Origin of the sequence: Erwinia sp. MYb375, assembly GCF_037479175.1 — a bacterium.
GTDB classification, from domain to species: Bacteria; Pseudomonadota; Gammaproteobacteria; order Enterobacterales; family Enterobacteriaceae; genus Erwinia; species Erwinia rhapontici.
Genome location: NZ_JBBGZS010000023.1, coordinates 1,582,276 through 1,639,946, shown reverse-complemented (window position 1 = coordinate 1,639,946; position 57,671 = coordinate 1,582,276). Strand labels below are relative to the sequence as shown.

52 protein-coding genes and 1 pseudogene (1 of these 53 running past the window's edge) are annotated in these 57,671 nt (G+C 54.7%); 43 read left to right on the top strand and 10 right to left on the bottom strand.

Annotated features, from left to right (window positions below; all coding sequences use genetic code 11):
• The 3 genes from WH279_RS20320 to WH279_RS20310 all read right to left on the bottom strand — a co-directional run.
• A protein-coding gene (locus tag WH279_RS20320; protein WP_339458226.1) for a fimbrial biogenesis chaperone crosses the window boundary here: on the bottom strand, positions 1-395 show its 5' portion. It extends 358 nt beyond the left edge of the window; the window shows 395 of its 753 coding nt (coding positions 1-395); its start codon is at positions 393-395; its stop codon lies off the left edge, out of view.
• A 62-nt stretch (positions 396-457) separates the two neighbouring features.
• Positions 458-985 carry a fimbrial protein gene (locus WH279_RS20315; protein WP_339458224.1) on the bottom strand — a complete coding sequence of 176 codons (528 nt, stop codon included), beginning with the start codon at positions 983-985 and terminating at the stop codon, positions 458-460.
• 519 nt (positions 986-1,504) lie between these two features.
• Positions 1,505-2,389, bottom strand: coding sequence for a DMT family transporter (locus tag WH279_RS20310; protein ID WP_339458222.1), 885 nt, complete (start codon positions 2,387-2,389; stop codon positions 1,505-1,507).
• 99 nt (positions 2,390-2,488) lie between these two features.
• Between WH279_RS20310 and WH279_RS20305 the strand changes: the two genes are divergently transcribed.
• From WH279_RS20305 to hisP, 15 genes are all read left to right on the top strand, one after another.
• On the top strand, positions 2,489-3,277 hold the full coding sequence (locus WH279_RS20305; RefSeq protein ID WP_339458220.1) for an AraC family transcriptional regulator: 789 nt from the start codon (positions 2,489-2,491) through the stop codon (positions 3,275-3,277).
• Positions 3,278-3,380: 103 nt separating this feature from the next.
• On the top strand, positions 3,381-4,508 hold the full coding sequence (gene pdxB, locus WH279_RS20300; protein ID WP_339458218.1) for a 4-phosphoerythronate dehydrogenase PdxB: 1,128 nt from the start codon (positions 3,381-3,383) through the stop codon (positions 4,506-4,508).
• Positions 4,509-4,622: 114 nt separating this feature from the next.
• Positions 4,623-5,633, top strand: a complete 1,011-nt coding sequence (locus WH279_RS20295) for an aspartate-semialdehyde dehydrogenase (protein WP_200642924.1) — start codon at positions 4,623-4,625, stop codon at positions 5,631-5,633.
• Positions 5,633-6,448 carry a tRNA pseudouridine(38-40) synthase TruA gene (gene truA, locus WH279_RS20290; RefSeq protein WP_339458215.1) on the top strand — a complete coding sequence of 272 codons (816 nt, stop codon included), beginning with the start codon at positions 5,633-5,635 and terminating at the stop codon, positions 6,446-6,448. Before WH279_RS20295 ends, truA begins: the two co-directional genes overlap by 1 nt.
• Positions 6,449-6,478: 30 nt before the next feature.
• Positions 6,479-7,141, top strand: coding sequence for a DedA family protein (locus WH279_RS20285; protein ID WP_200642926.1), 663 nt, complete (start codon positions 6,479-6,481; stop codon positions 7,139-7,141).
• 172 nt (positions 7,142-7,313) lie between these two features.
• The gene (gene accD / locus WH279_RS20280; protein WP_159336273.1) at positions 7,314-8,225 is read left to right on the top strand and encodes an acetyl-CoA carboxylase, carboxyltransferase subunit beta; all 912 of its coding nucleotides are present in this window, start codon (positions 7,314-7,316) and stop codon (positions 8,223-8,225) included.
• A gap of 65 nt (positions 8,226-8,290) precedes the next feature.
• Positions 8,291-9,553 (top strand): bifunctional tetrahydrofolate synthase/dihydrofolate synthase, encoded by a 1,263-nt coding sequence (gene folC / locus WH279_RS20275; protein WP_339458211.1) that lies wholly within the window; start codon positions 8,291-8,293, stop codon positions 9,551-9,553.
• The gene (gene dedD, locus WH279_RS20270; RefSeq protein ID WP_200642929.1) at positions 9,543-10,295 is read left to right on the top strand and encodes a cell division protein DedD; all 753 of its coding nucleotides are present in this window, start codon (positions 9,543-9,545) and stop codon (positions 10,293-10,295) included. The genes folC and dedD overlap by 11 nt, the downstream gene beginning before the upstream one ends.
• Positions 10,296-10,628: 333 nt before the next feature.
• Positions 10,629-11,114: a colicin V production protein gene (cvpA, locus tag WH279_RS20265; RefSeq protein ID WP_133841368.1), complete on the top strand. Its 486-nt coding sequence runs from the start codon at positions 10,629-10,631 to the stop codon at positions 11,112-11,114.
• 36 nt (positions 11,115-11,150) lie between these two features.
• A complete protein-coding gene (gene purF, locus WH279_RS20260) occupies positions 11,151-12,668 on the top strand; it encodes an amidophosphoribosyltransferase (protein ID WP_133841369.1) in 1,518 nt (505 codons plus the stop codon).
• Positions 12,669-12,785: 117 nt separating this feature from the next.
• Complete coding sequence (locus tag WH279_RS20255) at positions 12,786-13,355, top strand: UbiX family flavin prenyltransferase (RefSeq protein WP_133841370.1); 570 nt, start codon at positions 12,786-12,788, stop codon at positions 13,353-13,355.
• Between the two features lie 274 nt (positions 13,356-13,629).
• A complete protein-coding gene (gene argT, locus WH279_RS20250; protein WP_133841371.1) occupies positions 13,630-14,412 on the top strand; it encodes a lysine/arginine/ornithine ABC transporter substrate-binding protein ArgT in 783 nt (260 codons plus the stop codon).
• A 102-nt stretch (positions 14,413-14,514) separates the two neighbouring features.
• Positions 14,515-15,201, top strand: coding sequence for a histidine ABC transporter permease HisQ (locus tag WH279_RS20245; protein WP_133841372.1), 687 nt, complete (start codon positions 14,515-14,517; stop codon positions 15,199-15,201).
• On the top strand, positions 15,198-15,914 hold the full coding sequence (locus tag WH279_RS20240; RefSeq protein ID WP_200642930.1) for an ABC transporter permease: 717 nt from the start codon (positions 15,198-15,200) through the stop codon (positions 15,912-15,914). The genes WH279_RS20245 and WH279_RS20240 overlap by 4 nt, the downstream gene beginning before the upstream one ends.
• Positions 15,915-15,925: 11 nt before the next feature.
• Entirely contained in the window at positions 15,926-16,699 is a 774-nt protein-coding gene (hisP, locus tag WH279_RS20235; RefSeq protein WP_133841374.1) for a histidine ABC transporter ATP-binding protein HisP, read from the top strand.
• Positions 16,700-16,842: 143 nt separating this feature from the next.
• Here the strand turns inward: hisP and WH279_RS20230 are convergent, their stop codons facing one another.
• Positions 16,843-18,093 (bottom strand): MFS transporter, encoded by a 1,251-nt coding sequence (locus WH279_RS20230; RefSeq protein WP_445235202.1) that lies wholly within the window; start codon positions 18,091-18,093, stop codon positions 16,843-16,845.
• Positions 18,094-18,438: 345 nt separating this feature from the next.
• Positions 18,439-19,332 carry a TIGR01777 family oxidoreductase gene (locus tag WH279_RS20225; RefSeq protein WP_339458204.1) on the bottom strand — a complete coding sequence of 298 codons (894 nt, stop codon included), beginning with the start codon at positions 19,330-19,332 and terminating at the stop codon, positions 18,439-18,441.
• A 205-nt stretch (positions 19,333-19,537) separates the two neighbouring features.
• Here WH279_RS20225 and yfcF point away from each other — a divergent pair, with 205 nt between their 5' ends.
• Positions 19,538-20,179 (top strand): glutathione transferase, encoded by a 642-nt coding sequence (yfcF, locus tag WH279_RS20220; RefSeq protein WP_339458202.1) that lies wholly within the window; start codon positions 19,538-19,540, stop codon positions 20,177-20,179.
• 126 nt (positions 20,180-20,305) lie between these two features.
• Positions 20,306-20,830: an NUDIX hydrolase YfcD gene (gene yfcD / locus WH279_RS20215; RefSeq protein ID WP_133841378.1), complete on the top strand. Its 525-nt coding sequence runs from the start codon at positions 20,306-20,308 to the stop codon at positions 20,828-20,830.
• A gap of 230 nt (positions 20,831-21,060) precedes the next feature.
• On the opposite strand, the gene pta is transcribed toward yfcD, so the two are convergent.
• A complete protein-coding gene (pta, locus tag WH279_RS20210; RefSeq protein ID WP_200642934.1) occupies positions 21,061-23,205 on the bottom strand; it encodes a phosphate acetyltransferase in 2,145 nt (714 codons plus the stop codon).
• A gap of 193 nt (positions 23,206-23,398) precedes the next feature.
• Entirely contained in the window at positions 23,399-24,601 is a 1,203-nt protein-coding gene (gene ackA, locus WH279_RS20205) for an acetate kinase (RefSeq protein ID WP_133841386.1), read from the bottom strand.
• A gap of 352 nt (positions 24,602-24,953) precedes the next feature.
• Between ackA and yfbV the strand changes: the two genes are divergently transcribed.
• The 3 genes from yfbV to WH279_RS20190 all read left to right on the top strand — a co-directional run bounded on the left by yfbV (position 24,954) and on the right by WH279_RS20190 (position 26,696).
• Positions 24,954-25,406 (top strand): terminus macrodomain insulation protein YfbV, encoded by a 453-nt coding sequence (gene yfbV, locus WH279_RS20200; protein WP_133841387.1) that lies wholly within the window; start codon positions 24,954-24,956, stop codon positions 25,404-25,406.
• A gap of 122 nt (positions 25,407-25,528) precedes the next feature.
• Positions 25,529-26,023, top strand: a complete 495-nt coding sequence (locus WH279_RS20195) for a YfbU family protein (protein WP_133841388.1) — start codon at positions 25,529-25,531, stop codon at positions 26,021-26,023.
• 13 nt (positions 26,024-26,036) lie between these two features.
• The gene (locus WH279_RS20190) at positions 26,037-26,696 is read left to right on the top strand and encodes a sugar phosphatase (protein ID WP_339458198.1); all 660 of its coding nucleotides are present in this window, start codon (positions 26,037-26,039) and stop codon (positions 26,694-26,696) included.
• Between the two features lie 68 nt (positions 26,697-26,764).
• On the opposite strand, the gene yfbR is transcribed toward WH279_RS20190, so the two are convergent.
• Positions 26,765-27,361, bottom strand: a complete 597-nt coding sequence (yfbR, locus tag WH279_RS20185) for a 5'-deoxynucleotidase (protein ID WP_339458196.1) — start codon at positions 27,359-27,361, stop codon at positions 26,765-26,767.
• Between the two features lie 60 nt (positions 27,362-27,421).
• Complete coding sequence (locus WH279_RS20180) at positions 27,422-28,639, bottom strand: pyridoxal phosphate-dependent aminotransferase (protein ID WP_133841396.1); 1,218 nt, start codon at positions 28,637-28,639, stop codon at positions 27,422-27,424.
• Between the two features lie 1,033 nt (positions 28,640-29,672).
• Between WH279_RS20180 and lrhA the strand changes: the two genes are divergently transcribed.
• The 15 genes and pseudogenes from lrhA to WH279_RS20105 all read left to right on the top strand — a co-directional run bounded on the left by lrhA (position 29,673) and on the right by WH279_RS20105 (position 46,762).
• Positions 29,673-30,599 carry a transcriptional regulator LrhA gene (gene lrhA / locus WH279_RS20175; protein WP_133841397.1) on the top strand — a complete coding sequence of 309 codons (927 nt, stop codon included), beginning with the start codon at positions 29,673-29,675 and terminating at the stop codon, positions 30,597-30,599.
• Positions 30,600-31,267: 668 nt separating this feature from the next.
• Positions 31,268-31,705 carry an NADH-quinone oxidoreductase subunit A gene (locus WH279_RS20170; protein ID WP_133841398.1) on the top strand — a complete coding sequence of 146 codons (438 nt, stop codon included), beginning with the start codon at positions 31,268-31,270 and terminating at the stop codon, positions 31,703-31,705.
• 15 nt (positions 31,706-31,720) lie between these two features.
• On the top strand, positions 31,721-32,395 hold the full coding sequence (locus WH279_RS20165) for a NuoB/complex I 20 kDa subunit family protein (protein WP_133841399.1): 675 nt from the start codon (positions 31,721-31,723) through the stop codon (positions 32,393-32,395).
• Positions 32,396-32,498: 103 nt separating this feature from the next.
• Positions 32,499-34,312, top strand: a pseudogene (gene nuoC, locus WH279_RS20160) (NADH-quinone oxidoreductase subunit C/D).
• A gap of 2 nt (positions 34,313-34,314) precedes the next feature.
• Positions 34,315-34,830: an NADH-quinone oxidoreductase subunit NuoE gene (gene nuoE / locus WH279_RS20155; protein ID WP_133841401.1), complete on the top strand. Its 516-nt coding sequence runs from the start codon at positions 34,315-34,317 to the stop codon at positions 34,828-34,830.
• Positions 34,827-36,167 (top strand): NADH-quinone oxidoreductase subunit NuoF, encoded by a 1,341-nt coding sequence (gene nuoF, locus WH279_RS20150; RefSeq protein WP_339458186.1) that lies wholly within the window; start codon positions 34,827-34,829, stop codon positions 36,165-36,167. Before nuoE ends, nuoF begins: the two co-directional genes overlap by 4 nt.
• Positions 36,168-36,217: 50 nt before the next feature.
• Entirely contained in the window at positions 36,218-38,944 is a 2,727-nt protein-coding gene (gene nuoG, locus WH279_RS20145; protein ID WP_339458184.1) for an NADH-quinone oxidoreductase subunit NuoG, read from the top strand.
• The gene (nuoH, locus tag WH279_RS20140; protein WP_133841404.1) at positions 38,941-39,918 is read left to right on the top strand and encodes an NADH-quinone oxidoreductase subunit NuoH; all 978 of its coding nucleotides are present in this window, start codon (positions 38,941-38,943) and stop codon (positions 39,916-39,918) included. The genes nuoG and nuoH overlap by 4 nt, the downstream gene beginning before the upstream one ends.
• Before the next feature lie 13 nt (positions 39,919-39,931).
• Positions 39,932-40,474, top strand: coding sequence for an NADH-quinone oxidoreductase subunit NuoI (gene nuoI, locus WH279_RS20135; protein WP_048915455.1), 543 nt, complete (start codon positions 39,932-39,934; stop codon positions 40,472-40,474).
• Positions 40,475-40,484: 10 nt separating this feature from the next.
• On the top strand, positions 40,485-41,039 hold the full coding sequence (gene nuoJ / locus WH279_RS20130) for an NADH-quinone oxidoreductase subunit J (RefSeq protein WP_200642941.1): 555 nt from the start codon (positions 40,485-40,487) through the stop codon (positions 41,037-41,039).
• Positions 41,036-41,338, top strand: coding sequence for an NADH-quinone oxidoreductase subunit NuoK (gene nuoK, locus WH279_RS20125; RefSeq protein ID WP_133841406.1), 303 nt, complete (start codon positions 41,036-41,038; stop codon positions 41,336-41,338). The genes nuoJ and nuoK overlap by 4 nt, the downstream gene beginning before the upstream one ends.
• Positions 41,335-43,173, top strand: a complete 1,839-nt coding sequence (gene nuoL / locus WH279_RS20120; protein WP_339458181.1) for an NADH-quinone oxidoreductase subunit L — start codon at positions 41,335-41,337, stop codon at positions 43,171-43,173. The genes nuoK and nuoL overlap by 4 nt, the downstream gene beginning before the upstream one ends.
• Before the next feature lie 71 nt (positions 43,174-43,244).
• Positions 43,245-44,765 carry an NADH-quinone oxidoreductase subunit M gene (nuoM, locus tag WH279_RS20115; RefSeq protein WP_133841408.1) on the top strand — a complete coding sequence of 507 codons (1,521 nt, stop codon included), beginning with the start codon at positions 43,245-43,247 and terminating at the stop codon, positions 44,763-44,765.
• A 6-nt stretch (positions 44,766-44,771) separates the two neighbouring features.
• A complete protein-coding gene (nuoN, locus tag WH279_RS20110) occupies positions 44,772-46,229 on the top strand; it encodes an NADH-quinone oxidoreductase subunit NuoN (protein WP_133841409.1) in 1,458 nt (485 codons plus the stop codon).
• 74 nt (positions 46,230-46,303) lie between these two features.
• Positions 46,304-46,762: a GNAT family N-acetyltransferase gene (locus tag WH279_RS20105; RefSeq protein WP_339458177.1), complete on the top strand. Its 459-nt coding sequence runs from the start codon at positions 46,304-46,306 to the stop codon at positions 46,760-46,762.
• Between the two features lie 46 nt (positions 46,763-46,808).
• Here WH279_RS20105 and WH279_RS20100 read toward each other — a convergent pair whose 3' ends face one another.
• Positions 46,809-48,467 carry a glucan biosynthesis protein D gene (locus WH279_RS20100; protein WP_339458175.1) on the bottom strand — a complete coding sequence of 553 codons (1,659 nt, stop codon included), beginning with the start codon at positions 48,465-48,467 and terminating at the stop codon, positions 46,809-46,811.
• A 334-nt stretch (positions 48,468-48,801) separates the two neighbouring features.
• On the opposite strand from WH279_RS20100, the gene elaB reads away from it, so the two are divergent.
• The 8 genes from elaB (at position 48,802) to WH279_RS20060 (ending at position 57,515) form a co-directional block, all read left to right on the top strand.
• A complete protein-coding gene (elaB, locus tag WH279_RS20095; RefSeq protein ID WP_339458173.1) occupies positions 48,802-49,113 on the top strand; it encodes a stress response protein ElaB in 312 nt (103 codons plus the stop codon).
• A 146-nt stretch (positions 49,114-49,259) separates the two neighbouring features.
• Positions 49,260-50,516 (top strand): isochorismate synthase, encoded by a 1,257-nt coding sequence (locus WH279_RS20090; RefSeq protein WP_339458171.1) that lies wholly within the window; start codon positions 49,260-49,262, stop codon positions 50,514-50,516.
• An 85-nt stretch (positions 50,517-50,601) separates the two neighbouring features.
• Positions 50,602-52,272: a 2-succinyl-5-enolpyruvyl-6-hydroxy-3-cyclohexene-1-carboxylic-acid synthase gene (gene menD / locus WH279_RS20085; protein ID WP_339458805.1), complete on the top strand. Its 1,671-nt coding sequence runs from the start codon at positions 50,602-50,604 to the stop codon at positions 52,270-52,272.
• A complete protein-coding gene (gene menH, locus WH279_RS20080; protein WP_339458169.1) occupies positions 52,269-53,036 on the top strand; it encodes a 2-succinyl-6-hydroxy-2,4-cyclohexadiene-1-carboxylate synthase in 768 nt (255 codons plus the stop codon). Before menD ends, menH begins: the two co-directional genes overlap by 4 nt.
• Positions 53,037-53,045: 9 nt before the next feature.
• On the top strand, positions 53,046-53,903 hold the full coding sequence (menB, locus tag WH279_RS20075) for a 1,4-dihydroxy-2-naphthoyl-CoA synthase (protein ID WP_339458167.1): 858 nt from the start codon (positions 53,046-53,048) through the stop codon (positions 53,901-53,903).
• Entirely contained in the window at positions 53,903-54,871 is a 969-nt protein-coding gene (gene menC / locus WH279_RS20070) for an o-succinylbenzoate synthase (protein WP_339458165.1), read from the top strand. The genes menB and menC overlap by 1 nt, the downstream gene beginning before the upstream one ends.
• Positions 54,853-56,238, top strand: a complete 1,386-nt coding sequence (gene menE / locus WH279_RS20065; protein ID WP_339458163.1) for an o-succinylbenzoate--CoA ligase — start codon at positions 54,853-54,855, stop codon at positions 56,236-56,238. Before menC ends, menE begins: the two co-directional genes overlap by 19 nt.
• 86 nt (positions 56,239-56,324) lie before the next feature.
• The gene (locus WH279_RS20060) at positions 56,325-57,515 is read left to right on the top strand and encodes a nicotinamide mononucleotide deamidase-related protein YfaY (RefSeq protein WP_200642950.1); all 1,191 of its coding nucleotides are present in this window, start codon (positions 56,325-56,327) and stop codon (positions 57,513-57,515) included.
• The last annotated feature ends 156 nt before the right edge of the window (positions 57,516-57,671 follow it).

Genomic DNA, 57,671 nt, shown 5'->3' with positions numbered 1-57,671 from the left:
TTGATGGCGGTTGCACTTTTTGGCGGAATATCCAAAACATTTAACCAAAATATAGACTCTTTATCCTGAGGCAAAGGTGTGCCTGTCCAGGTGATCCTCAGCGTCTGCCCGCTATTCGGTTCAACGCGTACAATCGGCGGTGTGAGGACAAAAGGAACGGATATTTTGTCAAAAGCAGCATTCTCATCACCATTGTCAATCCATGACTGGACCAGCGCAGGCTTATCACTATCATTACTCAGCTGAATATTCACTTCGTTTTTTTGTTGTGGGTAGATAACGCGTGTTCCATTAATAATAATATTGGCATTGACCTGCTGAGGAAGGAGTGAAACAAGGAGATAAAAAGACAGGTATTTCCATGCTGGCAGGTACATATCGCTTACAACAGACATGATGATGGCTCGGCTTGTCAGTAAAAAAAGTGCAAGAGTCGCCTCTTGCACTGGGAGAAAAATTAGAAATAGCTTAACGAGTAATTGACAACCGTACTGACATCACCGGCTTCCACTTTATCCGTAGCGTAATAGCGTGCAAAATAATCGAGGGTAGCTAAATCGTCGACTATTTTAAATGACGGCCCGTTGGCCTGTGACCCATCGCCTAACTTGATTGGCTTACGGGTATTGTCCATTAGCTGGACCTGAACATTGGTGGCAGAGCCTTTATTTTTCAGGTTACCTGTAACGCTGTCTGTTTCAGCGCTGTCAAAGAGAGCACGAACATTTTCTGTTGGGTTCTGGCAGTTTGTTAATGTCAGGGTCACAGGCAGCTCATTAGCAACCTCACCTGCTTTGGAAAGTGCGGAGACCGAAATGGGTTCAAATACGATGGTTGTGCTGCTATTACGGCCATTGACACTAATATTGCATGTCGTATTCGTTATATCTCCTGTGAACGTGATCGTGCCATTTGCCGCGATTGCTGCCTGGATAGGGAGCGACAGAACAGCGATCAGTGAGGTTGCCAGTAATTTTTTATTCATCTGTATATCCTTATTGAGTAACGTGGTTGATTCCTGAAGTACAAGGGTTATTACAGAGAAACCCTTGTTTGGGTATTCCCGTTTAAAACCAACGGGTGTGTTTAATTGCGTGAAAAGCAACTAAATCAGACTGTGGTACGAAATTAAAATGGATAATGCCAATGGATAAAAACAAAGAACCAGCCGACAGGATAATGCTTTTTGAGGGACGTCACTGATTGCAGGTGATTTACTTTCGTTACAATAAAATCAGGCACATTGTTTACCTTTTCCAAATTCACTTCACTGTGTTTTTTATTGGGTTTTTCCCTGTGAATAAGATTAGCTTGTGATGGAAATTGGTAAATAGTAAATAAGCCAAAAAGAATAAAAGGCTTTTTTACTTTAATGTTAAGTGTGTTTTTTTTAATATGAATTAAGGAGGTTTAGGACGGGTGATATTTTATTACTAGAATCGTCTTAGCGGCTGGAAATGCAGCCGCTAAGGAAAGGGGAGTGACAACACTTACGGTTTGATAATTAGTGTTTTCTTTTTTTAATCAATGGCTTGCGGAGATTTTGAGCGAGAACGACGCCAGCAAGCGTGATACCACCACCGATAAAATGATAACTGTGTAGTGATTCATGCAGAAAGGTGACGGCAATAATTGCAGTAAAAATCGGAGCCAGATTCATAAAAATACTGGCTGTGCTGGCTCCCATACGCATCACACCCTGCACCCAAAGGAAAGGCGCCACGATCGAAGCAGGGATGGCGGCAAACAGAATAAGCGGAATATTTTGCGTGTTAAGTGATACATCGTGTGCCAGCAGGAAGTTAGGTGTCAGTAGCAGGACGCCAAAGAAAATCTGCATCCACAGACTTTGCCAGCTCGGTAGCGGGATTGCCCAGCGTTTGGTCAGTACGCCGTACAGAGCATAAGAGGCGGATGCGGCGAACATCATCATCTCTCCTTTCCCTGGCCCCTGTGACAATAGCTGCGCAGGGTGACCTTCGCTGACCAGCCACACCAGGCCGGAAAAGGAGAGCAGGCTGCCCAGCAGTATGCCCTGCGTCGGGGCCAGTCGTATTATCACCACGCTGAACAACACGGTCAGTAAGGGGATCAGTGCATTAAGAATGCCCATAAACAGTGCGCTGACGCTGTGTGCAGCGTAATACGCCAGGCTTTGATACAGCACCATACCGAGCAGGCCAAGCACCAGCAGTTTCCACCATGATTGCTTGATCTGCTGGCGATTGCGCCAGACGCCAGGCAGGGCAAAAGGTGCCAGAATCAGCAGGGCCAGCAGCCAGCGATAGAAGGAGATCGCAGCAGGATCGATCGCTGCAGCCGACATTTTGCTGACAATCGCGTTGATCGACCAGATCAGCACGGCCAGCAGGGGAAACAGAAAACTCATCAGTATGCTCTTAAGGTTAGCGTGAGAGCTTTAGTGTAAACTTGTCCTGTTTAATACAGATAACGATAATAAGACAAATGCACGCCGGAACCGGACAAGATGATCCAGCAACTGACGTACCAGGCTCCTAAGGATGCCGAACGGCTTCCCCTCTTTTTCCGCTATGAACTGGCCAATGCCCGTACAGAGTATCTGCCGCATCAGCATCCCTGGGGACAGGTGATTTTTGTGAAGTGTAATGTGCTGGAGATGCAAGTGGAGGGAGAACGCCTGCTGACACCGCCCAATTTGCCTATCTGGGTACCGCCTGGCCATCAGCACGCCTGTTATAACCATAAGGCAGCCTATTTTCGTACGCTGAATATTGCAGCGGATGCATGCAAGGGGTTTCCCGAGCGTGCCTGCCTGCTGCGCGTCAGCCCGGTAGTGCATGCGATTATCGAAGAGTGCGCTGCGCGCGCGCTGCTGGTGCCACAGACGGCGCAGGATCTCCGCCTGTGTGAGGTGTTAATCGATCAGCTACGGGTAGCAGAGAGTCAACAAAGCTATCTGCCTTCCACCGATGATAAGACCCTCGCTCCGGTACTTCAGGCGCTGGAGCAGAACCCGGCCGATAACACCACGCTGGCCCAGTGGGCGCAGCGGGTCTACACCACCGAGCGCACCCTGTCACGGCGCTGCCAGGCGCTGCTGGGCATATCGTTCAGCGAATGGCGGCAGCGTCTGAGGTTTTTGCATGCGGTTTCACTGCTGGAGCGGGGAAAAAGCGTGCAGGATGTGGCGCTGGATTTAGGTTACAGCTCGGCTTCCGCACTGATTGTGATGTTTCAGCAACAGTCGGGCACCACGCCAGAACGTTATCGTCATCAGCGTTCTGAAGCGAGCTAACCTGACACCCTCCTTATTTTGCACTCACCCGCATCTGCGGGTTAATCGCTTTACTGCTTTATGGCAGAATAACGCCCCTCACTGGACCGACTGGAAACCAATTGTGAAAATCCTCGTTGATGAAAATATGCCGTACGCCTGTGAACTGTTCAGCCGTACTGGCGACGTTGTGGCCGTGCCGGGCCGTCCGATCCCGCAGCAAGAGCTGGATGATGCCGACGGGTTGATGGTGCGCTCAGTGACCAAAGTGAATGCAGAACTGCTGAGCGGTAAGCCGGTAAAATTTGTCGGGACCGCCACCGCAGGCACCGATCATATCGACGAGAGCTGGCTCAGTCAGCAGGGGATCGCGTTTTCAGCCGCGCCCGGCTGTAACGCCATCGCGGTGGTGGAGTATGTCTTCTCCTCGCTGCTGTTACTGGCCGAACGTGACGGTTTCCAGTTAGCCGATCGTACCGTCGGCATTGTGGGCGTGGGTAACGTCGGGGGCCGCCTGCAGGCGCGCCTTGAGGCGCTGGGCATTCGCACGCTGCTGTGCGATCCCCCACGTGCCGATCGCGGTGATGAGGGTAACTTCCTGCCACTGGCGCAGCTGGTGGCAGAAGCCGACGTGCTGACCTTCCATACCCCGCTGTTTAAACAGGGTCCTTACCAGACGCTGCATATGGCCGATGAAGCCCTGTTGCTGGCACTAAAGCCGGGCGCCATTCTGATCAACGCCTGTCGTGGCCCGGTGGTGGACAATGCCGCGTTGCTGAAGGTGCTGGAACAGCGTAATGACCTCAGCGTGGTGCTGGACGTCTGGGAGCCAGAACCGGAGCTGTCGCTGCCGCTGCTGGATAAAGTGGATATCGCCACGGCGCATATCGCCGGTTACACCCTGGAAGGGAAAGCACGCGGTACCACCCAGGTTTTTGAAGCCTGGACACAGTTCATCGGCCAGCCGCAGCAGGTGGCGCTGGATACGCTGCTGCCCGCACCGGAATTTGGCCGCATCACGCTGTGCGGTGAGCTGGATCAGGCAACGCTGAAACGTCTGGTGCATCTGGTGTATGATGTGCGCCGCGATGATGCGCCGCTGCGCCATGTGGCAGCGATCCCAGGTGAATTTGACCGCCTGCGCAAGAATTATCAGGAGCGCCGTGAGTGGTCTTCGCTGCGGGTTGAGTGTGATAACGCCGACACCGCTGTGCTGCTGAACAAGCTGGGCTTTAACGCGACCCACATTTAAGTCTTTATTAAGTCAACCTGCGTAGGGTGAATCTCATACGTAGGTTTATTCCCAAAATTCGGGCGGTGAACTCACCGCCTTCTATTTTTGTGTCATTGTCTGGAGTAAACCAACATGTCCGATGGCTGGAATATCGCAATCTTAGGTGCGACAGGCGCAGTAGGGGGAGCTTTACTGGAATTGCTGGCGGAACGTCAGTTCCCTGTTGGTGAGCTGTATGCGCTATCAAGCGAGCGTAGCGCGGGTGAAGTGCTGCGTTATGAAGGTAAATCGTTACACGTATCCGATGCGGCAGAGTTTGACTGGACGCAGGTGCAACTGGCGTTCTTCGTTGCCGGTCGCGAAGCGTCCGCACGTTATGCTGACGAAGCCGCTAACGGCGGTTGCCTGGTGATCGACAGCAGCGATCTGTTTGCGCTCGAGCCGGATGTCCCGTTAGTGGTGCCGGACGTCAATCCACAGGTACTGGCCGATTACCGTAACCGCAATATCATCAGCGTGGCCGATGCGTTAACCAGCCAGCTGCTGTGTGCCATCAAACCACTGGTTGATCAGGCAGGTCTGGGGCGTTTGCAGGTAACGAATCTGCTGGCGGCATCCTCCCACGGCAAAGCGGCGGTGGATTCGCTGGCCGGTGAAAGTGCGCGGCTGCTGAACGGCCTGCCTGCGGAAGACGGCTATTTTGGTCGTCAGCTGGCGTTCAACGTGCTGCCGCTGATTGCCGATAAAGAGGGCAGTGTGCCGCAGGAACGCCGTCTGGTGGAGCAGGTGCGTAAAGTCCTGCAGGACGATGGGTTGCCGATTGCGGTCAGCACCATTCAGGCACCGGTATTCTACGGAAATGCGCAGATTGTTTACATTGAGAACCTGCGCCCGCTCTCTGCGGAAGAAGCCCGTGACGCGCTGGGCCAGGTGGAAGATATCAACCTGACGGCAGAAGATGATTTCCCGACGCAGGTGGGCGATGCTTCCGGTAGTGCGCACCTCAGTATCGGTAGTGTGCGCAATGATTACGGTATTCCTGAACTGTTACAGTTTTGGTCCGTGGCCGACAACGTGCGTTTTGGCGGGGCATTGATGGCCGTCAAAACCGCTGAGAAGCTGGTGCAGGAGTACTTCTACTAATGTCCGACATCGCCGTGCCACAGCCGACGTTCAAACTCGCGCTGGGCATTGAATATGATGGTAGCCGCTATTACGGATGGCAGCGGCAGCAGGAAGTCCGCAGCGTGCAGGAAAAGCTGGAGATTGCGCTGACAAAAGTTGCCAACCATCCGGTGGAAGTGGTCTGCGCCGGGCGCACCGATGCCGGGGTGCATGGTACAGGGCAGGTGGTGCATTTTGAGACCACCTCGCAGCGTAAAGATGCCGCCTGGACGCTGGGCGTGAACACCCATCTGCCAGCGGATATTGCCGTGCGTTGGGTGAAAGCGGTGCCGGATGATTTCCACGCCCGCTTCAGCGCCACGGCTCGCCGTTACCGTTATATGATTTATAACCAGCGGCTGCGGCCGGCAATCCTCGGGGGTGGCATCACGCATTTTTATCATCCGCTGGATGTGGAAAAAATGCAGCGTGCCGGGCAGTGCCTGCTGGGCGAGAATGACTTTACCTCGTTCCGTGCCGTGCAGTGCCAGTCACGTACGCCAATGCGTAATGTGATGCATCTGAACGTCAGCCGCCACGGCGCGTATGTAGTGGTTGATATTAAAGCCAATGCGTTTGTGCATCACATGGTGCGCAACATTGTTGGCAGTCTGATGGAAGTGGGTTGTGGAAATCAGCCTGAAAGTTGGATAGCAGAGTTGCTGGCGGCAAAAGACCGCAAGCTGGCAGCGGCGACAGGGCGGGCAGAGGGTCTGTATCTGGTCGCGGTCGACTATCCCGCCCGTTTTGAACTACCCCGTCCACCGATGGGACCACTGTTCCTCGGGGATTAACCCTGGCCTGGAGTTTTAAAGGAAGCCTGTATGGAATTGATTCGTTTTGTTGTCGACTTCATTTTGCATATCGACGTCCACCTCGCGGAGCTGGTTGCCCAGTACGGTGTCTGGGTGTATGCCATTCTGTTTTTGATCCTGTTCTGTGAAACCGGTCTGGTGGTGACGCCATTCCTGCCAGGGGATTCCCTGCTGTTTGTTGCGGGGGCGCTGGCCGCACTGCCAGGCAATGATCTGAATGTGCATACGATGGTGGCACTGATGGTGGTGGCGGCAATTCTGGGTGATGCGGTGAACTACACGATCGGGCGGCTGTTTGGCGATAAGCTGTTCAGTAATCCCAATTCAAAAATCTTCCGTCGCAGCTATCTTGATAAAACCCATGCATTTTATGAGCGTCACGGCGGGAAAACCATTATTCTGGCGCGCTTCGTGCCGATCGTCCGTACTTTCGCTCCGTTTGTGGCGGGAATGGGCAAGATGTCCTATCGTCATTTTGCCTTATACAACGTGGTGGGCGGACTGCTGTGGGTGCTGCTGTTTACCTATGCGGGTTACCTGTTTGGTAATTTCCCGGTGGTGCAGGAAAACCTTAAGCTGTTGATTGTGGCGATTATCCTGCTGTCCGTATTGCCAGGGGTGATTGAAGTGGTACGTCATCGCCGCGCGGCGCGTCAGCAGAAACAGCAATAAAATAAATCCTCAGGCTTGCACCCCCCGACCAGATTTTTATCCACAGTCACGGGCGGTTATGGTTTAATGAGCGATAAATTATGGTTTGCGCTGCGGCTACAGGTCGCTGCGTGGAAAAAGAAAAACTGGCGCTCCCCAGCAGGAGCGCCAGGTTCAAACAGAAAGGTCATCAATGAGCTGGATTGAACGAATTCTCAATAAGAGCACCATCACCCCATCGCGTAAAGCAAGCATTCCTGAAGGGGTCTGGACAAAATGTGATAGCTGCGGGCAGGTTCTCTACCGCGCCGAGCTGGAACGTAATCTGGAAGTCTGCCCTAAATGCGACCATCACATGCGCATGCACGGTCGCGATCGTCTGCACAGCGTGCTGGACGAAGGCTCACTGATTGAGTTGGGCAGCGAACTGGAACCAAAAGATGTGCTCAAGTTCCGGGATTCAAAAAAATACAAAGATCGTCTGGTTGCGGCTCAGAAAGAAACCAACGAAACCGACGCGCTGATTGTGATGAAAGGTACCCTGCACGGGATGCCGGTTGTTGCCGCCGCGTTTGAGTTCTCCTTTATGGGCGGCTCAATGGGCTCCGTGGTGGGCGCGCGCTTCGTGCGTGCGGTTGAGCAGGCACTGGAAGATAACTGCCCGATGATCTGTTTCTCTGCGTCAGGCGGTGCCCGTATGCAGGAAGCGCTGATGTCGCTGATGCAGATGGCAAAAACCAGTGCAGCACTGGCGAAGATGCAGGAACGTGGTCTGCCTTATATCTCCGTTCTGACCGACCCAACTATGGGCGGCGTTTCTGCCAGCTTTGCGATGCTGGGCGATCTGAACATTGCGGAACCTAAAGCCCTGATCGGCTTCGCGGGTCCACGCGTAATTGAGCAGACCGTGCGCGAAAAACTGCCGCCGGGCTTCCAGCGCAGTGAGTTCCTGATCGAAAAAGGCGCGATTGACATGATCGTCCGCCGTCCAGTGATGCGCTTCAAGCTGGCCAGTGTGCTGGCGAAAATGATGAATCTGCCTGCACCTGAGGAAGATATTGTCAAAGAAGCGCCTGCTGACGCATCCCAGAGCCACGAGGCCTGACCGATGATGAGAAAGGGACCCTGCGTCCCTTTCACCAATGAACCGTAACGTTGTGAACGGGACACATGGATAATCTTCCTCAAGCCACGTCGCCTCTTGCCTCGTGGCTTTATTATCTTGAGCATTTACACGCTCAGGCTATCGAACTTGGGCTGGATCGTATCCGGCGCGTTGCCTCTTCTCTCGACCTTCTGACACCAGCCCCTGTGGTTTTCACCGTCGCCGGAACCAATGGTAAAGGCACCACCTGCCGAACCCTTGAAACGGTGCTGATGGCGGCGGGCTATCGCGTGGGCGTTTTCAGTTCGCCGCATCTGGTGCGTTACACCGAACGGGTGCGCATTCAGGGTGAAGAACTGGCGGAGTCAGCGCATACCACCTCCTTTGCGGCCATTGAAGCGGGCCGGGGTGACACCACGCTGACCTACTTTGAGTACGGCACACTATCGGCGCTGTGGCTGTTTGCTGAGGCGAAGCTGGATGTGGTGATCCTTGAAGTCGGGCTGGGCGGGCGTCTTGATGCCACCAATATTGTGGATGCCGATGTCGCCGTGGTAACCAGTATTGCGTTGGATCATACCGACTGGCTCGGGCCGGATCGCGAAAGCATCGGCCGGGAGAAAGCCGGGGTGTTCCGCGCGGGGAAACCTGCCGTAGTGGGTGAGCCGGATATGCCGCACACCATCGCGGATGTGGCCGCAGAGAAGGGCGCACAGCTGTTGCAGCGCGACCGCGACTGGTCATACAGCGTAACTCATGACAGCTGGTCTTTCCGCGATGCCCACGGCACTGTGGAGCAGCTGCCGTTGCCACAAGTCCCATTGCCGAATGCGGCTACCGCACTTGCGGCGCTGCGTGCATCCCCGCTTAACGTTGATGAGGCAATAATCCGTCGTTCACTGCACCAGGCCATGTTGCCCGGTCGTTTTCAGACGGTCGCCGAATCACCGCGGGTGATCCTCGATGTTGCGCACAACCCCCATGCGGCAGGCTATCTGGCGGGGCGCCTGGCAGAAGTGCCACGCAACGGCAAGGTTCATGCGGTGGTAGGGATGCTGCACGATAAAGACATCGCCGGTACGCTGGCGTGCCTCACACCGCAGGTGGATTACTGGTACTGTGCGCCGCTTGACGGCCCGCGCGGTGCCACCGCTGAACAGCTGATGGTGCATCTTGAGGGCGCGCAGGCGTTTGGATCGGTAGAGCTTGCCTGGCGACAGGCACTGCAACAGGCAACCGAACAGGATATTGTGCTGGTGTGTGGTTCGTTCCACACCGTGGCACAGGTCATGGAAACGATGGAAACGGAGAACGGCAGTGGCAAGTAAGTTTCAAAACCGTTTAGTCGGAACCATTATCATTGTGGCGCTGGGTGTGATTGTGCTGCCCGGTTTGCTCGATGGTAAAAAGAAGCACTATAAAGAAGAGTTTGCGGCGATTCCTCTTGTGCCGAAACCCGAAGACCAGCAGGAAACCGATCTGGTTCCGCCTGTGACGCAGACTTTACCGGCACAGCCGCCGGAAGGGGCAGGAGCGGCGATCAGTGCGGGTAGCAATGCTAATAATGACAACTCCTCGCAGGCCGACAGCGGCTCCACCGCGCCGCAGTCTCATAACCAGCCAACGGTAGTAACGCCGCCGCCGGTGAAGCCTGCGCAGCAGCAACCGCCGAAAGTGGTGGAAAAGCCGAAGCCGCAGCCTAAACCGGTTGAAAAACCGATCGAGAAGCCTAAACCTGTTGAAAAACCGAAACCGGTTGAGAAGCCTGAGCCGAAAGTGGAGGCGCCTGTTGAGAGCCAGCCACCCGCGGCGGAATCAGCGCCATCAGGGCAGGCCTGGGTTGTACAGCTTGGGGCGTTGAAAAATGCGGCAAAAGTGAATGAGATCGTCGCACAGTTGCGCCTGTCGGGCTACCGTGCCTTTACCGTTCCGTCCACGCCGGTGCAGGGGCAAATTACCCGTATTTACGTGGGGCCGGATGCCTCGAAAGCGAAAATGCAGGCTGCCGTTGGCACATTGCAGGGGATCTCGGGGCTGGGCGGCGTTGTTAAACCGTACAGTGTTAAATAAGCCGTTCTGGTCCGTTGTTTCTCTCAGCGACGGACTATTATTGCGATAGCTATGATCACCCCGCGCCCGGAGCCGACACCTCGTCACTCCGGGCGTCGTGCGTGATGATGCTGGCAAATCAAGGTATTGCGTGGTGGGGGCCGGGCCGGTGAAATCGGTGTCCGGAAGGGGTTTTTTTAAGCGTTCTCGTTTATTTAAATCGCGTCAGTAAAACGCTACGCAAACGTTTTCTTTTTCTGTTAGAATTCGCCCCGAACTGAGGCAGTATCCCCTTGCACCTGTGCTTACAAGGGGAGAGCAGCTGATACAGGGGCATGGTCACTGGAAGCGTTCATGGTCTGGATAGATTACGTCATTATTGCGGTTATTGGTTTTTCGGCTCTTGTTAGCCTGATCCGAGGGTTTGTTCGGGAAGCTCTTTCTCTCGTCACCTGGGGTTGCGCATTTTTTGTCGCCAGTCATTACTACTCCTTCCTTGCCGTCTGGTTCACAGGATTTGAAGACGAACTGGTTCGAAATGGAATCGCCGTGGCGGTGTTATTCATTGCTACCCTGATTGTCGGGGCCATTGTTAACTACGTTATTGGTTCGCTGGTTGAAAAAACCGGCCTGTCGGGAACCGACAGAGTCCTTGGCGTCTGTTTTGGGGCATTACGCGGTGTGCTGATCGTTTCAGCCATGCTGTTTTTCCTCGACACATTCACCGGTTTTTCTAAGAGTCCGGACTGGCAACAGTCCCAGCTAATCCCTCAGTTCAGTAGTATTATCAGGTGGTTTTTTGATTACCTGAAAAGCACGTCGAGTTTTTTGCCCCGGTAATCGAACCGGGGTTGCGGCTTATGAGGAAATGTCAATATGTGCGGTATTGTCGGGATCGCCGGTTTTGCACCGGTCAACCAGTCGATTTATGACGCGTTAACGGTGCTTCAGCACCGTGGGCAGGATGCCGCAGGCATCGTTACCATTGATGCATTGAATTGCTTCCGTCTGCGCAAAGCAAACGGTCTGGTTAGCGATGTATTTGAAGCCCGCCACATGCAACGTATGCAAGGCAATATGGGTATCGGCCATGTTCGTTACCCCACGGCAGGAAGCTCAAGCGCTTCTGAAGCCCAGCCATTCTACGTAAACTCCCCTTACGGTATTACTCTTGCCCATAACGGCAACCTGACCAACGCTCACGAACTGCGTAAAGAGCTGTTCGAAACGGGTCGTCGTCACGTGAATACCACCTCTGATTCTGAAATCCTGCTGAATATCTTTGCGCAGGAAGTGGATCGTTTCCAGCATGACCCGCTGGAAGCAGAGAACATCTTCTCCGCCGTTGCCGCGGTGCATCAGCGCGTTCGCGGTGCGTATGCCTGCGTGGCGATGATCATCGGCCACGGTCTGGTGGCATTCCGCGATCCTAACGGTATTCGTCCACTGGTGATCGGCAAACGCGCGATGGCTGATGGCCGTATCGAGTATATGGTGGCTTCAGAGAGCGTGGCGCTGGATACCCTTGGCTTTGAGTTCCTGCGCGATGTGGCACCGGGTGAAGCGGTGTATGTGACCGTGAAAGGCCAGCTGTCCACCCGTCAGTGTGCTGAAAATCCAAAGTGGAATCCGTGCCTGTTCGAGTACGTTTACTTTGCGCGCCCGGATTCGTTCCTCGATAAGATTTCGGTGTACAGCGCCCGCGTGCGTATGGGCACCAAACTCGGTGCCAAGATTGCCCGCGAGTGGGAAGATCTGGATATCGATGTGGTGATTCCAATCCCTGAAACCTCCTGCGATATCGCACTGGAGATGGCGCGTATTCTCGACAAGCCCTACCGTCAGGGCTTTGTGAAAAACCGTTATGTCGGCCGTACCTTTATCATGCCAGGTCAGCACCTGCGTCGCAGCGCGGTTCGCCGTAAGCTGAATGCTAACCGTGCTGAGTTCAGGGGTAAAAACGTGCTGCTGGTGGATGACTCCATCGTGCGCGGTACCACCTCTGAGCAGATCATCGAAATGGCACGTGAAGCCGGAGCGAAGAAAGTGTATCTCGCGTCTGCGGCACCGGAAATTCGCTTCCCGAACGTCTATGGCATTGATATGCCAAGCGCCACTGAGCTGATTGCTCACGGCCGCGAAGTAGAAGAGATCCGCCAGCTGATCGGTGCAGATGCCCTGATTTTCCAGGACCTGAGCGACCTGATTGAAGCGGTGCGTGAAGAGAACCCGGATATTGCCCAGTTTGAGTGCTCGGTATTTGATGGTATCTACGTCACTAAAGACGTGGACCAGCAGTACCTCGAGTACCTGCAATCTCTGCGTAATGACGACGCGAAAGCGATGCAGCGTCAGAATGAAGTGGAAAATCTCGAGATGCACAACGAAGGCTGATACCCGTCGTACTTCGAGTGATAAGTGCGTTGGCTGCATCTAACTCGAATGATTCAGGGTAAATAGGCTAAGATGGGCCGGAAGCAATTCCGGCCCATTTTTTTTGAAGGATTTGGTATCAAACGACTCATTATTGGCATCTCTGGCGCCAGCGGTGTGATTTATGGCATTCGCATGCTGCAAATTTTGCAGCAGGTGAGCGGGGTAGAGAGCCATCTGATAATGAGCCAGGCTGCGCGGCAGACGCTGGCGCTGGAAAGTGACTATACGCTGCGTGAAGTCCAGGCGCTGGCGGATGTGGTCCACGATGTGCGCGATATTGCTGCCAGTATCTCCTCGGGTTCTTATAAAACCGAGGGTATGGCGATCCTTCCCTGCTCAATGAAAACCCTGTCAGGTATTGTTCACAGCTACAGCGATGGCCTGCTGACCCGGGCCGCTGATGTGGTGCTGAAAGAGCGGCGCCGACTGGTGCTGTGTGTGCGTGAAACCCCGTTACATCTTGGCCATCTGCGTACGATGACCGCTGCCGCAGAACTGGGGGCCATTATTATGCCGCCGGTGCCCGCTTTTTATCATCGCCCACAGAGTGTGATGGATATTGTCGATCAGACCGTTAATCGGGTACTCGACCAGTTTGATATCGAACTGGATGAAGACCTGTTTACGCGCTGGCAAGGTGCATAACGGGGAATATAACGCACCATTTTGGTGCGCTTGTTGGTGCTGAATCGCTTTTCGTGCAAGTTGCGCACCAAAATGAAACATTGTTGCTTCGGTCTGCCGACAAACCTGCTATAAATTTTCCTGCAAACTGAGTAATCACAGTGCCTGAAGCATCTTGCAATATAAACAGCGGTTTGCCACAAAATGTGGCACGGAACCTGCTAATTGTATTGTGTAAGTCACTGTGCAAACACATCACGAACCATTAAAAATAATATTTAAATTGGGGTAATGTATGAAAAAGCAGGTCCTGGCTCTCTCCCTGTTAATGTCAATTACAGCTGCAGGCAGCGCATTTGCTGCGGGTCCAAAAACGCTGCGTATTGGTACCGACCCAACGTATGCACCGTTCGAAATGAAAAATGCTCAGGGGCAGCTGGTCGGTTTTGATATCGATCTGGCGACCGAAATTTGTAAGCGTATGGAAACCAAATGTACGTTTGTTGAAAGCGACTTCGATGCGCTGATCCCTTCTCTGAAAGCGAAGAAGATCGATGCCATCATCTCTTCCCTGTCGATCACCGAAAAACGCCAGCAGGAGATCGCCTTCTCTGAAAAACTGTATGCGGCTAACTCGCGCCTGATCGCACCGAAAGGTTCGAAAATTCAGCCAACGCTGGAAGCGCTGAAAGGCAAAACCATCGGTCTGTTGCAGGGGACCACTCAGGAAACCTACGCGAACGAAAACTGGCGTCCAAAAGGCGTGACTGTGACGCCATACGCTAACCAGGATCTGGTGTATCAGGATCTGACTGCGGGCCGCATTGATGCCGCGTTCCAGGATGAAGTGGCTGCCAGCGAGGGCTTCCTCAAGCAGCCTGCGGGCAAAGAGTATGCGTTTGCAGGCCCGGCTGTTAAAGATGAAAAAATCTTTGGTGTTGGTACCGGGATCGGCCTCAGCAAAGAGAACCCTGAGCTGAAAGCGGCTATCGATAAAGCGTTTGATGAAATCCGCAAAGATGGTACTTACGACAAGTTAGCGAAAAAATACTTCGATTTTGATGTGTACGGCGGTTAAGTAAAACCCTGTCTGCAGGCCTCACTGTGTCATGCAGTGGGGCCGCGTTTAATGCCGATGGCGTAAACGTGAAGTTAGAATCATAAGAACAGGATATTGCCTATGCTGTACGGCTACTCTGAAGTGATATTTAAAGGCGCAATGGTAACACTCGAGCTGGCCCTTAGCTCAGTGGTGTTTGCCGTGGTGCTGGGGTTGATTGGCGCCGGGGCCAAGCTCTCCAACAGTCGCCTGCTGGTGGTTATTTTTGAAGGCTACACAACACTCATCCGTGGGGTTCCGGATCTGGTCCTGATGCTGCTGATTTTCTATGGTCTGCAAATTGCGCTGAATCAGGTAACCGACTTCTTCGGCCTGTCACAGTTTGATATTGATCCGATGGTGGCCGGGATTATCACCCTGGGCTTTATCTACGGAGCCTACTTCACCGAAACATTTCGTGGCGCCTATATGGCCGTGCCAAAAGGGCAGATTGAGGCCGCGACCGCCTTTGGTTTCACCCGTTCTCAAACCTTCCGCCGTGTGCTGTTCCCAGGGATGATGCGCTTTGCGCTACCGGGTATCGGCAACAACTGGCAGGTGATCCTGAAAGCGACGGCGCTGGTCTCACTGCTGGGGCTGGAAGATGTGGTGAAAGCAACACAGCTGGCAGGGAAATCGACCTGGGAACCCTTCTATTTCGCGATTGTTGCAGGTGTCATCTATCTGATTTTTACCACGCTCTCCAATGGTGTGCTGTGGTGGCTGGAACGCCGTTATACGGTGGGTGTAAAAAGGGCTGACCTATGATTGAGATTATTCAGGAGTACTGGAAAGCCCTGCTGTGGACGGATGGTTACCGCTTCTCTGGCGTGGCGATCACGCTGTGGCTGCTGGTGGTGTCCGTTGTGCTGGGCGGGTGTATGGCGGTGCTGTTGTCGATTGCACGTGTGTCTCCCATCAGGGCGATCCGTTTTCCGGTATGGCTGTTTACCTATGTGTTTCGTGGTACGCCGCTGTATGTGCAGCTGCTGGTGTTTTACTCCGGTATGTACACGCTGGAAATCGTTAAAGGTACGGACCTGCTGAATGCATTCTTCCGCAGTGGACTGAACTGTACGCTACTGGCATTGACGCTGAACACCTGTGCGTACACCACGGAAATATTTGCCGGAGCGATTCGCTCGGTGCCGCATGGTGAGATCGAGGCGGCGCGCGCTTACGGTTTCTCCACCTTTAAACTGTATCGCTGCATTATCATGCCTTCCGCATTGCGCTCCGCGCTGCCCGCGTACAGTAATGAAGTGATTTTAATGCTGCACTCCACGGCGCTGGCGTTTACCGCCACGGTGCCCGACTTGCTGAAAGTGGCACGCGATATTAACTCGGCCACCTATCAACCGTTTATTGCCTTTGGCATTGCGGCCGTGCTGTATCTGATTATTTCCTATGTGTTGATTAGTCTGTTCCGTAAAGCGGAAAAACGCTGGCTGGCGCACGTTAAACCTTCATCGTCACATTGAGTAACAACACTATGGCTGATAATAAATTAAGCGTCACCGAGCTGCATAAACGTTACGGTGAACATGAAGTGCTAAAGGGTGTTTCACTCCAGGCGAACGCCGGGGATGTGATCAGTATCATTGGTTCCTCCGGCTCAGGGAAAAGTACCTTCCTGCGCTGCATTAATTTCCTCGAAAAACCGAGTGAAGGTACGATCTCGGTGAATAACCAAAATATCACTCTGGTACGTGATGTTGATGGCCAGCTGAAAGTCTCCAACAAAGAGCAGCTGCGTATGCTGCGCACCCGCCTGACGATGGTGTTCCAGCACTTTAACCTGTGGAGCCATATGACGGTGCTGGAGAATGTGATGGAAGCGCCGGTGCAGGTGCTGGGCCTGAGTAAAACGGAAGCGCGTGAACGTGCCATTCGTTACCTTGATAAGGTCGGGATTGACGAGCGTGCACGGGCAAAGTATCCGGTACACTTGTCAGGTGGTCAGCAGCAACGCGTGTCTATCGCCCGTGCGCTGGCGATGGAGCCTGAAGTGTTGCTGTTTGATGAACCGACATCAGCGCTGGACCCGGAGCTGGTGGGGGAGGTGCTGCGCATTATGCAGAAGCTGGCGGAGGAGGGTAAAACCATGGTGGTGGTGACCCATGAGATGGAATTTGCCCGCCACGTGTCGAACCATGTGATTTTCCTTCATCAGGGCAAGATAGAAGAGGAAGGGCCACCGGAAGAGGTCTTTAATCATCCGAAGAGTACCCGCCTGCAACAGTTTTTGTCAGGGGCACTCAAGTAGGCGTGATGATTTTCCGATCGACCCTGGCTGGGGGGAGATCGGCGTTACTGGCCGACCGGAACAGAGGGGCGGCCACAACGAATTGATGCCTGCATACATCACCCAGGGGTCGATCATTTTTTCCGATCGACCCGTGCTGAATGTCAGCGCTTATTCTCTGCGGACAATACCCACCGTGAGGCATGTGTTGCGGTCATAACGTAAACCAGTATGCCTGAGAGACCCAGTGCGATGCCGACATACGCCGTTGAGATCCACCCGAACCCCATCGTAATCGCCACCCCTCCCAGATAAGCCCCCATCGCGTTGGCAATATTCAGCGCAGAGTGATTCATGGCGGCCGCCAGTGTTTGTGCTTCTTTTGCCACATCCATCAGGCGGATCTGAATCGAGGGAAGCAATACCGATGATGTCCCGACCAGGAAGGTCGCCAACAGGCCGGTGAACACGTGCCCTGCAAGGAAAGGGAACAGGACCATGATCAGGGTATTCCAGACCAGAGCGCCGCCAATGACCTTAAGCGGGTTGTGATCGGCGAGACGCCCGCCAACAAGGTTACCGACGATCATTCCCAATCCAAAGGCAGCCATGACCCAGGGGACGAGGTTGTCCTGCAATGCCGCGAGGTTTTTTAGCGTGGGGATAATATAGGTGAATATGGCAAACATGCCGCCAAAACCCACTGCGCCTGTCAGCAGGGTCATCAGCACCTGCGAATTTTTCAGCGCCGTGAGTTCTTTCATCGGATGAGCATCGGAACGGTTTGCTGTCGCAGGAACTAACATTGTTATCATCAGGCAGGTGCTCAAGCCTATTGCACCGACAAAAGCAAAAGCGATATGCCAGGAGAAAAACTGCCCTAACCAGGCGGCAAGAGGCACACCCGCCAGCGTGGCGACCGTCAGGCCCAGCATCACCAGGCTGATGGCTTTACCGCGTTTATCCGCAGGCACCAGTGAGGCCGCAACGAGTGAGGCAATACCAAAGTAAGCACCATGAGGAAGGCCGGCGATAAACCGGGCAGCGACCAGTGTCGGGTAGTTACCGGCCAGTGCGGTAGCAAGATTACCGATAAAGAAAATAAACATCAGAGCAATCAACAGGATTTTTCTGTTCATACGGGCAGTGAGCACGGCAATAATCGGTGCGCCTACCACCACGCCCAACGCATAGCTGGCAATGGCATTCCCGGCCTGAGGCTCAGTGATATTCAGCGAATGGGCGACATCAGGGAGAAGTCCCATGATAACAAATTCACCGGTTCCTAAACCAAATCCCCCGAGGGCAAGTGACAGCAGGGCGAAGCCTGTACTCCTGGTGTTGACTGCATTGTGATCGCTCAAAATTAATTCCGCATTGTTAATATAAAAAGGTAATGATCTCTGACAGTGCATGGAAAACAGCTTGTCGGGCATGCACAGGAATACACGTGTAAAAAATACGACGCTAAAAGTAATCGATTACTTTTTAGAAATCAAGCGTTTAACTATAAATCCATCAACACAATCAGTAATGGTCAGACATTGAAAGAGCTCACCAATATCGCTGAGATGAGTACCTGTAGAAAATTCAGACCGACCAACGAACAGGCAATCAACTTTTTTAATCATGCCTGTCCAGTGGAAAATCATTCCGCTACAGATACCGCTACTCATTGAGTTAGGCGCAAGGTGAAATCAAATATGGCGATCAGTGACCCGGAAAGGGAATATTATATTCAAGAGAAATCCGCCCGTCATTCACACCACATCCGCCAGCGCCTTATCTAATTCATACCAGCGAAAACGAAAACCCGATGCCTCCAGCCGTTGCGGCAGCACATGCTGTCCTCCCAGCACCAGCACCGCTGACTCGCCCATCATCAGGCGAATGGCCGTGGCGGGCGTACGCATAAATGCCGGACGGTGCATCGCTTCACCCAGTGCCGCAGCGAACTGCTCGTTGCGCACCGCGTAGGGCGCTACCAGATTAAACGGCCCGTCCAGTGCGGGATGATCCAGCAGCCAGAGAATGCCGTTTACCGCGTCTTCCAGATGTATCCATGGGAGATACTGCTTACCGTTACCCAGTGGCCCGCCAATGCCCAACTTAAACGGCAGCTTCATCTTTTCCAGCGCTCCGCCTTTCTCCGCCAGCACGACGCCCGTACGCAGCAGACACACGCGGGTGCGGTCGCTTTGTGCGTGCAGCGCCAGCTGCTCCCAGCGTGCACAGAGTTCATGTGTAAACTCCGCATGACCCGGGTCATCCTCGGTCACCACCAGTTCGCCAGTGTCGCCGTAAAAACCGGTGGCGGAACCGGAAATCAGCACCGCAGGCGGCGTGCTGCTGGCCTTGATCAATTCAACCAGGCGCATCGTTATTTGCCAGCGGCTATCGCATAACAGCTGCTTTTGCGGCTCGCTCCAGCGTTTTGCCGCGATCGGCTCTCCCGCCAGATTGATGACCGCATCAATGCCGTTCAGATCACGCTGCTGGTCCAGGCCCGACCACAGGTTGATTTTTTCACTCAGGGTGCGGCGAGCCGCGGCCACATCGCGGGTGACCACGCTTATCTGGTGGCCAGCCTGAAGTAATCGGGCCGTTAACGGGCGGCCAATCAGTCCCGTCCCGCCGGTAATCAGAATATGCATGCGGATTATCCTTCCGAAGGAGCCAGTACACAGTATGCTGCCTTTAGCATAGGTGAAGATGCCAGGATTGCGTGTGACAGGGCGCACGTGTAACGGCTGTGGTGGTTGTTCTGAAATGATAAATTGCCTCATTGCGGAGATTGCCATCGGCGTGAAAAGTCGGTAAACAGGATGTTCCTATCCGTGAACGTCAAAGGATGTCCTGATGCGTTATCCCATGATCCTGTTGTGGTCAGATTCCAGCTTTTTCAGCCCTTATGTGATGTCGGTCTATGTCGCCCTGAGCGAAAAAGGCATTCCTTTTTCCCTGAAGCGCGTCGATCTCGGCAGCGATGAGCATCAGCAGCAGGCTTATGGCGACGTGTCGTTAACGCGCCGGGTGCCAACGTTGCAGGTCGACAACTTCCATTTGTCTGAATCCTCGGCGATCGCGGAATATCTGGAAGACCGCTTCCCGGCACCGGATTATGAGCGCCTTTATCCACGAGATATCGAAAAACGGGCTAAAGCCCGTGAGATTCAGGCCTGGTTGCGCAGTGACTTTATGCCGATTCGTCAGCAGCGCCCGACGGAAGTGTTGTTTGCCGGAGCGCGGTTTGCCCCGCTGGATGAGGCCGGTCAGCAGGCGGCCGCAAAACTGATTAGCGCCGTGGAACGTCTGCTGCCGGAAGGTCAGCAGAACCTGTTTGGCGAGTGGTCGATAGCGGATACTGACCTTGCGGTCATGCTGAATCGCCTGGCGCTGCACGGCGATACGTTACCGCCACAGCTGGCCGATTATGCCCATTTTCAGTGGCAGCGTGCGTCTGTACAGCTGTGGTTATCCGAATCGTCAAAAGTGGCATAGCGCATCAGCACAAATTGATGATTGCGTCGTGCGGCGTTAAACATTAATTTAGGGCGGATCGCGCAACCGTGCGCGAAAACGTTTGATTCAACTGTGCGCCAGGCGCCAGAACAAAAAGGGTTACGGATGGTGGAGCAAGATCAGGGCACGGAGTGGGTGGATATCGTTAACGAAGATAACGAGGTCATTGCACAATCCAGCCGTGTACAGATGCGTGCGCAGTGTTTGCGCCATCGCGCAACCTACATCGTGGTTCACGATGGTATGGGCAAAATTCTGGTGCAGCGTCGTACCGAGACGAAAGACTTTATGCCGGGGATGCTGGATGCGACCGCCGGGGGCGTAGTGCAGACCGGTGAAGAGATGCTGGGATCGGCGCGACGTGAAGCCGAAGAAGAGCTGGGTATTGCCGCGGTGCCGTTTGCCGAACATGGCCAGTTCTACTACGAAGATGAACATTGTCGCGTATGGGGCGGATTGTTCAGCTGTGTGTCTCACGGCCCGTTTGCCATGCAGGAAGAAGAAGTGGATGAGATTTTCTGGATGACGCCGGAAGAGATCACTGCCCGCTGTGATGAGTTTACCGCTGACTCGCTGAAAGCCTTGTCGTTGTGGTTGACGCGTAATAACGAATCAGGCCGCTACGACTAACCCTCGCTGTGGTGCAGTATTCCTGCACCACACATATTCCTGTGATAACAGTGATTAATGTGCCGGGCTGGACTGGCGCATCGAGATAAGCACGCCCAGGACGATGGTCAGCAGCGTGGCCGGAGGGGGCAATCAGCAGAATAAAAAAAGGGCCAGGCTTGCCTGGCCCCTACGGGGTAACGGTGGGTTTGTAGGGGGCAGGCACGCCTGACCCTGTCCCTGAAACGTTGTTACCCTTCAGCCTGTTTAGACTGAATCGCCGTCAGGGCGATGGTGTAAACGATATCGTCTACCAGTGCGCCACGTGACAGGTCGTTGACCGGCTTACGCATCCCTTGCAGCATTGGCCCGATGGAGATCAGGTCAGCAGAGCGCTGTACGGCTTTGTACGTGGTGTTACCGGTGTTCAGGTCTGGGAAGATGAACACGGTAGCACGGCCAGCAACCGGTGAGTTTGGCGCTTTTGATTTGGCCACATCAGCCATGATCGCGGCGTCATACTGCAATGGACCATCGATCACCAGGTCAGGACGTTTTTCCTGCGCGATGCGCGTGGCTTCACGTACTTTTTCAACGTCGCTACCGGCACCCGAGGTTCCGGTGGAGTAGGAGATCATCGCCACGCGTGGCTCGATGCCAAACGCCAGTGCAGAATCGGCGGACTGAATCGCGATCTCTGCCAGCTGCTCAGGGTTGGGATCCGGGTTGATCGCGCAGTCACCGTAGACCAGAACCTGCTCAGGCAACAGCATGAAGAACACGGAGGAAACCAGTGAGCTGCCCGGTGCGGTTTTGATCAGCTGTAACGGCGGACGAATGGTGTTCGCGGTGGTGTGAACAGCACCGGAAACCAGACCGTCAACTTCACCGCTTTCCAGCATCATGGTGCCGAGCATCACGTTGTCTTCCAGCTGCTCCTGCGCCACCACTTCGGTCATGCCTTTGCTCTTACGCAGCTCAACCAGGCGTGCAACGTAGTTTTCGCGTGCAACCACCGGGTCAACAATCTCAATACCTTTGCCCAGTTCAACGCCCTGAGCGGCGGCTACGCGCTGGATCTCTTCCGGGTTACCCAGCAGGACACAGGTGGCGATGCCGCGTTCAGCACAGATGGCAGCAGCTTTCACTGTACGTGGCTCGTCGCCTTCTGGCAGGACGATACGTTTGTGTGCTTTACGTGCCAGTTCGGTGAGCTGGTAGCGGAAGGCCGGCGGAGACAGACGACGGCTGCGCTCAGACTCAGCGGTCAGCGATTCGATCCAGTCTGCATCGATGTGGCTGGCCACATATTCCTGCACGCGTTCAATACGCTGGGTATCGTCGCTTGGGACTTCCAGGTTGAAGCTCTGCAGGCTGAGAGAGGTCTGCCAGGTATTCGTGTCGACCATAAAGACGGGCAGGCCAGTCTGGAAAGCACGCTCACACAGTTTCTGAATCGGCGCGTCGATGGCGTAACCGCCGGTCAACAGAATGGCACCAATTTCTACGCCGTTCATCGCGGCCAGGCAGGCGGCAACCAGCACGTCAGGACGGTCAGCAGAGGTCACCAGCAGTGAACCCGGGCGGAAGTGTTCCAGCATGTGTGGCAGGCTGCGGGCGCAGAAGGTCACGGATTTCACGCGGCGAGTGGCGATGTCGCCCTCGTTGATCACACGTGCATTCAGGTGACGGCACATATCGATAGCGCGGGTGGCAATCAGCTCGAAGCTCCACGGCACGCAGCCCAGCACCGGCAATGGGCTGTTAGCGAACAGCTGCTTAGGATCGATATTGGCCACGCTGGCTTTGTTTGAGTCGTCAAAGATCTCAGACAGGTCCGGGCGCGTACGACCCTGTTCGTCAACCGGGGCATTCAATTTGTTAATAATAACGCCGGTAATGCTTTTGTTTTTGCTGCCACCGAAGCTGCTCTGCGTCAGTTCGATGCGCTCTTTCAGCTGCGCCGCTGAGTCATTGCCCAGTGACATCACGAAGACGATTTCAGCATTCAGTGTTTTGGCGATTTCATAGTTCAGCGCATTGGCGAACTGATGTTTACGCGTTGGCACCAGGCCTTCTACCAGCACCACTTCGGCATCTTTGGTATTTTCGTGATAGCGCGCAATGATCTCTTCCATCAACACATCTTGCTGGTTAGAACCCAGCAGAGATTCAACGCGGCTCATTGCCAGCGGTTCAGCGGCAGGAATGCTTGAGTTTTTGCGGATGATGGTGGTGGTCTGGTCTGGGCTGTCGCCGCCTGCACGTGGCTGGGCGATCGGTTTAAAGACGCTGAGACGCACGCCTTTACGTTCCATAGCACGGATAACGCCCAGGCTGACGCTGGTCAGACCGACGCTGGTACCGGTAGGGATGAGCATGATAGTACGGGACACGATAGATTCTCTCCTATAGCGTCATTTTTCACGCTACAGGTGTGTTGGCTGCCTTCGCTCACCCCAGTCAATTACTTGAGTAAGCTCCTGAGGATTCACTCAGTTGCCGCCTTCCTGTAACGCGAAATATGTAGCTATATAAAATGGTGTCTAAAACAACGCCGTCAGCCTGGGCTGACGGCTCGTTGCGAGATTATGCCGTCAGGCGGCTGGCGTCCTGCGCGATCACCAACTCTTCGTTGGTTGGGATGACAATCGCTGCACGCGTGCCTTCTTTGTTGATAAAGCCTGATTTGCCGAAGCGTGCGGCCAGGTTGCGCTCGTGGTCAACCTCGAAGCCCAGCAGCGCCAGCTTGCCCAGTGACAATTCACGAACCATCGCTGCATTTTCGCCGATCCCGCCGGTAAAGATAACCGCATCCAGGCGGCCGTCCATCAGTGCAGTGTAAGAACCGATGTATTTCGCCAGACGGTGGCAGAACACATCCATCGCGCGTTTGGCATCTTCTTTAGTGGCGTAGTTGTCTTCAACGTAACGGCAGTCGCTGGTGACTTCAGTCAGACCCAGCAGGCCAGACTCTTTGGTCAGCAGTTTGTTGATCGCATCCACGCTCATGCCCAGCGTGTCGTGCAGGAAGAAGATGATCGCCGGGTCGATGTCACCACTGCGGGTGCCCATCACCAGACCTTCCAGCGGAGTCAGACCCATTGAAGTGTCCACACACTCGCCGTTACGGATAGCCGAAACAGAGCCTCCGTTACCCAGGTGGCAGGTGATCACGTTCAGTTCAGAAACAGGTTTGTTCAGGACTTTGGCCGCTTCCTGAGTCACATAGTAGTGGCTGGTGCCGTGTGCACCGTAACGACGAACACCGTGCTCTTTATAGAGTTTGTACGGCAGGGCGTAGAGATAAGACTCTTCCGGCATTGTCTGATGGAAAGCGGTGTCAAAAACAGCCACATTCTTATCTGACAGGTGTGGGAAGTTTTTCAGCGCTTCATCAATACCGATCAGGTGCGCTGGGTTATGCAGCGGTGCAAAAGAAGAAGCATCTTTGATGCCCTGGATAACAGACGCATCGATAACCACAGACTGAGTTAACTTTTCGCCGCCGTGTACGATGCGATGACCGATTGCAGCGATTTGCGCCGACAGTTCTGGTTTTTGTGCCAGAATAGTTTTAACCATGAAGTTCAGTGCTTCGCTGTGAGCTGCACCAGCACCCAGAGCCGCTTCTTGTTTAGCGCCATCCTGCTTCCATTTGATACGGGCTTCCGGAAGGTGGAAACATTCAGCTAAACCTGACAGGTATTCGTCGCCGTTTGCCGGATCGATGATGGCAAATTTCAGGGAAGAACTACCGCAGTTCAGAACCAGTACTAACTTACTCGACATGGAAGGTCCTATTTGTTTAAAGTGGCGAAAATAAAGTCAACAGTCTATCAGCGTAGTGCATGAAAGCTGGTACATTAATGATGAAGGTCAGGCTTTCGAAAAGTTTTGTCCGAAAGCAAATTTTTTGGAAATATTACGAGATTTTTTTAAATCTTGTCTGTTATTTTTATAAGTTGGTCGCTTGTTGACCCGGATTGCTCGTTATCCACTGCCCGTACCCGATATGATGGGGATAAATCGCGCACAGGATAACCAGGGTCACTCGCAAAGACAAAATATTTTGAATCATGTTAGGTAAAGTTGGTGAGTTACAGTTTTTTTTTAATATTTATCTCTGAAGTTGAGGTCAGACATGGCGAATGAGTCCGGCAGTGTCGGTTGGTTTAAGCTGTTCCAGCATGGGCAGCACTATATGAAGACGTGGCCTGTCGATAAACGCCTTGCGCCTATGTTTCCAGAAAACAGAGTGACGCGCGCCACGCGGTTTGCTATCCGCATTATGCCTCCCGTCGCTGTTTTCAGCCTGACCTGGCAAATTGCCCTCGGCGGGCAACTTGGCCCGGCCGTGGCCACCGCGCTGTTTGCCTGTAGCCTGCCGATGCAGGGGCTGTGGTGGCTGGGCAGACGTTCGGTTACGCCGTTGCCTCCTTCTTTGCTGGGCTGGTTCCACGATGTGCGTGAGAAACTGCAAGCCGCCGGGCAGGCGATGACCCCGGTTGAAGGCAAGCCCACGTATCAGTCACTGGCTGATGTTCTGAAGAGAGCGTTCAAGCAGCTGGATAAAACGTTCCTCGATGACCTCTAAATGCAGGCGGGTTTTCCTCACTGAAGTGAAGGTAAACCCGCTTTGCGTCAAAGAAGCCTTTCCCCTCGCTGTGCGATCCTTGTGCGACTTTCAGATTGCCCCCCGTGGCCGAGGAGCCCCAAATGGATATGACCCACGCACAGCGTTTAATTCTTTCCAATCAATACCAGTTAATGGCGATGCTTGATCCCGATAATGCGGCGCGTCATCGTCGCTATCAGACCATTGTCGAACGCGGTTACGGCCTGCAACTGCGCGAGCTGGATAATGAATTCAGCCAGCTTCCGGAAGCGGAATGCCGCACGCTGGTCGCGATGATGGAGATGTATCACGCGCTGCATGTTTCCTGGACTAATCTGAAAGAGCCACAGGGGGTTGAAGCGCGTCGCCTGGTATTCCTGGGTTTTGATGCTGCCACAGAAGGGCGTTACCTCGGCTACGTGCGCTTTCTGGTGAATGTGGAAGGGCGTTACGGTCATTTTTCAGCGGGCAACCACGAGTTTAATGCTCAGGTGCCGATGTGGGAAAAGTATCAACGGATGCTGGCTGTGTGGCACAATTGTCCCCGACAGTACCATCTGAGTGCGAATGAGATCGCGCAAGTTATCAACGCCTGAGAAGGAAGATGCAGTGAAGTGTAAAGGTTTTCTGTTTGATCTGGATGGCACGTTAGTCGACTCACTTGCGGTCGTTGAACGTGCCTGGAAAAACTGGGGTAATCGCCACGGGATTGACCCGGACGAGGTACTTGGCTTCATCCACGGTAAGCAGGCTATTACCTCACTGCGCCATTTTATGGCCGGGGCGTCAGCAGACGCCATTCAGCAGGAGTTTATCGCCCTGGAAAAAATGGAAGCCGAAGACACGGACGGAATTGTGGCGTTGCCGGGTGCGCTAGCGTTGCTGGCGCAGCTTGATGAAATGGACATCCCCTGGGCCATCGTGACCTCCGGTTCTGTGCCTGTGGCCAGCGCCCGTCATGCGGCGGCAGGGCTGCCAGCTCCTGCCGCGTTTGTTACCGCAGAACGTGTCGAGCGCGGTAAACCTGAACCTGATGCCTATTTGCTGGGTGCACAGCTGCTGGACCTGGAGCCGGAAGAGTGTGTGGTGGTAGAAGATGCCGCAGCGGGCATTCTCTCCGGGCTGAGCGCTGGTTGCCATGTAATTGCCGTGAACGTGCCCGTTGATGCACCCCGTCTGGAAGATGTGGATATGGTACTCACCTCGCTGGATGAGCTTATCATCCATAAAAATGCCGATGGCAGCGTTAATATTCACCGTAAACATTGATTCCTTTCAGCCCTGCTCTTGAACTGACCCCAAATATCCGTGCAGGGCGCATGCCACGCCCGGCAGGATTACAACGAGTCCTGGCTGATTTCGTCCAGCGACAGGCTGAAGCTCGGCACGAAGACGTCGACAAAATAGTCCATTTCCGGGCTGTGGCGCTGTGTCAGCGTCTTCTCCAGTCGCGCCTTAGCCAGCAGGAACTCATTATTACCCGCTGACAACTCTTCCAGGCATTTCAGATAGGCACAGAGAGCATCAGCCTGCTTGACGATGGCCGTCTCCGCTTCGCTGTGCTGATGTTCATCAATCAGCGGCGCATACGCGGAACGCAGCTCTTCCGGCAGCATTTCAATCAGCTTTTGCTGGGCTATTTTCTCTATCTTTTTGTACTCATGGGCGATCTGCGCGTTGTAATACTTCACCGGTGTGGGCAGATCGCCGGTCAGCACTTCGCTGGCATCGTGATAAATCGCCATCATCGCGATACGTTCAGCGTTGAGATTGCCGTTAAATTTCTTATTTTTGATCAGTGCCAGAGCATGGGCGACCATTGCGACCTGCAAGCTGTGCTCCGAGACATTTTCGGTACGCACATTACGCATCAGCGGCCAGCGGTTGATCAGTTTCAGGCGGGAGAGGTGGGCAAAGAAGTGGCTTTGAGTCATGGTCATTTTCCCTTACGTCAAAATGCGAAGAGCGGCCTTAGCCGCTCTTTGGGGGGAACATTACAGCTGGCGATAGCCGCTGAGGAAGCGACCAAACTTGTTAATCGCCATATCCAGCTCATCCACACGCGGCAGAGTGACGATACGCACGTGATCCGGCCACGGCCAGTTAAACGCTGTACCTTGCACCAGCAGCACTTTTTCTTGCAGCAGGAAGTCGAGCACCATTTTCTGGTCGTCGTGGATATTGAACTTCTTACTGTCGATTTTCGGGAACATATACAGTGCGCCATCCGGCTTCACGCAGCTGACTCCCGGGATCTCATTAATCAGCTCCCAGGCACGGTTGCGCTGTTCATACAGACGGCCGCCAGGCTGGATAAATTCGCTAATACTCTGATATCCCCCCAGCGCCGTCTGAATCGCATGTTGCGCAGGGACGTTGGCGCACAGGCGCATTGAGGCCAGCATTTCCAGCCCTTCGATATAGCCTTTCGCATGTTTCTTCGGTCCGTTCAGCACCATCCAGCCCTGACGGAAGCCCGCCACACGGTAGGTTTTTGACAGACCGTTAAAGGTGATGGTCAACAGATCCGGCGCCAGCGCGGCAATAGAGTGATGCTGTGCGGCGTCATACAGAATTTTGTCGTAGATTTCGTCGGCAAAAATAATCAGGTTATGCTGACGCGCCAGTTCGACCACTTCCAACAGCAGTTCTTTACTGTAGACGGCGCCGGTGGGGTTATTCGGGTTAATAATCACAATGCCGCGAGTACGCGGTGTGATTTTGCTGCGGATATCATCCAGGTCCGGGAACCATCCTGCAGACTCATCACACAGGTAGTGAACCGCTTTGCCGCCAGAGAGCGACACGGCCGCCGTCCACAATGGATAGTCCGGAGCCGGCACCAACATTTCGTCGCCGCTGTTCAGCAGCGCCTGCATGGATTGCACAATCAGTTCAGACACACCGTTACCGATATAGATGTCTTCGACTGTCATATCGCGCACGCCGCGCGCCTGATAGTGCTGCATGATCGCTTTACGGGCGGAATACAGGCCTTTTGAGTCGCAATAACCCTGTGCGCTTGGCAGATTACGGATGACATCGACCAGAATTTCATCAGGGGCTTCAAAGCCGAACGGGGCAGGGTTACCGATGTTCAGCTTGAGGACTTTATTTCCTTCTTCTTCGAGGCGTTTGGCTTCTTTTAATACCGGGCCGCGAATGTCGTAACACACATTATCCAGTTTGCTGGATTTATCAATTGGGGTCATCTCTGTCGCCTTGACTGGCAGAAGTGCATTCCTGCCGTGGAAAACTAAACATTGCACAATGTACTCCTCTCCTGGTTCCTTTTGAAGGGTGGCAACAGGCTTTGGTGTGTTAAAGGATGTTTTTTCATTCAGATGGCAGGCGTGCACACTGGATCGCTGTTTTATGACATTTCATGCTGTTATCTGAGTGTAATCCGATGTGAATGACTATTCAGATGTTTTAAACTCTTAGCGTAATGTCCTATCCGTTATGTTTTTTCAACGTGATTATTAAATTATTTAGTAAATATTGATGTACTGATGATGGCTGAAACAGTCAAGTGAAGCTTATTTGGTTGTATGTTTTTTGTACTAAGTGGGTGTTGCCTGAAGATTGACCAGTGAGGGCTGATCCGCGTGCTGTCTCGACTGAGTGTGATAATCGTGCGGTGGGAATAATAAAGTTTGCAGTGTCAGGGCTTGTGCTGCGGGCTGTTGCCAATAAAATCTTACTTTAGTGATAAGAATAATCAGTTTTGGGCTTAAAAAGTAAACGACAGTATGTCAGGATAACCTTCAGGAGACTTTGCACCGGGTGTGCAGGTTCTTCCGGTAATAAAAAAAAGATTTTTATTACCCTAAACAATAAGCAATGCTTAACATTTTTCGCTGTTTCTACAGCGTGTTGGTAACTTAATTTTCAAGGGTTGTTTTAGACTAACGACACCGCAACTCATCTCTTTTTGAGTTCTGTCGGCGTTAATTAACTATAACGACGCGGCTTCCTGCAACTTATGGGTTAGTGCAGCGTGCATTAGTAATGTATCAGACGGAAGAACCTTTTCTCTGCGATCTTGCCATTCACCATTGGTCAGAATTACCAGAGTAAAAACTACTTATTCGCCTGCCAATGAAAGTAATGCATCGGGTAATTATTTTTTTATTGCTAAACACTGTAGCCATTATGCAATTGTTATCATTTTATCCTATTGATAAAAAAGGTAATAACACCAGGGTAGCTGTTTGTAAAAACTTATAAAGTGAAGAAAAAAACATGACTAGTGCAAATCGTCCAATACTTAATCTTGACCTCGATCTGCTGAGAACCTTCGTTGCTGTTGCTGATTTGAACACTTTTGCTGCCGCTGCAGCTGCGGTGTGCAGAACGCAATCAGCCGTGAGCCAGCAGATGCAGCGTCTGGAACAATTGGTAGGCAAAGAGCTGTTTGCCAGGCATGGACGCAACAAGTTATTAACGGAACATGGTATTCAGTTACTGGGCTACGCCAGAAAAATCCTGCGCTTCAACGATGAAGCCTGTACTTCCCTGATGTACAGCAACATTCAGGGCGTACTGACCATCGGCGCATCTGATGATACTTCTGATACCATTTTACCGTTTCTGCTCAACCGCGTGACATCGGTTTATCCAAAACTGGCTATTGATGTCCGTGTGAAACGCAATCCTTTCATGATGGAAATGTTAAACCAGGGAGAAGTCGATCTGGTGGTGACGACCTCCAGCCCGATGAACTTCGCCTGGCAGGTTCTGCGTACGTCTCCAACATTGTGGTACTGTGCCGCGGACTACATCTTCCAGCGTGGAGAAGCCATTCCTTTGGTTCTGCTGGATGAGCCAAGTCCATACCGTGATATGGCCATTGACCATCTGAACGAAGCGGGCATTCCGTGGCGTATCTCGTACGTTGCCTCAACACTTGCTGCGGTTCGTGCTGCAGTGAAAGCGGGTCTGGGCGTTACAGCTCGTCCGGTTGAGATGATGAGCCCGGAATTACGCGTAATGGGGGCTGCTGAAGGGCTGCCAATGTTGCCAGACACCGAGTATTTGCTGTGCCGTAACCCGGACAGCGATAACGAACTGGCTCTGGCAATCTTCAACGCAATGGAGTCCGGCAATGATCCCTACCGCCTGACCCCTGCTGCGCCAGACAGTGCAGCTTTTGCAGATGAAGAAGAATAACCAGTAAACGCAAACGATTACTTTTATCATTAAACATTGATGAATTTAAGTTTTACTGAGTAAAAAAGGCCTTTCAGCGTTTTTTTAACCTGAAAGGCCTTTTTTTTATTCTTTAATCGAGTAAAACCCTTCTTTTTTTGACGCCAATTAACACTTGGGTGACAAAAATTCGCCTATCCATGAAACGACGATTTTTTTCTTCATCCCGAACCCTCTGGTCCGATCAGTGAATTGATTCGGCAGTAAAAAAACTGACCATTTTTTTAACTAAAAACACCAAACTGTGTCCTGGATCAAAAAAATAACCCCATTAAGGGGCAGGAAAAGAGGACGAATCCTGCCAAAATAGACTTTGTTAAATACACGATCCAAACAAGGTTTTAACCACTACACTTTGATCACATGATGTCACTGACTCGATTTAGCCCACTTTTTGAGCATCATATGTTAAATAAGTGTTGTGAGTGTAAAATAATGTGCGGATAGTTTTGTCAAAGTTGACAAAAGGTCAGTTAAAGGAGTAAAAAACCACATAAAATTACTGCCTAATCGCTAAAGACGGTAAAATTTATAAGGTTTTTCATTCTTCCCTTGAATCGATGTGGTGTGTTAACTGCCAAATAATAGAGCAGGACGCAAAACGCCACTTTTGGTGAGTAAGCAAGAGTATGTCAACAACCACAGAAGTCGTCGCCCATCACTGGGCATTCGCTGTTTTCCTAATCGTCTCGATTGGTCTCTGCTGCCTGATGTTGGCCGGAGCATGGTTCTTGGGCGGAAAAGCCCGTGGAAGGCATACAAATACACCTTTTGAATCCGGTATAGCCTCTGTCGGTAGCGCCAAACTGCGTCTGTCGGCCAAGTTTTACCTGGTTGCCATGTTCTTCGTCATCTTCGACGTTGAAGCCCTCTATCTCTACGCATGGTCGACGGCTATTCGCGAAAGCGGATGGGTCGGCTTTGTCGAAGCCGCCATTTTCATTTTGGTTCTGCTTGCTGGTCTGTTTTATCTGGTTCGCATTGGCGCACTGGATTGGGCTCCTGCCCGTCGTCAGTTTGACGTCAAACCTACCACCATCTCGCACGCCAACCGTCACAAGCAGTAACAGCGAGGCATTAACATGGACTATACGCTCACCCGCATAGACCCGAACGGTGAGAATGACCGTTACCCATTGCAAAAACAGGAGATCGTGACCGATCCCCTGGAAAAGCACGTTCATCAAAACGTCTACATGGGCAAGCTGGAACATGCCATGCACGACATGGTGAACTGGGGTCGCAAGAACTCCCTTTGGCCGTTTAACTTCGGTCTTTCCTGTTGCTATGTCGAAATGACCACGTCGTTTACGTCGGTGCATGATGTTGCGCGCTTTGGTTCAGAAGTTATCCGTGCTTCGCCGCGCCAGGCAGACTTTATGGTGGTTGCAGGAACCTGCTTCACCAAGATGGCTCCCGTCGTTCAGCGCCTGTATGACCAGATGCTGGAACCGAAATGGGTGATCTCAATGGGTGCCTGTGCGAACTCCGGTGGCATGTACGACATCTATTCCGTAGTACAGGGCGTGGATAAATTCCTGCCGGTTGACGTGTATATCCCAGGCTGCCCACCGCGCCCTGAAGCGTATATGCAGGCGCTGCTGCTGTTGCAGGAGTCCATCGGAAAAGAACGTCGCCCGCTGTCATGGGTGGTCAGCGATCAGGGCGTTTATCGCGCCAATATGCAATCTGAGCGCGACAGGAAGAACGCCGAGCGTATCGCAGTCACTAATCTGCGTACCCCTGACGAAATTTAAGACAGCAGTTTATGGATGTGGTCATGAAAAGCGCAATAAAAACACAATGTCATCGCGCTGACCCACCTGACGCCAACACTGAGTGCCTGTATCACAGGCCAGAATGGTGAACAACTTATGACAGATTTAACCACGCAAGATCTCGCACAGCCGTTATGGCAAACCCGAGATCACCAGGATGACCCGGTGATCGGCGAGCTGCGTAATCGTTTTGGGCCTGATGCCTTTACCGTGCAAGCAACCCGTATCGGCGTGCCGGTAGTCTGGGTAAAACGTGAGCAGTTGCTTGAGATTATTGAGTTCCTGCGCAAGCTGCCTAAACCTTATGTGATGCTGTATGACCTGCATGGCATGGATGAGCGCCTGCGTACGCACCGTGCCGGATTACCGGCGGCGGATTTTTACGTTTTCTATAACTTCATCTCCATTGAACGCAATCGTGACATCATGCTCAAGGTGGCGTTGTCTGAAAACGATTTGAATGTGCCAACCATCACCAAAATTTTCCCGAATGCCAACTGGTATGAGCGTGAAACCTGGGAGATGTTTGGTATCAATGTCGAGGGCCACCCACACCTGACGCGCATCATGATGCCGCAGACCTGGGAAGGGCACCCGTTGCGTAAAGACTATCCGGCGCGTGCGACCGAATTCGATCCTTTCGAGCTGACCAAGCAGAAAGAGGATCTGGAGATGGAGTCCCTGACCTTCAAACCAGAAGACTGGGGCATGAAGCGTTCGACCAACAATGAGGACTTCATGTTCCTCAACCTGGGTCCGAACCACCCATCAGCGCACGGTGCTTTCCGTATCATCCTGCAACTGGACGGCGAAGAGATCGTCGACTGCGTGCCAGATATCGGTTACCACCATCGCGGCGCGGAAAAAATGGGCGAACGTCAGTCCTGGCACAGCTACATTCCTTACACTGACCGTATCGAGTATCTCGGTGGCTGCGTCAACGAAATGCCTTATGTACTGGCGGTTGAAAAACTGGCAGGTATCAAGGTGCCAGAACGCGTTGAAGTGATTCGCGTGATGCTTTCAGAGCTGTTCCGTATAAACAGCCATCTGCTGTACATCTCTACGTTTATTCAGGACGTCGGTGCCATGTCTCCGGTGTTCTTTGCCTTTACCGATCGCCAGAAAATTTATGACGTAGTGGAAGCTATTACCGGTTTCCGTATGCATCCGGCCTGGTTCCGCATTGGCGGCGTGGCGCATGACCTACCGAAAGGCTGGGAACGCTTGCTGCGTGAGTTCCTCGACTGGATGCCAAAACGTCTGAAAGCTTACGAACAGACGGCGTTGAAGAACTCCGTGCTGATTGCCCGTTCCAAAGGTGTTTCTGCCTACAACATGGAAGAAGCGCTCGCCTGGGGCACCACTGGTGCTGGCCTGCGCGGTACGGGTCTGGACTTTGACGTGCGTAAATGGCGCCCGTACTCCGGTTATGAAAACTTCGATTTCGAAGTGCCAATCGGAGACGGCGTGAGCTGTGCTTACACGCGTGTGATGCTGAAGATGGAAGAGATGCGCCAGAGTATGCGCATTCTGGAACAGTGCCTGAAGAACATGCCAGCAGGCCCGTTCAAAGCCGACCATCCGCTGACCACACCGCCGCCGAAAGAGCGCACGCTGCAACATATCGAAACCCTGATCACTCACTTCCTGCAAGTGTCGTGGGGCCCGATTATGCCGGCCAACGAATCCTTCCAGATGATTGAGGCGACAAAAGGGATCAACAGTTACTACCTCACCAGTGATGGCAGCACCATGAGCTACCGCACCCGCGTGCGTACGCCAAGCTTCCCGCACTTGCAGCAGATCCCTTCGGTGATCAACGGCAGCCTGGTATCCGACCTGATCGTATACCTCGGTAGTATCGATTTTGTTATGTCAGACGTGGACCGCTAATTATGCACGATCAAAGAATTGCGATCGAAACGATCGATGAAACCGGGGCTTTTGTGCTGAGTGCGGCAGAGCGCGACGCCATCGAGCATGAAAAGCACCACTATGAAGACGCGCGTGCGGCTTCCATTGAAGCGCTGAAAATTGTCCAGAAACAGCGTGGCTGGGTGCCGGACGGTGCAATCCACGCCATTGCTGATGTGCTGGGGATCCCGGCCAGTGATGTGGAAGGGGTCGCAACGTTCTACAGCCAGATCTTCCGCACTCCGGTGGGCCGCCATGTGATCCGCTATTGCGATAGCGTGGTTTGTCATATTACGGGCTTCCAGGGGATTCAGTCGGCGTTGGAAAGCAGCCTGAATATCAAACCGGGTCAGACCACGGCGGACGGGCGCTTTACGCTGCTGCCAACCTGCTGCCTCGGTAACTGCGACAAAGGGCCGGTGATGATGGTGGATGAAGACACCCACGTTCATCTGACGCCGGAAGGTATCGCCAACTTACTGGAGCAGTATCAATGAGACAGATCGTGCGTACTGCCGAAATGCATCCGCTGACCTGGCGCATGCGTGAAGACAAACAGCCGGTATTCCTCGACGAGTACCGCAGTAAGAATGGCTATGCCGGTGCTGAAAAAGCGCTGAAATCCCTGTCGCCGGAAGAGATTGTCAGTCAGGTTAAAGTTTCGGGCCTGAATGGGCGCGGCGGTGCAGGTTTCTCCACGGGACTGAAGTGGAGCCTGATGCCAAAAGACGAATCCATGAACATCCGTTACCTGCTGTGTAACGCGGATGAAATGGAGCCGGGCACCTATAAAGACCGTCTGCTGATGGAGCAGATGCCACACCAGCTGGTGGAAGGCATGCTGATCAGCGCGTTTGCACTGAAAACCTACCGTGGCTACATCTTCCTGCGCGGTGAGTACATTGAGGCGGCCGTTAACCTGCGCCGTGCCATTGCGGAAGCGACCGAAGCGGGTCTGCTGGGTAAGAACATTCTCGGCACGGGGTTTGACTTTGAGCTGATTGTGCATACCGGCGCGGGGCGTTATATCTGCGGCGAAGAGACCGCACTGATTAACTCACTGGAAGGGCGTCGCGCTAATCCGCGTTCCAAGCCGCCATTCCCGGCTTCTGCGGGTGCCTGGGGCAAGCCGACCTGCGTTAACAACGTAGAGACGCTCTCTAACGTACCGGCCATTATCGCCAACGGCGTTGACTGGTACAAAGGGATTTCTACCAGCGAAGATGCCGGTACCAAAATGATGGGCTTTTCCGGTCGTGTGAAGAACCCGGGCGTATGGGAGTTGCCGTTTGGCACCACCGCGCGCGAGATTCTCGAAGAGTATGCCGGTGGCATGCGCGATGGCCTGAAGTTCAAAGCCTGGCAGCCAGGTGGCGCAGGTACGGACTTCCTCACCGAGTCGCACCTCGACCTGCCAATGGAATTTGCCAGTATTGGTAAAGCCGGTAGCCGTCTGGGTACCGCGTTGGCGATGGCCGTCGACCACGAGATCAACATGGTGTCGCTGGTGCGTAACCTGGAAGAGTTCTTTGCCCGTGAATCCTGCGGCTGGTGTACGCCATGCCGCGATGGCCTGCCGTGGAGTGTGAAAATTCTGCGCGCGCTGGAAAATAAACAGGGACAGCCGGGGGATATTGAAACCCTGCTGCAACTCTGCCGCCAGCTTGGCCCGGGTAAGACCTTCTGTGCGCATGCACCTGGTGCAGTAGAGCCACTGCAAAGTGCCATTAAATATTTCCGCGAAGAGTTTGAAGCGGGTATGGCACCCCAGGTATTCAGCAACGCGCACGCGATTAGCGGCATCCAGCCCAACCTGTTAAAGGCGCGCTGGTAAGCAAAGTTTAACGCCCGTGTTCGCACGGGCCTTACGGAAGCATGTTCACTATGGCTACAATTCATGTAGACGGTAAAGAATATGATGTTGATGGCGCAGACAACCTGTTGCAGGCCTGTCTCTCCCTCGGCTTAGATATTCCTTATTTCTGCTGGCACCCGGCGCTCGGTAGCGTCGGTGCCTGCCGCCAGTGCGCGGTGAAGCAATTTCAGAATGCCGAAGACACCCGTGGCCGTCTGGTTATGTCCTGCATGACCCCGGCGTCTGACGGCACCTTTATTTCTATCGATGATGGCGAAGCCAAAGAGTTTCGCGAAAGCGTCGTCGAGTGGTTAATGACTAACCACCCGCACGACTGCCCGGTATGTGAAGAGGGCGGTAACTGTCACCTGCAAGATATGACAGTGATGACCGGCCACAGCTTCCGTCGTTATCGTTTCACTAAGCGTACTCACCGTAATCAGGATCTCGGTCCGTTCATCTCTCACGAAATGAACCGTTGTATCGCCTGTTACCGCTGCGTGCGTTACTACAAAGATTACGCAGATGGCACCGACCTCGGTGTGTACGGCGCGCACGATAACGTCTACTTCGGTCGCCCGGAAGACGGCGTGCTGGAAAGCGAATTCTCCGGTAACCTGGTTGAAATCTGTCCGACCGGCGTATTCACGGATAAAACGCACTCCGAACGTTACAACCGTAAGTGGGATATGCAGTTTGCGCCGAGCATTTGCCAGCAGTGCAGCATCGGTTGTAACACCAGCCCGGGTGAGCGCTATGGCGAACTGCGCCGTATTGAAAACCGCTACAACGGTACTGTAAACCACTACTTCCTCTGCGACCGTGGTCGTTTCGGCTATGGCTACGTGAATCTGAAAGACCGTCCACGCCAGCCGATGCAGCGTCGCGGTGACGACTGGATCGCGCTGAATGCTGACCAGGCAATGCAGGGTGCGGCGGATGTGCTGCGCCAGGCGAAGAAAGTGATCGGCATTGGTTCCCCACGCGCCAGCGTAGAAAGCAACTTTGCACTGCGTGAACTGGTCGGTGCAGAAAACTTCTCTACCGGTATTGCGGCAGGTGAGCAGGCGCGCCTGGATCTGATGCTGAAAGTATTGCGCGACAGTGGGATTCATACTCCGGCGCTGCGCGAAATTGAAAGCTACGATGCGGTGCTGGTGCTGGGTGAAGATCTGACCCAGACCGGAGCACGCGTGGCACTGTCAGTGCGTCAGGCGGTGAAAGGAAAATCCCGTGAAATGGCTGCCGCACAGAAAGTGGCAGACTGGCAGATTGCCGCCATCCTGAACATCGGGCAGAACGCGAAGCACCCTCTGTTTGTGACCAACGTTGACCAGACCCGTCTTGATGACATTGCCGCCTGGAGCTATCGCGCCCCGGTGGAAGATCAAGCGCGTCTTGGTTTTGCCATTGCCCATGAACTGGACGAAAGTGCGCCTGTCGTTACGGATATTGATAAGTCACTGGCAGGCAAAATTGACGTGATCGTTCAGGCATTAGCCGGGGCGAAGAAACCGCTGATTATCTCCGGGACTAACTCCGGCAGCGAAGCGATGATTCAGGCGGCCGCTAACGTGGCAAAAGCGCTGAAAAATCGCGGGGCTGATGTCGGTATTACCCTGCTGGCAACCGCGACGAACAGCGTGGGTCTTGGCCTGATCGGTGGGAAATCCCTTGATGTGGCCTTGTCCGAGCTGGAAAGCGGTGCAGCCGATGCCGTGATTATCATGGAAAACGATCTCTACCGTCACCTGCCAAAAGCGAAGGTGGACGCTGCGCTGGCCCATACGCCAAACGTGATCGTACTCGATCACCAGCGTACGTCGACCACGGAAAAAGCCGGCCTGATCCTCTCTTCTGCCAGTTTTGCAGAAAGCGATGGTACGGTAGTGAATCAGGAAGGCCGCGCACAGCGCTTCTTCCAGGTTTATGACCCCGCCTATTACGACGAAAAAGTACAGATGCTGGAAAGCTGGCGCTGGCTGCATTCGCTGCAAAGCACGATTAACAGCCGCGAAGTGGACTGGAGCCAGCTCGATCATGTGATCGATGCCTGCGTAGCCGCATTGCCACAGCTGGCTGGGATTAAAGAAGCGGCACCTGATGCCAGCTTCCGTATTCGTGGTCAGAAACTGGCACGTTCACCTAACCGTTCGAGTGGGCGTACTGCAATGCGCGCCAACATCGACGTGCACGAACCGCGTCAGCCGCAGGACAAAGACAGCATGTTTGCCTTCTCTATGGAAGGGAACAACCAGCCGTCTGCAGCACGTTCGCAAATTCCGTTTGCCTGGGCACCAGGCTGGAACTCACCTCAGGCATGGAATAAATTCCAGGCGGAAGTGGGCGGCAGCCTGCGTAATGGCGATCCCGGCGTACGTCTGATCGAAGCGGGTACCACACAGCTGGGCTGGTTCGACACGGTGCCGGTGGCCTTCACTGGCGTGAACGATGTCTGGCGTGTGGCACCGTATTTCCACCTGTTCGGCAGCGATGAAATGACTCAGCGCGCCCCGGTTATTCAGCAGCGTATGCCAGAAGCCTACCTGATGGTTAATCCGGATGATGCGGCGAAGCTTGGCGTGAATGTCGGCACGGCCGTTGAGTTTACTTGCCAGGGCGAAACACTGCGCCTGCCAGTGCGCTTCTCCAGCACGTTGCAGGCAGGGCAGGTCGGTCTGCCACTCGGTTTACCGGGCATTCCACCGTTCCTGGCGGGTAGCAATATCGACAATCTGCGGGAGGCAGTACAATGAGCTGGCTGACACCGGAAGTTATCGACGTGCTGATTGCCGTCGTAAAAGCGCTGATTATCCTGTTTGTGGTGGTCGGTTGTGGCGCCTTTATGAGCTTTGGTGAGCGCCGTCTGCTCGGCCTGTTCCAGAACCGATACGGGCCTAACCGTGTCGGCTGGGGCGGTTCCCTGCAGCTGGTTGCTGACATGATCAAAATGTTCTTTAAAGAGGACTGGATCCCGCCGTTTACCGACCGCGTGATTTTTACCCTCGCTCCTATGATTGCTTTTACCTCGCTGCTGCTGGCGATGGCGATTGTGCCGGTGACCTCCACCTGGATGGGGGCAGACCTGAACATTGGTCTGCTGTTCTTCCTGATGATGGCAGGCCTGGCGGTATACGCGGTGCTGTTTGCCGGCTGGTCGAGTAATAACAAATACTCGCTGCTGGGCGCCATGCGTGCTTCAGCCCAGACGCTGAGCTATGAAGTGTTCCTCGGTCTGTCGTTGATGGGCGTGGTCGCACAGGCGGGTTCGTTCAACATGGTCGACATCGTTAACAGCCAGCAGCATCTGTGGAACGTGATCCCACAGTTCTTAGGCTTCCTTACCTTCTGCATCGCCGGTGTTGCGGTTTGTCACCGCCATCCGTTTGACCAGCCAGAAGCGGAGCAGGAACTGGCCGACGGTTACCACATTGAATATGCCGGGATGAAGTTCGGCCTGTTCTTCGTCGGTGAATACGTCGGTATCGTGACCGTTTCATCACTGATCGTCACGCTGTTCTTCGGCGGCTGGAACGGTCCGTGGTTACCACCGATTTTCTGGTTCGCGATTAAAACGGCATTCTTCATGATGATGTTCATTCTGATTCGTGCTGCGTTACCGCGTCCGCGCTATGACCAGGTGATGTCGTTCGGCTGGAAAGTCTGTCTGCCGTTGACGCTGTTGAATCTGCTGGCGACTGCCGCAGTCATTCTGTACACGGCGCAGTAAGGGGTTTAAGAACATGACATTAAAAGACCTTGTCGTTGGTTTCGGGACAACCGTACGCAGTATCTGGCTGATAGGCATGAATGCCTTTGCCAAACGCGAAACCATGATGTATCCGGAAGAGCCGGTTTATCTGCCACCACGCTACCGTGGCCGTATTGTGCTGACGCGCGATCCGGATGGTCAGGAGCGCTGTGTTGCCTGCAACCTGTGTGCTGTTGCCTGCCCGGTAGGTTGTATCTCTCTGCAAAAAGCAGAGATGGCAGATGGCCGCTGGTATCCGGAATTCTTCCGTATTAACTTCTCGCGCTGCATTTTTTGTGGCCTGTGTGAAGAGGCTTGCCCGACCACTGCGATTCAGCTTACCCCAGATTTCGAACTGGGTGAGTTCAAGCGTCAGGATCTGGTGTATGAAAAAGAACACCTGCTGATTTCCGGCCCGGGTAAATACCCGGAGTACAATTTCTACCGGATGGCGGGTATGGCGATCGACGGTAAAGACAAGGGCGACGCTGAAAACGAAGCCAAACCTATCGACGTCAAGGGCTTGTTACCTTAAGGAGCCAGGCATGGAATTTGCTTTTTATGTTAGTGGTCTGGTAGCGGTGCTGGCGACGTTGCGCGTCATCACTCACACCAACCCGGTACATGCGTTGCTGTACCTGATTATTTCTTTGCTGGCCGTTTCCGGGGTGTTCTTTTCGCTCGGCGCCTACTTTGCGGGTGCGCTGGAAATCATCGTTTATGCCGGTGCGATTATGGTGCTGTTCGTCTTCGTGGTGATGATGCTGAATCTGGGCGGCCAGGAAGTCGAGCAGGAGCGCCTGTGGCTGAAACCGAGTATGTGGATGGGGCCGGCTGCGCTCTCCCTGGTATTGCTGGTGGTGCTGGTTTATGCCATTAGCGGCATTAATGACCAGGGCATCGACGGCAAGATGATCGATGCGAAAGCGGTGGGTATCAGCCTGTTTGGCCCGTATGTTCTGGCCGTTGAGCTGGCATCGATGCTGCTTCTGGCGGGGCTGGTGGTGGCCTTCCACATCGGGCGCGAGCAGCGTTCTGGTGAGGTTCTGAGCAACCGCCCGGGTGATGCGGCGAAAAGTAATAAGGAGGAGCGGGTATGATCCCTCTACAGCATGGACTTATTCTGGCAGCCATCCTGTTTGTCCTTGGACTGACAGGCGTGGTGATCCGCCGCAATCTGCTGTTTATGTTGATTAGTCTCGAAATCATGATTAACGCCGCAGCACTGGCGTTTGTGGTGGCGGGAAGCTACTGGGGACAGGCCGACGGTCAGGTGATGTTTATCCTGGCAATCAGCCTGGCCGCGGCTGAGGCCAGCATTGGCCTGGCGCTGCTGTTGCAGCTCCATCGTCGTAGCCAGACCCTCAACATTGATAAAGTGAGCGAGATGCGCGGATGAACCTTCTCTATTTAACTATCCTGTTTCCGCTGATTGGCTTCTTACTGCTGGCGTTCTCCCGTGGCCGCTGGTCAGAGAATCTGTCTGCTACCGTGGGGATGGGATCGGTCGGCCTGGCGGCGCTGGTGGCGGCGTATGCAGGTATCGACTTCTTCAATAACGGCCAGCAGGTCTTCAACCAGGCGCTGTGGACCTGGATGCAGGTGGGTAATTTCAAAATTGACGTCAACCTGACGCTGGACGGCCTGTCGCTGACCATGTTGTCGGTAGTCACTGGCGTTGGTTTCCTGATCCACATGTTCGCGTCCTGGTATATGCGGGGAGAAGAGGGCTACTCACGCTTCTTCGCCTACACCAACCTGTTTATCGCCAGCATGGTTGTACTGGTGCTGGCCGATAACCTGATGCTGATGTATCTCGGCTGGGAAGGGGTGGGCCTCTGCTCTTATCTGCTGATTGGCTTCTATTACACCAACCCGAACAACGGCGCGGCGGCAATGAAAGCCTTTATCATCACCCGTGTGGGCGACGTGTTCCTGGCATTTGCGTTGTTTATTCTCTACAACGAGCTGGGTACGCTGAACTTCCGCGAAATGATGGAGCTGGCACCACAGCACTTTGCAGCGGATAACCACATGCTGCAGTGGGCGACCCTGATGCTGTTAGGGGGTGCAGTCGGTAAATCTGCACAGCTGCCGCTGCAAACGTGGCTCGCTGATGCAATGGCCGGCCCGACGCCGGTTTCTGCTCTGATTCACGCCGCCACGATGGTTACCGCGGGTGTTTACCTGATTGCCCGTACGCACGGCTTGTTCCTGATGACGCCGGAAGTGCTGCATCTGGTCGGCATTATTGGTGCGGTCACGCTGGTACTGGCCGGTTTTGCCGCGCTGGTGCAAACCGATATCAAACGCGTGCTGGCTTACTCCACCATGAGCCAGATTGGTTATATGTTCCTGGCGCTGGGTGTTCAGGCCTGGGACGCGGCGATATTCCATCTGATGACCCATGCGTTCTTTAAAGCGCTGTTGTTCCTCTCGTCTGGTTCGGTCATCCTTGCCTGCCATCACGAGCAGAACATCTTCAAGATGGGCGGTCTGCGTAAAAGTATCCCGCTGGTGTATGTCTGCTTCCTGGTCGGGGGGGCCGCGCTGTCTGCGCTGCCGCTGATCACCGCAGGCTTCTTCAGTAAGGATGAGATCCTGGCGGGTGCGCTGGCTAACGGTCATCTGAATCTGATGATTGCCGGCCTGGCAGGGGCGTTTATGACCTCCCTCTACACCTTCCGTATGATCTTCATTACCTTCCACGGGGAAGAAAAAATTCACGCTCATGCCGGCAAAGGGATCACTCACCATCTGCCGCTGATTGTGCTGTTAATTCTCTCAACCTTTATTGGTGCGATGATTGTTCCACCGCTGAAAGGCGTGTTGCCTGAGACCAGTGAACTGGCGCACGGTAGCGTGCTGACGCTGGAGATTGCGTCTGGCGTAGTGGCGATTGTGGGCATCCTGCTGGCAGCTGCTCTTTGGCTGGGTAAACGAACTCTGGTGACGGCAATTGCCAACAGCGCAGTAGGGCGTTTCTTCAGTACCTGGTGGTTTGCTGCCTGGGGCTTCGACTGGCTGTATGACAAAGTCTTTGTGAAGCCTTATCTCGGCGTGGCCTGGCTGCTGTCGCGTGATCCGCTGAATTCACTGATGAATATTACTGCATTGCTGGCGCGCGGCGCTAACAAGGGCCTGGTCGTCAGTGAGAATGGCTATCTGCGCTGGTATCTCGCCTCCATGAGCATTGGTGCCGTTGTGGTACTGGCGCTGCTGCTGGTGATGTAAAGGTTTGTGAGTGGGGTGGGGCAGAGCCACACCCTATACAGAATAAAAATCGCAATAAAGGGAAAACCGCCATGTTATTACCTTGGCTAATATTCATCCCGTTTGTCGGTGGGTTACTATGCTGGCAGCTGGAGCGCTTCGGGCCTAAGCTGCCACGCTGGATTGCACTGATCGCAATGGGGCTGACGTTTGTGCTCTCGCTGCAACTGTGGCTGCAGGGAGATTACTCACTGACTCAGGCGGCGGGCTTGCCGCAGTGGCAATCTGAGTTTTCCGTGCCGTGGATCCCACGCTTCGGTATTGAGTTCCATCTGGCCCTGGATGGTCTGTCGCTTCTGATGGTGGTGCTGACCGGCCTGTTAGGCCTGATGGCTATTCTCTGCTCGTGGAATGAAATCGAGAAATGGCAGGGTTTCTTCCATCTGAACCTGCTGTGGATCCTCGGTGGTGTAATCGGCGTGTTCCTGGCAATGGACATGTTCCTGTTCTTCTTCTTCTGGGAGATGATGCTGGTGCCGATGTACTTCCTGATCGCACTCTGGGGCCACAAAGCCTCTGACGGGAAGACGCGTATTTCTGCTGCCACCAAGTTCTTCATCTACACCCAGGCCAGTGGCCTGGTGATGTTGATTGCCATTCTGGCGCTGGTGTTTGTGCACTACAACGCAACGGGCGTATGGACGTTTAACTACGAACTGCTGCTGAAAACCCCAATGACGCACGGTGTGGAATACATGCTGATGCTGGGCTTCTTCATTGCGTTCGCGGTGAAAATGCCGGTGGTGCCGCTGCACGGCTGGTTACCGGATGCGCACAGTCAGGCCCCTACGGCAGGTTCGGTTGACCTGGCGGGGATCTTGCTGAAGACCGCGGCCTATGGCCTGCTGCGTTTTGCCCTGCCGCTGTTCCCGAATGCCTCTGCCGAGTTTGCACCGATTGCGATGTGGCTGGGGATTATCGGGATCTTCTACGGCGCATGGATGGCGTTCTCGCAGTACGACATCAAACGTCTGATTGCCTACACCTCGATTTCCCATATGGGCTTCGTGCTGATTGCTATCTACACGGGCAGCCAGCTGGCGTTCCAGGGTGCCGTCATCCAGATGATCGCGCATGGCCTTTCCGCTTCTGCGCTGTTTATTCTGTGTGGACAGCTGTATGAGCGCCTGCATACCCGCGATATGCGTCAGATGGGTGGGCTGTGGTCACGTATCAAATGGCTGCCGGGTCTGTCGCTGTTCTTCGCCGTTGCTAACCTGGGGATGCCGGGCACCGGTAACTTCGTCGGTGAATTCATGATCCTGACGGGCAGTTTCCAGACCGTGCCGGTGATTATTGTCATCGCCACCTTTGGTCTGGTGTTCGCTTCGGTGTACTCGCTGATTATGATGCAACGCGCTTACTACGGTGCGCCGAAGTCAGAAACGCCGCTGCGGGGGATGTCTGCACGTGAGTTCCTGATGATCATGGTGCTGGTGGTCCTGCTGGTGTTGCTGGGTGTTTATCCGCAGCCGATTCTGGATACCTCTCATGCTGCGATGAGCAATATTCAGCAGTGGTTTACTGCTTCAATTTCAACTACAAGGCCGTAATTCGCCATGACAATAACTCCTCAACAATTGATCGCGCTTCTGCCGCTGCTGATCGTCGGATTGACGGTGGTAGTTGTGATGCTGTCCATTGCGTGGCGACGCAATCACTTCGTCAATGCGACGCTGGCAGTCGTCGGTCTCAACCTGGCGCTGTTTTCACTGTATTTTGTTGGTCAGGCAGGACCCATGGATGTCACCCCGCTGATGCGGGTGGATGGTTATTCGATGCTGTATACCGGGCTGGTGATCCTTGCCAGCCTGGCCACCTGCACCTTTGCCTATCCGTGGCTGGCAACGTACCCGGACAACCGTGAAGAGTTCTATCTGCTGGTGCTGATTGCTGCCCTCGGTGGCGTGGTGCTGGCCAGTGCGAACCATCTGGCATCGTTGTTCATTGGTATTGAGCTGATCTCGCTGCCGCTGTTTGGCCTGGTGGGCTATGCCTTCCAGCAAAAACGCTCGCTGGAAGCCGCCATCAAGTACGCCATCCTGTCGGCAGCGGCCTCATCGTTCCTGCTGTTTGGTATGGCACTGGTGTATGCCGACTCAGGTAACCTTGCCTTCGCATCATTGGGTGCGAGCCTGAATGACGGTGTGATCAACCAACCGCTGCTGTTAGCGGGCCTGGGCCTGATGATTGTCGGCTTTGGCTTTAAACTGTCACTGGTGCCGTTCCATCTCTGGACGCCGGATGTTTACCAGGGCGCACCTGCACCGGTATCCACCTTCCTGGCGACCGCCAGCAAGATCGCCATTTTTGGCGTGCTGATGCGTCTGTTTATGTATGCGCCAATGGCGGATAACGAAGGTGTGCGTACCGTTCTTAGCCTGATCGCCGTGGCATCCATGCTGTTCGGTAACCTGATGGCAATCTCGCAGAGCAATATCAAGCGTCTGCTGGGTTACTCCTCTATCGCTCACCTTGGTTACCTGCTGGTTGCCCTGATTGCGGTACAGACCCATCAGCTGTCGATGGAAACCGTTGGCGTTTATCTGGCCGGTTATTTGTTCAGCAGCCTCGGCGCCTTCGGTGTGGTCAGCCTGATGTCGAGCCCCTACCGTGGCCCGGATGCAGACTCTATGTACTCTTACCGCGGCCTGTTCTGGCACCGTCCGATCCTCGCCTCAGTCATGACCGTGATGATGCTGTCGCTGGCGGGTATCCCGATGACGCTGGGCTTTATCGGTAAGTTCTACGTGATTGCTGTCGGTGTCAGCGCACACTTGTGGTGGCTGACCGGGGCTGTGGTGCTGGGCAGTGCCATTGGCCTGTACTACTATCTGCGTATGACCGTCAGTCTGTATCTTTCACCACCGGAACTGTCCCAGCGTGATGCGCCGGCCAACTGGGCATTTACTGCCGGTGGTGTGGTGGTGCTGATTTCCGCGATTCTGGTGCTGATACTGGGTATCTTCCCGCAGCCGCTGATTTCGCTGGTGAAACTGGCGCAGCCACTGATGTAATTTGATGCAAGACAGGTAATAATCGGGCCCACAGTGGCCCGATTTTTTTTGCTTCAGTCTGAGGAGTTAAGTTGATGGACATCACCTGGCAGGACCTGCACCACAGCGAACTCGATACCACCCAGCTCTATCGGCTGCTGGCACTGCGCAACGCGGTGTTTATCGTTGAGCAGCAGTGCCCGTATCTCGATATTGATGGCGCGGATCTGGTCGGTGAAAACCGCCATCTGCTGGGTATCCTCGACAATCAGCTGGTTGCCTGTGCACGCATTCTGATGCCTGAAGGGGAGGGCCAACCGGTGAAGGTTGGTCGGGTGATTGTGTCCGGAGAGGCGCGCGGGCTGAACCTGGGGAGTCGGCTGATGGAGCAGGCCATGAATAGCTGCGAACGCCACTGGCCAGGGCAGCCCATTTTTCTTTCTGCACAGGCGCATTTGCATCGTTTCTACGCACGTCAGGGGTTTGTGGCGGTCAGTGGGGAGTATCTGGAGGATAATATTCCGCATATTGATATGCAGCGCACGTCTGGTTAGCGATAGCGTTTGGACCTGGCCCTTGACCGGCCAGGTCCAAACGTGATTAACCCGCGGTCATAACCCGGTCATCCACGTATTTACGCTTATCCGGCGGTGGTGGAACATACTGATACAGCCAGGTTTCGCTTAACGTTTCATCTTTAGTCCGCAGGAACAGACGCATATTCACCGGATCGGTGGAATCACTGTCTGGATACCAGTCGAAGAGAATACGGTAACCATCAATCGGTTCAACGTAGAGGATCTCAACCTGCTTCAGCGTACCGGAGGTGACGTTAATCACCGGCTCAATGCCTTTCGGCGCTGCGGCTTTCAGGTCACCACCCACAAAGTCAACCGCGAAACGGCGTGACCAGACGTTCGGGTAATGCTCGCCCGGTGCCCAGCCTTCCGGGAAACCGCCCATGCCGGTGCGGGTGGCATTAACACGTGCCAGACCGCTACGTACCGGTGGCAGGCCGCTCCAGTAGAGTTTGTAGGAGAAGCTGTGCTCGCTCCCGGCTTTAATGGCATCGGCTGGCTGCCAGAAGCAGACAATATTATCCAGCGTTTCACCCGTGGTCGGGATCTCCATCAGGTTAATCGCACCTTTACCCCATTTACCGACCGGTTCCACCCACAGGCTTGGGCGCTTGTTGTACCAGCCAATGACATCCTGATAACTGTCGAAGTCATGATTGAGCTGTAACATGCCAAAACCACGCGGATTTTCATCCTGATAGGCGTTAAACGTCAGACGCTGCGGGTTGTTCAGCGGGCGGCAAATCCACTCACCGCTCCCTGTCCACATGGCCAGACGATCGGAGTCGTGGATCTGCGGATGGATGGTATCGCACATACGGCGCTCGTTATTGCCGCAGCTGAACATGGTGGTCATCGGCGAGATACCCAATTGCTGGATATCCTTGCGCGCATAAATGTGGTTTTCCACTTCCATCACCACGCGTTTATCTTCGCAGTGAATGGTAAATTTAAACGCGCCGGTGCAGCTCGGGCCATCCAGCAGGGTATATACCACAAAGGTGGTGTCATCGGCTTTCGGTGTTTCGAACCAGAAGGCGGTGAAGTCCGGGAACTCTTCTTTACCGTTACTGAAGGTGTCGATGGCTACGCCACGCGCAGACAAACCGTACTGGAAGGTTTCATCGACAGCACGGAAGTAGCTGGCGCCGAGGAACGAGACGATGTCGCGTTTTGCCAGCTCGGGTTTTTTAAATGCGCGGAAACCGGCGAAGCCGAGGTCGGTTTTGCCTTCCAGCTGTTTGGTGTCGACGTGAGCATTGTTGTAGTTAAACAATTCAGGGCGGAAGTGAATTTCACGCGCTTCACGACTGGCACCATCAACAGAGAACATGCGGATACGGCGCTTAAAGCCCATCCCCACATGGAAAAACTGAACGTCAAGCTGACGGTTGTCGATGCCGTTCCACAGCGAATGATTGGCATCGTACTGGATTTCGTTATAGGCCTGCGGCGTCAGCGTTGCCAGTGTTTCAGGCAACGGAGCCGGAGCACCACCATAGGCCTGTTTTGCCATATCGGCGGCCATTTTTTTAAGCACATCAAAATCAAATCGCTTTGCGGAACCATCGGCAATCCCGTCTTCCGCCCAGGCAGCCTGGGAGAACAACGTGGATAAACCCGACATCCCACTGAGGGTTGCGAATGCCATTGACGCTTTCATAAACATTCTTCGATTCATGCCGGAAATAATTTCCTCAGGTGAACGGAGTTTGTAGTGACTGTCGTGCGTTTGCACGCATTCGCTTCGCCGGATAAAGGTCCGGTTACAGGGAGTTACGACAGCTTGCCTGGGTAATGATTCAGTTCACGCAAAATTTATCAGATAAATCTAACTACCGCAGTGGTTTCGCATGTGAATTAACGTAAATATCGGGAAAATAAGCACCCTTTGACCCGTATAACTCTCCCTGAACACACCATTCTCAGTCGATTCCTGGCGGTTTTAATCAAGCAGAGCGGCAAAAACTGTCTATAGTTACCTGACGAAGATTTTTCGCCCAAGGAGAATGGAAATGGCAACAACGACTGAACCACATGAAACTCGCCTGGATGACGATCTGGCGCTGCTCACTGAAACCCTGGAAGAAGTGCTGAAGTCGTCGGGCGATCCGGCCGATCAGAAATATGTTGAGCTTAAAGCGAAAGCGGAAAAATCACTGAACCAGGTGAAGTCCCGCATCAGCAATGCCTCGGATACCTACTATGTGCGTGCCCGTCAGGCGGTTACGCGTGCTGATGAATATGTTCACGATAAACCCTGGCAGGGGATTGGTGTAGGCGCCACTCTGGGCCTGGTCATCGGCCTGCTGCTGGCGCGTCGCTAATTCAGTAGAACAACAGGCAGTAGCACAACAGACGTCCTCCCGGACGTCTGTTCATTTCTCTCCCCTGTTTTCAGATCAATATCCTGCCTTGCCAATCCCGTTAATATAACTGCCCATCTGTTTTCTACTTTTCTATTGAGGTCAGCGTGCAACTTGCTCAGGCGATAGAACAGCTTCGCGTACAGCTCGCACAGGTGAGCGAATCGGGGCCCGGTGAGCGGCAAATCAGCGTGCACTTTTCCCCCGAAACCGATGCGCTGAACTGGCTGGCCTCCCAGACCCGCTGGCCCCAGTTTTACTGGCAGTCGCGCAGCGGTGAAGAGATCGTGGCAGCCTGCGGTGCGCTTGAGCGGTTTCAATCAGTTGCAGAGGCTACCCTGCGCTTGCAGGTATTGCCGCCGGGCTGGCGGGTGTTTGGCGCAAATGCCATTTTTGGCGCCAGCGACCTGTTTCTGCCTGTCCTGCTGTGGCAGCAGGACAGTGCAGGGCACCACTTTACGATCAATCTGGTCAGCGACGGTTCGTTACAGCAGGAAGCCCGGCGTTTGCTGCACTGGCTGGCAGGCTTGCGCCCGGTGCAGCCGGCTACATCCTTACCGAATTATCATCGCGTGCATCATGCCCCGGATAAAGCGGGCTGGGTCCAACGGGTTAACCATGCGTTGACGGCTATAGCCGCTGGCGAACTGGAGAAAGTCGTGCTGGCACGCGTCAGCGATTTCAGCCTGTCTGGCCCCTTGTCTGCCGCCGCCTTGCTGGCCGCCAGCCAGCGCATTAACCCCCATAGCTACCATTTTATGTTGGCCACAGAGGAACATCAGGCGTTGGTGGGATCCAGCCCTGAACGGCTGTATGCCCGCGAAGGCAGCCAGCTTTCGAGTGAAGCCCTGGCCGGAACGGCTGACGTGCATCAGCCAGGGTTGCTGATGGATAAAAAAAACCAGTGGGAAAACAGCCTGGTGGTGGAAGATATTCGTCAGCGGCTGACGGATATTGTCACTGAACTGGACGTCATGCCCGCAGAGTTGCTGCCGTTGCGTCATCTGCAACATATCCGGCGACCGATCCGTGCGCGGTTAATGCGACCAGACGATGCGCAATGCGTGGAACGCCTTCAACCCACAGCGGCCGTTGCCGGGATGCCGCGTGCCGCTGCACAGGCTTTTATTCGCCAGCAGGAACCCTTTAGTCGTGGCTGGTACAGCGGGTCGGTGGGGTATCTGTCGCAGTCACACAGCGAGTTTGCCGTGGTGCTCCGTTGCGCGCAGGTGTCGGGGGCGCACGTTCGCCTGTACGCCGGCGCCGGGATTGTCAGCGGCTCCGAACCCGAGCGGGAGTGGGAGGAAATTGAACGTAAAGCGGCGACGCTGGGCACGTTACTCACGGCGGAAAACCAGGGGTAAAACTGGCCCAAATCAAAAAGGACCTCAATTCAGCTGATTATAATAGCGCCAGGATTTTTGATCTGGAGTGGCTATGCAGCAAGAGATGTCGCACGCAACGTTTAATCGCCGCTGGGCTACCGTACTGCTGGAAACGCTGACGCGCCACAGTATACGGCATATCTGCATTGCTCCCGGGTCCCGTTCTGCGCCGCTGGCTCTGGCCGCAGCAGCCAGTGATAAATGGGTGTGTCATACCCATTTTGACGAGCGAGGCCTCGGTTTTCTCGCGCTCGGTCTGGCCAAAACCATTCATCAACCGGTGGCGATCATTGTCACCTCCGGAACGGCGGTAGCCAACCTTTATCCCGCGCTGGTTGAAGCACATCTGACCGGCGAAAAACTGGTCGCCATCAGCGCCGACCGCCCACCCGAATTGATTCACTGTGGCGCTAATCAGGCCATTGAACAGCCTGGTCTCTTTGCGTCCCACGTTTCCGCTGCACTCAACCTTCCCCGGCCTTCACCGTCGATCCCCGCACGCTGGCTGGTCTCGGCCATCGATACCTTGCTGGCACAGCAGCAGCATGGCGGCGTGCATATCAACTGCCCGTTTGCTGAACCTCTGTATGGCGCTGACAGCAACGATTACCTCGCCTGGCAGGATGAACTGGGAAGCTGGTGGGACAGCAACGAACCCTGGCTGAAATATCCACAGCGCAGCCATACCCCCATTGAAGAAGACTGGTTTTTCTGGCGCCAGAAACCTGGGGTGGTGATTGTCGGGCGCGTCAGCGCTCAGCAGCAAGGCCAGCAGGTGGCCGAGTGGGCGGAAATGCTGGGGTGGCCGCTGCTCGGTGACGTGGTGTCACAAACCGGGCAACCACTGCCTGGCGCGGCCTTATGGCTGGGGCATCCATCGGCACAGCGGGCCTTGAGTGAGGCGCAGATCGTGGTGCAGTTCGGCAGCAGCCTGACGGGAAAAAACCTGCTCAACTATCAGAATGACAGCGGCACTGAGATGTACTGGCTGATCGATGCATTACCGGGGCAGCGCCATCCGGGGAACCGCGGCGGGCGGCGCATTCAGGCCAATATTTCTGACTGGTTGCAGCACCATCCTGCGGCGCCTCGTCAGCCCTGGTGTCCACAGCTGGCGCCGCTGGCTGAACGTACCCGGGACTATCTGCAACAGCATTTGCAGCAGTTTGGCGAGGCACAGCTGGCGCACCGTCTGCCCGCATTGCTGCCGGAAAACGGCGCGCTGTTTATCGGCAACAGCCTCGCCATTCGTCTGGTCGATGCCTTTGCACAGCTTCCTGCGGGTTATCCGCTGTACTGCAATCGCGGTGCCAGCGGCATCGACGGGTTACTGGCAACGGCGGCGGGCGTACAGCGCGGCACGGGCCAGCCGCTGCTGATCCTGCTGGGTGATCTCTCCGCGCTCTACGATCTGAATAGCCTGGCACTGTTACAGCAGGCCTCTGCGCCGGTGGTGGTCATCGTGGTAAACAACCAGGGCGGCCAGATCTTCTCTATGCTGCCAACGCCCGTATCTGAACGTGAACGCTTCTTCACCATGCCGCCCAGCGTTGATTTTCGCCATGCTGCGGCACTGTTTGGTTTGCGTTTTGCACAGCCAGGCAGCTGGCAGGCACTTCAGCAGGCGGTTGAACAGGGTTTCAGTTCGGGCATCACCTTGATTGAGGTGGTGGTAGACGGTGATGAGGGTGCACAAACCCTGGCGCACTGCGCCAGCGAGGTAGTCCATTTATGATGCTACATGCGCACTGGCAGGGGCACCATAACAGTACGCGTCCGGTACTGGTCTGGCTGCACGGTTTTCTCGGGAGTGCAACGGACTGGCAGCCGGTTCAGCGCTATTTCAGCCACTGGCCGCTGCTCAGTATTGATCTGCCCGGCCACGGTGGTTCGCGTGCGCAAACCGTCAGCGGTTTTGATGATGTATGCCAGCGGCTCAATGCCACGCTGCAGTATCACCAGGTCGATCGCTACTGGCTGATCGGTTACTCCCTCGGCGGACGCCTTGCGCTCTATCACGCCTGCCGTCACGCCGGTAACGGTCTGGCAGGATTGCTGGTGGAAGCCGGGCATTTTGGCCTCAGTTGCCCCAGTGAGCGTACCAGCCGCCGGGCGCATGACCAGAGCTGGGTACAGTGTTTTCGCCAGCAACCGCTGGAAGAGGCGTTGGACCAGTGGTATCAGCAGCCGGTTTTTGCCGAACTGACCGCAATCCAGCGCCAGCGCCTGGTCGCCCGGCGGCTCAACAATCGCGGTGAAGATCTGGCGGCGATGTTACAGGCCACCTCACTCTCAGAGCAGCCCGACCTGCTGCCGGAACTGCGTGAAAAAACCTTTCCGTTCCGCTATCTCTGCGGTGAGTGGGATCAAAAATTTTTGCAGCTTGCTCAGCAGGCCGCACTTCCTCCTGCGGTTATCCCCGCAGCGGGCCATAACTCGCACCTGGCGAATCCCCTGGCATTTGCCCATCAACTTGCCCGCGTGCTCAATCACCATTAAGGAGCTTTGATGTTGTATCCAGATGAAAGCCTGCTGAAGGCCCCGGCGCAGTGGCGGGATTGCGGCGCTGAGTTCAGCGATATTCGCTATCACAAAACGGACGATGGTATTGCCCGAATCACCATCAACCGCCCTGAGGTACGTAATGCCTTTCGCCCGTTAACGGTCAGTGAAATCCAGCAGGCGCTGGATAATGCGCGGCGTGACCCGGCGGTGGGCGTGATTGTGCTGACCGGCGAAGGTGAACGGGCATTTTGCTCCGGTGGGGACCAGAAAGTTCGTGGCGACTACGGCGGTTATCAGGATGACGCGGGCGTTCATCATCTTAACGTCCTCGACCTGCAACGCCAGATTCGTACCTGCCCGAAACCGGTCGTGGCGATGGTCGCAGGCTATGCGGTCGGCGGCGGACACGTTCTGCATATGATGTGCGACCTTACGATTGCAGCAGATAATGCACAGTTTGGTCAGACCGGGCCGAAAGTGGGCTCCTTTGATGGCGGCTGGGGTGCGGCCTATATGGCACGTATTGTCGGCCAGAAAAAGGCGCGTGAAATCTGGTTCCTGTGCAGGATGTATAACGCACAGCAGGCACTGGATATGGGGCTGGTTAATACCGTTGTACCGCTGGCCGAGCTGGAAAAAGAGACCGTTCGCTGGTGCCGTGAGATGTTGCAAAACAGCCCGATGGCGCTGCGCTGCCTGAAAGCCGCTCTCAATGCGGATTGTGATGGCCAGGCCGGGCTGCAAGAGCTGGCGGGCAATGCCACCATGTTGTTCTATATGACAGAAGAGGGGCAGGAGGGGCGCAATGCGTTCAATGAGAAACGTCAGCCTGACTTCAGCAACTTCCGGCGTAATCCCTGATGCGTCACGCCACGTTATACGGTTATCAGGTCGCCATGGACGCCGGGGTGGTGTTACGAAACCAGCGGTTAAAAAACCGTCAGGGACTGCTGGTGAAGCTGATGGAGGGAGCAGCGCAAGGCTGGGGTGAGATTGCCCCCCTCCCTGAGTTCAGCCATGAGACACTTGAACAGGCGCAGCAGCAGGCGATGAGCTGGCTGGCGCAGTGGTGTGAGGGTGAAACGCCCGCAGAGAGTGAACGGCCTTCTGTGGCGTTCGGCATCAGCTGTGCGCAGGCCGAGCTGACGAACACCCTGCCCGCAGAAGGAGAGTATCGTCTGGCGCAGCTGTGCAGTGGCGATCCGGACGCGTTATTTCAGCAACTGCTGCGTCAGCCAGAGCCGCTGGCAAAAATGAAAGTGGGCCTGTACGAGGCGATACGCGACGGCATGCAGGTCAACCTGCTGCTGGAGGCGTTACCGCACCTGACCTTGCGGCTGGATGCCAACCAAAGCTGGACGCTGGAAAAGGCATTGAGCTTTGCTCGCTATGTGTCGCCGGAGCTGCGTTCACGCATTGCGTTTATCGAAGAGCCTTGCCGTGACAGACAGCAGAGCCTCGCCTTTGCCGCCGAGACAGGTATTAACATCGCCTGGGATGAAACCCTGCGTGACCATGATGACGCACTGACCGCCGCACCCGGCGTGGTGGCCGTGGTCATCAAACCGATGCTCACGGGCAGTATTCAGCGCGTACAGCATCAGGTGTTACAGGCGAAAGCGCAGGGGTTAACCCCGGTGATCAGTAGTGCGCTGGAGTCCAGCCTTGGGCTGACCCAACTGGCGCGGCTCGCACATGAGTTGACGCCGGGCGTGCGGCCAGGGCTGGATACGCTGCAACTGATGCAGCAGCAGGTGTTGCGGGCGTGGCCCGGCAGTGTGTTACCTGTGCAGAACAGAGAGGCGCTGCAATGTCTCTGGCAACGGTAGCCGACTGGCCGTGGCGCGACTGGCAGAAGCGTTGCCCGGCGTCGCTGGCGATTGATAATGGCGAGATTACGCTCAGCTGGCAGCAGCTGTCACAGGCGGTGGCAGAGCATGCTCAGGGCTTTCAGCAGCAAGGCGTAGCCGCCGGAGATGTCGTGGCGCTACGAAGCGCGAACAGTCTGGCGGCGGTGCTGTCGTGGCTCGGACTGATGGCCTGCGGGGCACGAGTGCTGGGGCTTAACCCTCAGCTGCCGGATGCCCAGCTACGCCAGCTGTGGCCGGGGCTGAGGCCGGACTTTATGCTCAATCTTGCCGGGACAACCAGCATGGAGAGGCCAACGCTGGCGTTGCGTCCGGTTACCGGGGATGGCAGCCAGCCGTGGCAGCCGGATAGGATCGCCACCCTGACGTTAACCTCTGGCTCTACCGGGCTGCCTAAAGCAGCAGCCCACACTTTCAGCGCCCATCTGCACAGTGCCGCTGCGGTCATTGAGCTGATGGCGTTGACAGCTGATGATCGCTGGTTATTGTCGCTGCCGCTGTTTCATGTCTCCGGGCAGGGCATCCTCTGGCGCTGGCTGCTGGCCGGAGGCACGCTGGTGATCTCCGATGACGAGGGATTGCATACTGCACTGGCGCGCAGCAGCATCGCGTCCCTGGTGCCCACCCAGCTTTGGCGCCTGCTGAATCAGCCTGCGTTACCCGCCAGTTTGCGCGCGGTACTGCTGGGCGGTGCGCAAATCCCCGCTGAACTGACGCATCAGGCAGAGGCCGCCGGGTTGCACTGTTATTGCGGCTACGGTATGACAGAAACCGCATCGACTCTTTGTGCCCGGCGGGCAGACGAACATCCCGGCGTGGGTGCGCCACTGGCTGGCCATCAGGTCAGGGTAGTCGACGGTGAGATCTGGGTGCGTTCGCCCGCTCTGGCCTCCGGCTACTGGTTACAGGGTGCACTGATACCGTTGACGGATCAGGACGGCTGGTTACGTACCGGCGATTGTGGGCACTGGCATCGTGGCGCGCTGCAGGTCGATGGACGGCGCGATAACCTGTTCTTTTCAGGTGGTGAGTCGGTACAGCCGGAGCAGATTGAACGCATTTTGCTCGCCCATCCGGCGGTGACGCAGGTGTTTATTGTGCCAAAAGTCGATGCGGAGTACGGTCATCGCGCGGTCGCACTGGTGGAAGGCAATATTGGGCTGGCGATGCTGGCCGACTGGGCCGCGCCAAAGCTGGCCGGGTATCAGCGCCCGGTGGCGTGGTATCCGCTACCGGCTGATAACGGCGGGGCGATCAAGCGCTCACGCGTGCAGCTGAAGGCATGGCTGGCAAATCAGACGCAGGCCTGTTTGACATCGCGGGTCTGAACGATTGCTAATGAACTGGAAATTGACGTTGTATTTCTGCCGGGCGCTTCTTACAGTGTAAAGCTTGAGTGTACCCGGAGAACAACATGATAAGAGTGGAAATGCTCGCGACCGGCGACGAAGTGCTGCACGGACAAATCGTCGATACCAACGCAGCCTGGCTGGCTGGCGTACTGTTTGAGCAGGGCTTACCGATGACCAGCCGTCAGACGGTAGGGGACAGCTTGCAGGATCTGGTCACGGTACTGACCGAGCGCAGTAAAGTGGCTGATGTCTTGATCGTGAATGGCGGCCTGGGGCCGACCAGTGATGATCTGAGTGCGCTGGCCGCCGCCACCGCAGCCGGCGTGGATCTGGAAATTCATCCTGAGTGGCTGGCGAAAATGGAAGCCTTCTTTGCCAGCCGTGGCAAAGTAATGGCCGCCAGTAATCGTAAGCAGGCCGAAATCCCGCAGGGTGCGGAGATGATTGATAACCCGGTCGGTACCGCCTGCGGTTTTGCCATGCAGCTTAATCGCTGCTGGATCTTCTTCACGCCGGGTGTGCCTTCCGAATACAAGGTGATGGTCATGGATCAAATCCTGCCGCGCCTGAAAGCCCGTTTCCAGTTGCCCGAGCCGCCCGTCTGCCTGCGGATGACCACTTTTGGTCGTGGGGAAAGTGACCTCGCCTCTGATATTGAGCCTTTAGCGCTGCCGGAAGGGGTGGTGATGGGGTACCGCGCTTCGATGCCGATTATCGAACTGAAGCTGAACGGTCCGGCATCAAAAAGGGCTGAGATGGAGCAGTTCTGGCAGCAGGTGCGTGAGATTGCCGGTGACAGTGTGATCTTCGAAGGGTTTGAAACCTTACCTGAGCAGCTGGCGCGCCGTCTGAAAGAACATAAGCTCACGCTTGCCGTCAGCGAGCAGTTCAGCGCCGGGCTGTTGCAATGGCAGCTCATTTCTGCCGGTGCATCACTGGCGGCGGGCAACGTGTTGCCGCATCAGAGTGAGTCACTGGGCTTGCTGGCGGCACGCAGTCAGCAGCTGGCAAAACAGAACCATGCCCGGTTGTCGCTGGTCGTGGGAAGTCTGGAGGACGATCGTCTGGGCTTTGCTCTGCACACGCCGGACGGCACTTTTGCGCAAAAAGTGAAGTTTAACGTCAGCCGACATGGTCTGAAAGCACGGCAGGAGATGGTGGCCATGCTGGCGATGAATATGCTGCGCCGCTGGTTGAATGGTCAGTCGGTGACCACCGGACACGGCTGGATTGATGTGGTGGAAACGCTGTAAACGCTCCGGGCGAGGCATGCCTCGCCCCTACGTGGTGCGGTGAGGGCATCGATTATCAGTAGGGGTGGGGCATGCCCGACCCGATGTGGTGCGGTGACAGTATCAATTATCGGGAATGTGTAGGGGGCGGGCACGCCCGACCCGATGTGGTGCGGT

Excerpts from the sequence above, each read along its gene's own strand:
- accD (WP_159336273.1), top strand. The coding sequence starts at position 7,314 with ATGAGCTGGATTGAACGAATTCTCAATAAGAGCACCATCACCCCATCG.
- nuoH (WP_133841404.1), top strand. The coding sequence starts at position 38,941 with ATGAGCTGGCTGACACCGGAAGTTATCGACGTGCTGATTGCCGTCGTA.
- menC (WP_339458165.1), top strand. The coding sequence starts at position 53,903 with ATGCGTCACGCCACGTTATACGGTTATCAGGTCGCCATGGACGCCGGG.
- WH279_RS20105 (WP_339458177.1), top strand. The coding sequence starts at position 46,304 with ATGGACATCACCTGGCAGGACCTGCACCACAGCGAACTCGATACCACC.
- WH279_RS20225 (WP_339458204.1), bottom strand. The coding sequence starts at position 19,332 with ATGCATATTCTGATTACCGGCGGGACGGGACTGATTGGCCGCCCGTTA.
- truA (WP_339458215.1), top strand. The coding sequence starts at position 5,633 with ATGTCCGACATCGCCGTGCCACAGCCGACGTTCAAACTCGCGCTGGGC.
- nuoJ (WP_200642941.1), top strand. The coding sequence starts at position 40,485 with ATGGAATTTGCTTTTTATGTTAGTGGTCTGGTAGCGGTGCTGGCGACG.
- cvpA (WP_133841368.1), top strand. The coding sequence starts at position 10,629 with ATGGTCTGGATAGATTACGTCATTATTGCGGTTATTGGTTTTTCGGCT.
- lrhA (WP_133841397.1), top strand. The coding sequence starts at position 29,673 with ATGACTAGTGCAAATCGTCCAATACTTAATCTTGACCTCGATCTGCTG.
- WH279_RS20310 (WP_339458222.1), bottom strand. The coding sequence starts at position 2,389 with ATGAGTTTTCTGTTTCCCCTGCTGGCCGTGCTGATCTGGTCGATCAAC.
- nuoN (WP_133841409.1), top strand. The coding sequence starts at position 44,772 with ATGACAATAACTCCTCAACAATTGATCGCGCTTCTGCCGCTGCTGATC.
- nuoE (WP_133841401.1), top strand. The coding sequence starts at position 34,315 with ATGCACGATCAAAGAATTGCGATCGAAACGATCGATGAAACCGGGGCT.
- menH (WP_339458169.1), top strand. The coding sequence starts at position 52,269 with ATGATGCTACATGCGCACTGGCAGGGGCACCATAACAGTACGCGTCCG.
- WH279_RS20165 (WP_133841399.1), top strand. The coding sequence starts at position 31,721 with ATGGACTATACGCTCACCCGCATAGACCCGAACGGTGAGAATGACCGT.
- WH279_RS20170 (WP_133841398.1), top strand. The coding sequence starts at position 31,268 with ATGTCAACAACCACAGAAGTCGTCGCCCATCACTGGGCATTCGCTGTT.
- ackA (WP_133841386.1), bottom strand. The coding sequence starts at position 24,601 with ATGTCGAGTAAGTTAGTACTGGTTCTGAACTGCGGTAGTTCTTCCCTG.
- WH279_RS20240 (WP_200642930.1), top strand. The coding sequence starts at position 15,198 with ATGATTGAGATTATTCAGGAGTACTGGAAAGCCCTGCTGTGGACGGAT.
- yfbR (WP_339458196.1), bottom strand. The coding sequence starts at position 27,361 with ATGACTCAAAGCCACTTCTTTGCCCACCTCTCCCGCCTGAAACTGATC.
- WH279_RS20195 (WP_133841388.1), top strand. The coding sequence starts at position 25,529 with ATGGATATGACCCACGCACAGCGTTTAATTCTTTCCAATCAATACCAG.
- nuoI (WP_048915455.1), top strand. The coding sequence starts at position 39,932 with ATGACATTAAAAGACCTTGTCGTTGGTTTCGGGACAACCGTACGCAGT.
- yfbV (WP_133841387.1), top strand. The coding sequence starts at position 24,954 with ATGGCGAATGAGTCCGGCAGTGTCGGTTGGTTTAAGCTGTTCCAGCAT.
- WH279_RS20285 (WP_200642926.1), top strand. The coding sequence starts at position 6,479 with ATGGAATTGATTCGTTTTGTTGTCGACTTCATTTTGCATATCGACGTC.
- WH279_RS20315 (WP_339458224.1), bottom strand. The coding sequence starts at position 985 with ATGAATAAAAAATTACTGGCAACCTCACTGATCGCTGTTCTGTCGCTC.
- purF (WP_133841369.1), top strand. The coding sequence starts at position 11,151 with ATGTGCGGTATTGTCGGGATCGCCGGTTTTGCACCGGTCAACCAGTCG.
- WH279_RS20245 (WP_133841372.1), top strand. The coding sequence starts at position 14,515 with ATGCTGTACGGCTACTCTGAAGTGATATTTAAAGGCGCAATGGTAACA.
- menE (WP_339458163.1), top strand. The coding sequence starts at position 54,853 with ATGTCTCTGGCAACGGTAGCCGACTGGCCGTGGCGCGACTGGCAGAAG.
- elaB (WP_339458173.1), top strand. The coding sequence starts at position 48,802 with ATGGCAACAACGACTGAACCACATGAAACTCGCCTGGATGACGATCTG.
- nuoM (WP_133841408.1), top strand. The coding sequence starts at position 43,245 with ATGTTATTACCTTGGCTAATATTCATCCCGTTTGTCGGTGGGTTACTA.
- WH279_RS20100 (WP_339458175.1), bottom strand. The coding sequence starts at position 48,467 with ATGAATCGAAGAATGTTTATGAAAGCGTCAATGGCATTCGCAACCCTC.
- menD (WP_339458805.1), top strand. The coding sequence starts at position 50,602 with ATGTCGCACGCAACGTTTAATCGCCGCTGGGCTACCGTACTGCTGGAA.
- WH279_RS20060 (WP_200642950.1), top strand. The coding sequence starts at position 56,325 with ATGATAAGAGTGGAAATGCTCGCGACCGGCGACGAAGTGCTGCACGGA.
- menB (WP_339458167.1), top strand. The coding sequence starts at position 53,046 with ATGTTGTATCCAGATGAAAGCCTGCTGAAGGCCCCGGCGCAGTGGCGG.
- nuoG (WP_339458184.1), top strand. The coding sequence starts at position 36,218 with ATGGCTACAATTCATGTAGACGGTAAAGAATATGATGTTGATGGCGCA.
- yfcD (WP_133841378.1), top strand. The coding sequence starts at position 20,306 with ATGGTGGAGCAAGATCAGGGCACGGAGTGGGTGGATATCGTTAACGAA.
- hisP (WP_133841374.1), top strand. The coding sequence starts at position 15,926 with ATGGCTGATAATAAATTAAGCGTCACCGAGCTGCATAAACGTTACGGT.
- nuoF (WP_339458186.1), top strand. The coding sequence starts at position 34,827 with ATGAGACAGATCGTGCGTACTGCCGAAATGCATCCGCTGACCTGGCGC.
- argT (WP_133841371.1), top strand. The coding sequence starts at position 13,630 with ATGAAAAAGCAGGTCCTGGCTCTCTCCCTGTTAATGTCAATTACAGCT.
- yfcF (WP_339458202.1), top strand. The coding sequence starts at position 19,538 with ATGCGTTATCCCATGATCCTGTTGTGGTCAGATTCCAGCTTTTTCAGC.
- WH279_RS20180 (WP_133841396.1), bottom strand. The coding sequence starts at position 28,639 with ATGACCCCAATTGATAAATCCAGCAAACTGGATAATGTGTGTTACGAC.
- nuoK (WP_133841406.1), top strand. The coding sequence starts at position 41,036 with ATGATCCCTCTACAGCATGGACTTATTCTGGCAGCCATCCTGTTTGTC.
- nuoL (WP_339458181.1), top strand. The coding sequence starts at position 41,335 with ATGAACCTTCTCTATTTAACTATCCTGTTTCCGCTGATTGGCTTCTTA.
- WH279_RS20305 (WP_339458220.1), top strand. The coding sequence starts at position 2,489 with ATGATCCAGCAACTGACGTACCAGGCTCCTAAGGATGCCGAACGGCTT.
- WH279_RS20295 (WP_200642924.1), top strand. The coding sequence starts at position 4,623 with ATGTCCGATGGCTGGAATATCGCAATCTTAGGTGCGACAGGCGCAGTA.
- folC (WP_339458211.1), top strand. The coding sequence starts at position 8,291 with ATGGATAATCTTCCTCAAGCCACGTCGCCTCTTGCCTCGTGGCTTTAT.
- WH279_RS20230 (WP_445235202.1), bottom strand. The coding sequence starts at position 18,093 with ATGCACTGTCAGAGATCATTACCTTTTTATATTAACAATGCGGAATTA.